General features: G+C 56.3%; 53 protein-coding genes (2 of these 53 cut by a window edge). 42 read left to right on the forward strand and 11 right to left on the reverse strand.

Features of this window, described 5'->3' with window-relative positions; genetic code table 11:
* The 5 genes from SBL51_RS13490 to tadA form a co-directional block, all read left to right on the forward strand.
* Positions 1–1795: the 3' portion of a putative bifunctional diguanylate cyclase/phosphodiesterase gene (locus SBL51_RS13490; protein WP_317931505.1), read on the forward strand. The gene continues 1079 nt to the left of window position 1, outside the view; only the last 1795 of its 2874 coding nucleotides appear in the window; its start codon lies off the left edge, out of view; the stop codon is at positions 1793–1795.
* Positions 1796–1968: 173 nt separating this feature from the next.
* Positions 1969–2730 (forward strand): cobalamin-binding protein, encoded by a 762-nt coding sequence (locus SBL51_RS13495; RefSeq protein ID WP_317931507.1) that lies wholly within the window; start codon positions 1969–1971, stop codon positions 2728–2730.
* 169 nt (positions 2731–2899) lie between these two features.
* A complete protein-coding gene (locus tag SBL51_RS13500) occupies positions 2900–3151 on the forward strand; it encodes a DUF1653 domain-containing protein (RefSeq protein WP_317931508.1) in 252 nt (83 codons plus the stop codon).
* A gap of 33 nt (positions 3152–3184) precedes the next feature.
* Complete coding sequence (locus SBL51_RS13505) at positions 3185–4003, forward strand: putative RNA methyltransferase (RefSeq protein WP_317931509.1); 819 nt, start codon at positions 3185–3187, stop codon at positions 4001–4003.
* A complete protein-coding gene (gene tadA / locus SBL51_RS13510; RefSeq protein WP_317931511.1) occupies positions 4000–4491 on the forward strand; it encodes a tRNA adenosine(34) deaminase TadA in 492 nt (163 codons plus the stop codon). Before SBL51_RS13505 ends, tadA begins: the two co-directional genes overlap by 4 nt.
* Here the strand turns inward: tadA and mltF are convergent.
* Positions 4477–5964 carry a membrane-bound lytic murein transglycosylase MltF gene (gene mltF / locus SBL51_RS13515; protein WP_317931513.1) on the reverse strand — a complete coding sequence of 496 codons (1488 nt, stop codon included), beginning with the start codon at positions 5962–5964 and terminating at the stop codon, positions 4477–4479. The two genes, tadA and mltF, sit on opposite strands and share 15 nt — an antisense overlap.
* Before the next feature lie 729 nt (positions 5965–6693).
* On the opposite strand from mltF, the gene purL reads away from it, so the two are divergent.
* The 3 genes from purL (at position 6694) to SBL51_RS13530 (ending at position 11570) form a co-directional block, all read left to right on the forward strand.
* The gene (gene purL / locus SBL51_RS13520; RefSeq protein WP_317931515.1) at positions 6694–10560 is read left to right on the forward strand and encodes a phosphoribosylformylglycinamidine synthase; all 3867 of its coding nucleotides are present in this window, start codon (positions 6694–6696) and stop codon (positions 10558–10560) included.
* Between the two features lie 65 nt (positions 10561–10625).
* Positions 10626–11246, forward strand: a complete 621-nt coding sequence (locus SBL51_RS13525; protein WP_317931517.1) for an FKBP-type peptidyl-prolyl cis-trans isomerase — start codon at positions 10626–10628, stop codon at positions 11244–11246.
* Positions 11247–11264: 18 nt separating this feature from the next.
* Complete coding sequence (locus tag SBL51_RS13530; protein ID WP_317931518.1) at positions 11265–11570, forward strand: DUF3144 domain-containing protein; 306 nt, start codon at positions 11265–11267, stop codon at positions 11568–11570.
* Between the two features lie 74 nt (positions 11571–11644).
* Here SBL51_RS13530 and SBL51_RS13535 read toward each other — a convergent pair whose 3' ends face one another.
* The 3 genes from SBL51_RS13535 to rapA all read right to left on the reverse strand — a co-directional run bounded on the left by SBL51_RS13535 (position 11645) and on the right by rapA (position 16744).
* Positions 11645–12064 carry an Rrf2 family transcriptional regulator gene (locus SBL51_RS13535; protein ID WP_317931519.1) on the reverse strand — a complete coding sequence of 140 codons (420 nt, stop codon included), beginning with the start codon at positions 12062–12064 and terminating at the stop codon, positions 11645–11647.
* A 301-nt stretch (positions 12065–12365) separates the two neighbouring features.
* The gene (locus SBL51_RS13540; protein ID WP_317931520.1) at positions 12366–13769 is read right to left on the reverse strand and encodes a DEAD/DEAH box helicase; all 1404 of its coding nucleotides are present in this window, start codon (positions 13767–13769) and stop codon (positions 12366–12368) included.
* A gap of 140 nt (positions 13770–13909) precedes the next feature.
* Positions 13910–16744, reverse strand: a complete 2835-nt coding sequence (rapA, locus tag SBL51_RS13545; protein WP_317931771.1) for an RNA polymerase-associated protein RapA — start codon at positions 16742–16744, stop codon at positions 13910–13912.
* A gap of 263 nt (positions 16745–17007) precedes the next feature.
* Between rapA and SBL51_RS13550 the strand changes: the two genes are divergently transcribed.
* The 7 genes from SBL51_RS13550 to SBL51_RS13580 all read left to right on the forward strand — a co-directional run bounded on the left by SBL51_RS13550 (position 17008) and on the right by SBL51_RS13580 (position 23629).
* Positions 17008–18126 (forward strand): DUF2817 domain-containing protein, encoded by a 1119-nt coding sequence (locus SBL51_RS13550; RefSeq protein ID WP_317931521.1) that lies wholly within the window; start codon positions 17008–17010, stop codon positions 18124–18126.
* A gap of 9 nt (positions 18127–18135) precedes the next feature.
* The gene (locus SBL51_RS13555; protein ID WP_317931522.1) at positions 18136–18909 is read left to right on the forward strand and encodes an alpha/beta hydrolase; all 774 of its coding nucleotides are present in this window, start codon (positions 18136–18138) and stop codon (positions 18907–18909) included.
* Between the two features lie 375 nt (positions 18910–19284).
* Positions 19285–20064: a 3-hydroxybutyrate dehydrogenase gene (locus SBL51_RS13560; RefSeq protein WP_317931523.1), complete on the forward strand. Its 780-nt coding sequence runs from the start codon at positions 19285–19287 to the stop codon at positions 20062–20064.
* Between the two features lie 39 nt (positions 20065–20103).
* Complete coding sequence (locus SBL51_RS13565; RefSeq protein ID WP_317931524.1) at positions 20104–20349, forward strand: hypothetical protein; 246 nt, start codon at positions 20104–20106, stop codon at positions 20347–20349.
* Positions 20350–20664: 315 nt separating this feature from the next.
* Positions 20665–22494, forward strand: coding sequence for a class I poly(R)-hydroxyalkanoic acid synthase (locus tag SBL51_RS13570; RefSeq protein ID WP_317931525.1), 1830 nt, complete (start codon positions 20665–20667; stop codon positions 22492–22494).
* A gap of 135 nt (positions 22495–22629) precedes the next feature.
* Positions 22630–23073, forward strand: a complete 444-nt coding sequence (phaR, locus tag SBL51_RS13575; protein ID WP_317931526.1) for a polyhydroxyalkanoate synthesis repressor PhaR — start codon at positions 22630–22632, stop codon at positions 23071–23073.
* Positions 23074–23212: 139 nt separating this feature from the next.
* The gene (locus SBL51_RS13580; RefSeq protein ID WP_317931527.1) at positions 23213–23629 is read left to right on the forward strand and encodes a TIGR01841 family phasin; all 417 of its coding nucleotides are present in this window, start codon (positions 23213–23215) and stop codon (positions 23627–23629) included.
* A gap of 235 nt (positions 23630–23864) precedes the next feature.
* Here SBL51_RS13580 and SBL51_RS13585 read toward each other — a convergent pair whose 3' ends face one another.
* Together SBL51_RS13585 and SBL51_RS13590 are read right to left on the reverse strand one after the other, a co-directional pair.
* On the reverse strand, positions 23865–24551 hold the full coding sequence (locus tag SBL51_RS13585; protein ID WP_317931528.1) for a fumarylacetoacetate hydrolase family protein: 687 nt from the start codon (positions 24549–24551) through the stop codon (positions 23865–23867).
* A 2-nt stretch (positions 24552–24553) separates the two neighbouring features.
* A complete protein-coding gene (locus tag SBL51_RS13590) occupies positions 24554–25537 on the reverse strand; it encodes a tRNA dihydrouridine synthase (protein ID WP_317931530.1) in 984 nt (327 codons plus the stop codon).
* A gap of 380 nt (positions 25538–25917) precedes the next feature.
* Between SBL51_RS13590 and SBL51_RS13595 the strand changes: the two genes are divergently transcribed.
* The 5 genes from SBL51_RS13595 (at position 25918) to SBL51_RS13615 (ending at position 30694) form a co-directional block, all read left to right on the forward strand.
* On the forward strand, positions 25918–26166 hold the full coding sequence (locus SBL51_RS13595; protein ID WP_317931531.1) for an OadG family protein: 249 nt from the start codon (positions 25918–25920) through the stop codon (positions 26164–26166).
* A gap of 70 nt (positions 26167–26236) precedes the next feature.
* Complete coding sequence (oadA, locus tag SBL51_RS13600) at positions 26237–28015, forward strand: sodium-extruding oxaloacetate decarboxylase subunit alpha (protein ID WP_317931532.1); 1779 nt, start codon at positions 26237–26239, stop codon at positions 28013–28015.
* Between the two features lie 14 nt (positions 28016–28029).
* Complete coding sequence (locus SBL51_RS13605) at positions 28030–29340, forward strand: sodium ion-translocating decarboxylase subunit beta (protein WP_411860483.1); 1311 nt, start codon at positions 28030–28032, stop codon at positions 29338–29340.
* 142 nt (positions 29341–29482) lie between these two features.
* Entirely contained in the window at positions 29483–30358 is an 876-nt protein-coding gene (locus tag SBL51_RS13610; protein WP_317931533.1) for a hypothetical protein, read from the forward strand.
* 3 nt (positions 30359–30361) lie between these two features.
* Entirely contained in the window at positions 30362–30694 is a 333-nt protein-coding gene (locus SBL51_RS13615; RefSeq protein WP_317931535.1) for an NGG1p interacting factor NIF3, read from the forward strand.
* Here the strand turns inward: SBL51_RS13615 and SBL51_RS13620 are convergent.
* Together SBL51_RS13620 and SBL51_RS13625 are read right to left on the reverse strand one after the other, a co-directional pair.
* A complete protein-coding gene (locus SBL51_RS13620; RefSeq protein ID WP_317931536.1) occupies positions 30681–31250 on the reverse strand; it encodes an NUDIX hydrolase in 570 nt (189 codons plus the stop codon). The genes SBL51_RS13615 and SBL51_RS13620 overlap by 14 nt on opposite strands.
* A gap of 39 nt (positions 31251–31289) precedes the next feature.
* Positions 31290–31634: a DUF3135 domain-containing protein gene (locus SBL51_RS13625; protein ID WP_317931537.1), complete on the reverse strand. Its 345-nt coding sequence runs from the start codon at positions 31632–31634 to the stop codon at positions 31290–31292.
* Between the two features lie 251 nt (positions 31635–31885).
* On the opposite strand from SBL51_RS13625, the gene SBL51_RS13630 reads away from it, so the two are divergent.
* Positions 31886–32485 (forward strand): CoA pyrophosphatase, encoded by a 600-nt coding sequence (locus SBL51_RS13630; protein ID WP_317931538.1) that lies wholly within the window; start codon positions 31886–31888, stop codon positions 32483–32485.
* 62 nt (positions 32486–32547) lie between these two features.
* Entirely contained in the window at positions 32548–32772 is a 225-nt protein-coding gene (locus SBL51_RS13635; RefSeq protein ID WP_317931539.1) for a DUF1289 domain-containing protein, read from the forward strand.
* Positions 32773–32820: 48 nt separating this feature from the next.
* On the opposite strand, the gene SBL51_RS13640 is transcribed toward SBL51_RS13635, so the two are convergent.
* Both SBL51_RS13640 and SBL51_RS13645 read right to left on the reverse strand, forming a co-directional pair.
* Positions 32821–34095, reverse strand: a complete 1275-nt coding sequence (locus SBL51_RS13640) for an HlyC/CorC family transporter (protein ID WP_317931540.1) — start codon at positions 34093–34095, stop codon at positions 32821–32823.
* 98 nt (positions 34096–34193) lie between these two features.
* Positions 34194–35003, reverse strand: a complete 810-nt coding sequence (locus tag SBL51_RS13645; protein WP_317931541.1) for an inner membrane protein YpjD — start codon at positions 35001–35003, stop codon at positions 34194–34196.
* Between the two features lie 220 nt (positions 35004–35223).
* On the opposite strand from SBL51_RS13645, the gene ffh reads away from it, so the two are divergent.
* From ffh to SBL51_RS13745, 20 genes are all read left to right on the forward strand, one after another.
* The gene (ffh, locus tag SBL51_RS13650) at positions 35224–36609 is read left to right on the forward strand and encodes a signal recognition particle protein (RefSeq protein ID WP_317931542.1); all 1386 of its coding nucleotides are present in this window, start codon (positions 35224–35226) and stop codon (positions 36607–36609) included.
* Positions 36610–36801: 192 nt separating this feature from the next.
* Complete coding sequence (rpsP, locus tag SBL51_RS13655) at positions 36802–37050, forward strand: 30S ribosomal protein S16 (protein WP_317931544.1); 249 nt, start codon at positions 36802–36804, stop codon at positions 37048–37050.
* A 28-nt stretch (positions 37051–37078) separates the two neighbouring features.
* Positions 37079–37618, forward strand: coding sequence for a ribosome maturation factor RimM (rimM, locus tag SBL51_RS13660; RefSeq protein WP_317931545.1), 540 nt, complete (start codon positions 37079–37081; stop codon positions 37616–37618).
* A gap of 34 nt (positions 37619–37652) precedes the next feature.
* The gene (gene trmD / locus SBL51_RS13665) at positions 37653–38444 is read left to right on the forward strand and encodes a tRNA (guanosine(37)-N1)-methyltransferase TrmD (protein ID WP_317931546.1); all 792 of its coding nucleotides are present in this window, start codon (positions 37653–37655) and stop codon (positions 38442–38444) included.
* A 91-nt stretch (positions 38445–38535) separates the two neighbouring features.
* Complete coding sequence (gene rplS, locus SBL51_RS13670) at positions 38536–38886, forward strand: 50S ribosomal protein L19 (protein ID WP_317931547.1); 351 nt, start codon at positions 38536–38538, stop codon at positions 38884–38886.
* Positions 38887–39071: 185 nt separating this feature from the next.
* Complete coding sequence (locus SBL51_RS13675) at positions 39072–39890, forward strand: thioredoxin fold domain-containing protein (RefSeq protein ID WP_317931548.1); 819 nt, start codon at positions 39072–39074, stop codon at positions 39888–39890.
* A 28-nt stretch (positions 39891–39918) separates the two neighbouring features.
* On the forward strand, positions 39919–41166 hold the full coding sequence (locus SBL51_RS13680) for a glycosyltransferase family 4 protein (RefSeq protein WP_317931549.1): 1248 nt from the start codon (positions 39919–39921) through the stop codon (positions 41164–41166).
* Between the two features lie 134 nt (positions 41167–41300).
* On the forward strand, positions 41301–42605 hold the full coding sequence (locus SBL51_RS13685; protein WP_317931550.1) for a homoserine dehydrogenase: 1305 nt from the start codon (positions 41301–41303) through the stop codon (positions 42603–42605).
* A gap of 47 nt (positions 42606–42652) precedes the next feature.
* Complete coding sequence (gene thrC / locus SBL51_RS13690; RefSeq protein ID WP_317931551.1) at positions 42653–44050, forward strand: threonine synthase; 1398 nt, start codon at positions 42653–42655, stop codon at positions 44048–44050.
* 134 nt (positions 44051–44184) lie between these two features.
* Complete coding sequence (gene dnaX / locus SBL51_RS13695) at positions 44185–46356, forward strand: DNA polymerase III subunit gamma/tau (protein WP_317931553.1); 2172 nt, start codon at positions 44185–44187, stop codon at positions 46354–46356.
* A gap of 69 nt (positions 46357–46425) precedes the next feature.
* Positions 46426–46749, forward strand: a complete 324-nt coding sequence (locus SBL51_RS13700) for a YbaB/EbfC family nucleoid-associated protein (protein WP_317931554.1) — start codon at positions 46426–46428, stop codon at positions 46747–46749.
* A 30-nt stretch (positions 46750–46779) separates the two neighbouring features.
* Positions 46780–47379 (forward strand): recombination mediator RecR, encoded by a 600-nt coding sequence (gene recR, locus SBL51_RS13705; RefSeq protein WP_317931555.1) that lies wholly within the window; start codon positions 46780–46782, stop codon positions 47377–47379.
* A 14-nt stretch (positions 47380–47393) separates the two neighbouring features.
* Complete coding sequence (gene rnd, locus SBL51_RS13710) at positions 47394–48551, forward strand: ribonuclease D (RefSeq protein WP_317931557.1); 1158 nt, start codon at positions 47394–47396, stop codon at positions 48549–48551.
* Positions 48552–48554: 3 nt separating this feature from the next.
* Positions 48555–48848, forward strand: a complete 294-nt coding sequence (locus SBL51_RS13715; RefSeq protein ID WP_317931558.1) for a YcgL domain-containing protein — start codon at positions 48555–48557, stop codon at positions 48846–48848.
* A gap of 1 nt (position 48849) precedes the next feature.
* Positions 48850–49314, forward strand: coding sequence for a YcgN family cysteine cluster protein (locus tag SBL51_RS13720; protein ID WP_317931773.1), 465 nt, complete (start codon positions 48850–48852; stop codon positions 49312–49314).
* A gap of 60 nt (positions 49315–49374) precedes the next feature.
* Positions 49375–49758 (forward strand): hypothetical protein, encoded by a 384-nt coding sequence (locus SBL51_RS13725; protein ID WP_317931559.1) that lies wholly within the window; start codon positions 49375–49377, stop codon positions 49756–49758.
* A 227-nt stretch (positions 49759–49985) separates the two neighbouring features.
* Entirely contained in the window at positions 49986–52025 is a 2040-nt protein-coding gene (locus SBL51_RS13730; RefSeq protein ID WP_317931560.1) for a vWA domain-containing protein, read from the forward strand.
* Between the two features lie 345 nt (positions 52026–52370).
* Positions 52371–53744 carry a cytosine permease gene (locus SBL51_RS13735; protein WP_317931561.1) on the forward strand — a complete coding sequence of 458 codons (1374 nt, stop codon included), beginning with the start codon at positions 52371–52373 and terminating at the stop codon, positions 53742–53744.
* Positions 53745–54019: 275 nt separating this feature from the next.
* Entirely contained in the window at positions 54020–54868 is an 849-nt protein-coding gene (locus tag SBL51_RS13740; RefSeq protein ID WP_317931562.1) for a MoxR family ATPase, read from the forward strand.
* Positions 54869–54911: 43 nt separating this feature from the next.
* Positions 54912–56087 (forward strand): vWA domain-containing protein, encoded by a 1176-nt coding sequence (locus tag SBL51_RS13745; protein WP_317931563.1) that lies wholly within the window; start codon positions 54912–54914, stop codon positions 56085–56087.
* An 11-nt stretch (positions 56088–56098) separates the two neighbouring features.
* Here the strand turns inward: SBL51_RS13745 and SBL51_RS13750 are convergent, their stop codons facing one another.
* A protein-coding gene (locus SBL51_RS13750; RefSeq protein ID WP_317931564.1) for an FAD-dependent oxidoreductase crosses the window boundary here: on the reverse strand, positions 56099–57548 show its 3' portion. It continues 29 nt past the right edge of the window; 1450 of the gene's 1479 nt are visible here — the last part of the coding sequence; the start codon falls outside the window, past its right edge; its stop codon occupies positions 56099–56101.

Genomic DNA, 57548 nt, shown 5'->3' on the forward strand with positions numbered 1-57548 from the left:
CGTGCTGGAAAAGAGCACTCTCTATGTCGCCGGTGAGCTGAAAAAATTGCAGAATGAGGTGGAATTAAAGAGCCGGTTTTTGAATGACCAGGTGAGCGCCTTGATCCGCTCCCGAGCCTTTATGACCCGTCTGTTCGACAACTCCAACGTATTTATCCTTACCCAGGATGCGGCCAATTACATTCAGTCCACCAACCGGAAATTTGATGAGTTGTTCGAGCATCAGCCCAACAGCTTTTGTCTGCTGCTGCGCGACGAGCAGGAGTTGGACGAGTTTCAGCTCAACGTCGGCAATCTGTTTGATGGCGTCGCACCCTCCTTTCAGCAGGAGCTCAAGATCGTGGATAAGCACGCGAAAGAGCTGGTGGTGGCCTGGACCCACACGCTGGTGGAAGATGAGTCCGGTAAAGAGATTATCTTGTCGATCGGTATGGACCAGACCCAGCAGAAAAGTGCTGAAAATGACCTGCGCTGGATGGCCAACCACGATGGCCTGACCGGCATTGGTAATCGCCGCTCCTTCAACGCCGCATTCAGTGAAGTGTTAGCCAACTCACGCAATTGCGCGCTGATCTTTATCGACGTCAACCGCTTCAAGCATATTAATGATATCTATGGCCACAATGTCGGTGACCAGGTGTTGGTGGAGATCGCCGATAAACTGCGCGGATTCGTTGGCTACTCTGAAGCGACCATCTGTCGCTTTGCCGGTGACGAATTTACGGTGCTCCTGCGTGAGGTGCCCACCATTGAGTTGCCGGATATCTGCCAGAAGCTGGCAACCCTGCTTAACGACAGCATCAACGCCAACGGTGACCAGGTCGTGCACTACTCGGCCAGTATCGGCGCCGCCTTGTATCCCTTCCACGGTAAGGATGCTGAAACCCTGCTGATCAATGCCGATATGGCGATGTACCACGCCAAGAAAAAGGGGCTGGGGTACTGGCATATCTTTGATGACCAGGATGCCCGGGTGGAGCAGATCAAGCACGACCACAGCATGATTCTTACTGTGCGCAATGCCTTGGAGCAGGATCTGTTTCGCCTGGTTTACCAACCGATTGTGCGGCTGTCGGATAGAGGCATATCCCATTACGAGGCGTTGATTCGCATGAACGATGATTCCGGTAATGCGGTTTCACCGGGACTGTTTATTCCCCTGGCGGAGCGTTTAGGGGTGATTCGCAAAATTGATGAGTGGGTGCTTGATCGCGCGGTGCGCGAGCTGAGCAGCAATCTGCATCGCTTTAGAGAAGAGCACAATATTGCCGTAAATATCTCGGCGCCGACGCTGCAAGCCAACGATTTTCCAGCAATGGTGCTGGCCGTGCTTGAGCGTTATCAACTCAAACCATCACGGCTGATCATTGAGTTGACGGAAACCGCCTATATCGAAAACTTCCAACAGGTGCTCAAGAATCTGAAGTTGATCACCCGCCATGGCGTGAGCGTGGCGTTGGATGACTTCGGTGTGGGCTTCTCGTCGTTCACCTACCTGAAGATGTTGCCATTGACGTACGTTAAGTTGGATGGCTCCTATATTAAGAATATTGCCAAAAACGCCGACGATCAGGTGTTTGTGAAGAGCCTGTCGGCAATGATCAACGCCTTTGGTATGAAGACGGTGGCGGAATTTGTTGAGGATGAAGCCGCTTTGACCATCGTGCGGGCACTGGGCGTCACTCATGGCCAGGGTTATTTTCTGGGCATGCCGGCGCCACTGGCGGAGTTGTTCGACAGCCAGGCAACCGATGAGCTGGTGGCGCAGCCCCAGTTAACCGATAATCCCGGTTAAACACCCAGCGACGAGTAGACTTTTTGTTTTTTAAATTGTTATTGGCCGCCCGCCGTTATGGCTGGCCGCTGCTGTATTGCTTAGGCTTGGCTGGCCGTAGCTGCCTGGTTACAGCTGCACCGCTAGTGGTAACCGACGGCCTGGGGCGGGAACTTAAACTGACGGCGCCGGCTATGCGGCTGGTTAGTCTATCTCCCCATTTGACCGAAAACCTCTTTGTCATTGGCGCGGGTGGGCAGTTGCTGGGCGTCTCCCGCTACAGTGATTACCCGGAGGCGGCACAAGCGTTGCCGGTGGTGGGGGATTACCAGTCGCTCAATATTGAAGCCATTTTAGCGCTGCAGCCCGACCTGATTCTGGCCTGGGCCGATGGTGGGAATATCCCGGCCATTGAACAGCTGCAACGTTTCGGCATTGCGGTGTATTGGTCGCGGCCGACGACTCTGGCCAGTATCGCTGATGAGTTGCGCACGCTTGGGGGGTTAACCGCCCATGCCGACGAAGCCGAGCGGCAGGCCAAGCAATTTGAAACCACGCTGCAGAGCCTAACCCTATATTCCCAGCTCAGGCCGGTATCGGTTTTTTATCAGGTTTGGCAAACACCACTGCAGACGCTCAATCACAACACCCTGATCAACAGCGTGATTGAGTTGTGCGGCGGCGTTAATATTTATGCGCAACTGCCGGCGACGGTGGCGCAGGTGGCGGTGGAGTCGCTGCTGGCGCAAAATCCTGAGATGATTCTCGGCAGCCATCCCAGTGGTGAACAGCCGCACTGGCGCAGCTACTGGCAGCGTTGGCCGCAGTTGCATGCCGTGCAAGCGCAACACATTTTCTCAATCAACGCCGATTATCTATCCCGTCATACCCCCCGCATACTGTTCGGTGCCGAGCAGGTTTGCCAAGCCATCGACTCGGTGCGCTCGGCAACTTAGACAGAGGCAATCCACTAGTTCTGTTCGGGATAAAAACCGATTGCTCAGCGGTTAGCTCAAGCGCACCAAAATTTGTTGACTATGATTATCGAGTCGCAATCAGTAAAATCCGCCAGCGTGCGCGGTGAATACCGCGCTGCCCATTGAATTTAACGCTTAGGTGAACTCCGTGCAGAGGCCAACCCCTGGTGTATACCGCCACTACAAAGGGAATTTATACCTGGTATTGGATACCGTAAAACACAGTGAAAGCGAAGAGACCTTGGTGCTCTATCGCTGCATGTACGGTAACTATGATCTCTGGGTCAGGCCGTTAGCCAACTTTTTAACGCCGGTGGATGTTAACGGCGAACCGGTGCCGCGCTTTTTTTACGAGCGACCGGCAACGGTTGAGGAGTTGGCTGAGCTTGCGTTGTCATAACCTTCTGGCGCGATGATGGAGTCTCTATCGCCGATGATCTGGCTGTGCCCCCATTGCCGCTGCCCGCTGGAGTTGCAGGAGAGCCGCGCCGTCTGCTGCCACAATCACAGCTTCGATTTTGCCCGTGAAGGGTATCTCAATCTGTTGCCCGCCAATTTTAAACACTCCAAAGCGCCCGGTGATGACAAGTCGATGTTATCGGCCCGGCGCCAATTTCTGGCGGCCGGCTATTATCAGCCTTTGTCTGAGCAACTGGCCTCTGTGCAGGCAGAGTTGCTGACGAATTTTTCCAAGCGGCCAGTGCAAGCCTTAGATCTGGGTGGTGGTGATGGTTACTACTCCAGTTATCTGCAGGCGCAGGCGGGCGATACCGTGCAGTGGTACCTGTCTGATATTTCCAAAGAGGCGCTGCGTCTGGCGGGCAAGCGCTTTGCGCGTGGCCACTGTGTGGTGGCCAGTAGTTTTAATGTGCCGGTGATGGATGCCGGCTTGGATATAGTACTGCGTAACTTTGCTCCCTCCTCAGACGCTGAACTTAAGCGCCTGCTTTGCAAGCAGGGCTACCTGGTGGTAGTGGCTCCCGGCCCAGAGCATCTGCTTGAACTGCGGCAACTGATCTACAGCGAACCGAAGCGGCATCCATTTCCGGCGACGCCGGAGGGCGCCACCTTGGAACAGAATCATTGCCTGACCTATGCCATGTCGTTGGCGGAGCCAAGCCATAGAGATTGGCTGTTTGCCATGACGCCGATGGTCTGGAAGTCCTCCGCCGAACTGCGCCAGCAGTGGCTCGAGGCCGACAGCCAGGTGACTGCCGATTTCACTATTGCGATCTATAGGTTTCCCTCATGACCGAGAGCGATGAGTTTTTTATGCAGCAGGCACTGCAGCTCGCCCAGCAAGCTGCCGATGCCGGCGAGGTGCCAGTTGGTGCGGTGGTGGTGTGTGATGGCCAGGTGGTGGGCGAGGGGTGGAACCAGCCTATTACCGGCTGCGACCCAACCGCCCACGCGGAAATCGTCGCGCTGCGCCAGGCGGCCACGGCACTCGGTAATTACCGGCTGGTGGATTGCGATCTGTTTGTCACTCTGGAGCCGTGCACCATGTGCGCGGGTGCAATCATTCACAGCCGGGTGAAGCGGTTGATCTACGGTGCCCGTGAACCAAAAGCGGGCGTGGTGGATAGCAATCTGCAGCTGCTGCAGGCCCAGCACAGCAATCACCGTTTGCAGGTGGTGAGTGGCCTGTTGGCGGATCAATCGGCGGCGCTGCTCACCGACTTTTTTCAAAGTCGCAGAGCTGCCAAACGCGAGCTGAAGAACTCGTTAAAGGAAGGGTAAGTCCACCGAGGCGACTTCGTCGTTTTGAAAGGTGACGGGTCGTACATCCGAGTGTGGATCCTGACCGGAGGAGGCCACCGCGTGGTTGTTGAAGGTGTCGTGCCAGGCAATCACAGTATAGTAGCGCTGAATATTTTCCACATACTGCACTGGCTCCCAGCCGCGGGCATAACCGTGCTTGAGGTGACGGTAGTAGGCGCGCTTGGCCAGCAGCGGCAGGTTGGCTTTCACATCTTCCCAGGAGTCCGGGTTACCGCCCAGCCCCTCAGTCAGTTTACGGGCATCTTCCAGGTGGCCCATGCCGACGTTATAGGCTGCCAGGGCCAGCCAGAGACGATCATCGCCCTGAATTCGCGCTGGGATACGCTCGAAAATACTTTTGAAGTATTTGGCGCCGCCGAAGATGCTCTGCACCGGGTCCAGCCGATTGCTGATGCCCATCTCCTTGGCGGTGGTTTGGGTCAGCATCATTAAGCCGCGCACGCCGGTGTAGGAGCGGGCGCGATCGTTCCAATGTGACTCCTGATAACTAATCGCTGCCAGCAGCTCCCACTCCAGGTTATAGGTTTCGCCAGCCTGTTTCAGATAGTGCTCCCACTGGGGCAGGCGGCTCTCGATACGCTGGGCGATGGTCAGGGCGCCGCCCTGGTCGAGATCGAGCGGCAGTTGGTGGGCCGCAATCAGCTCCTCTAACTGGCCGTTGGCTTTTATCTCCTGCATAAAGGCCTGCGCCTTATTAAACAGGCTGTTATCCGGCGAGCGGGCGAAGGCCCAGGCCAGCTTCTGGCTACCGGAGAGCTCCATGGCGACCCCAGCGCGGGGGAAGATCTTTTCGGTGAGTGCAAAGGCGTTGGAGTCGGCGATGGTGTAGTCGATTTCGCCTTTATGGACCATCTCAATCAGATCGGTCATATCAGCTTCACTGTGCTCGGCCCAGCGCAGTTGTGGAATGCTAGCCTGCAGTTCGCGCAGTCGATTGGCGTGTGAGCTGCCGGCAATAACCATGATCTTTTTGCCCACCAAGTCTTCCAGGCTGGTCGGTTTGGCGGCTTGGCGGTTGTAGACCAGCAGCTCATTCACCTCCTGGTAGGGCTCGGTGAAGCGCAGGGTCTGTTGCCGTTCCTGAGTGATGGTGATGCCGGCGGCGCCAATATCGAATTGGTGATGGGTAACCTGGTCCATCAGGCGCGGCAGGCTGTCCTCTTCATGCAGCACCAACTCAACGCCCAGATAGGCCGCGAAGGCTTTAAGCAGGTCGTACTCCAGACCGGTGGTGCCGTTGCTACCTTCGTAATAGGTGGTGGGGCCGTTGCGGGAGACCGCGTTCAGTTGGCCTGAGGTGTAGACCGATTCCAACTCGGTGGGAACATGGCTGCCAATCAACGGGGTGCACAAACCCAGGACGACACCAGTGAGCAGTGTCGCCTTGAGGAGCTGGTAAACAGCGCTTTGTACTTTCTTATACCCGTTCATTTTAATGACTGCCGTGCACCTAATTGAAACCTATAAAAACGGCCCTGAACAAAATTTGTGCGAATTTTATCTTCGTAAGACGAGATGCACTAGATTGAAAAACAATTAAATTTATGGTAGGTGAGTAATTTTCCGTCCTGTAAAACGGTACTTAAAAGTCGAAAATCGATAATTTTTTGGAATCAAGGCAGTGGTTGCTAACCCTTAAGTCCTTGTCTCGTCCGGCTTTTTTGTCTCTGTTTATTAGATGGACAGAATCTTCAAATTGGAGGCGTAATTCCGCTGCTAAAAGCCAAAGGTTTGGTCAAAAAAGCAAAATGGTCTAAAAATTTCATCCCTCGCCCCATTTTTTCGGGGCTTTGAGGTTATCCGCGCAAGGGTGTTGGCAATCTTTACCAAACTTTATTGCGCATTCCTGGCCATCTCTGTGCTTGGTGATAGGCGGTTATCTCATTCAGAGAGGCCGCACCAGCCCGTTTTCAAGGGGGGCGATGGCCGTGGTTGAGTGGTAGTGGGGGCAACAAATTGCTTCACGCCAGGGTGCCAGCCTCTGTCAATTCAAGTACAATTGCGCCCCGATTTGAGCCCGGCACCATGCGGGCACTTCAGACCTGCCGGCAGTTGGTCAACGACTTGTACCCTGCCCAGACGCTAGTTGGACTAGTACCACTAGCCCAAACCCCTCAGCCGAATCAGTGGCTTGTTAGAAAATAGAGGCGAGAATTCTGTATGTTGATCCTGCGCGGAGCCCAGGCGCTTTCTGCATTTCGAAGTGAAAAACTATTGGCAACCCTGCAAGGTATCGACGCGGGCATCACCGGCATCAGTAGCCAATACATTCACTTTGTGGAGTTGCAAAGCGGTACCGCCCTCACTGATGACGAGCACCAGGTGTTGGAAGCGCTGCTGACCTACGGCCCGGCCAGCGAGGCGGTGTTGGTGTCGGACAACATGTTTCTGGCCGTACCACGAGTGGGCACTATCTCTCCCTGGTCGTCCAAGGCGACCGATATCTGCCAACGGGTGGGGCTGGCGCAGATTGAGCGTCTTGAGCGCGGCATTGCCTTCTATATAAAAGGTGAGGTGAGCGACGCCAATGCCGTCGCCAAGGCTCTGCACGACCCCATGGTCGAGACCGTGTTCCGCCATCTGGATGATTGTGCGGCGCTGTTTCAACACAACTCGCCAGCACCACAGCGCTCGGTGGATGTCTTGGCCGGCGGCCGGGCGGCGCTCGCCAGCGCCAACAGTGAGCTGGGGCTGGCGCTGGCAGAAGATGAGATTGACTACCTGGTGGACGCCTTTAGCGAGCTCAACCGCAACCCGGTGGATGTGGAGCTGATGATGTTTGCCCAGGCCAACTCCGAGCACTGCCGCCACAAGATCTTCAATGCCAGTTGGACCATTAACGATCAGGAACAGCCGCACAGCCTGTTCGGCATGATCAAAAATACCTACCAGTGCGGTGGTGACAACGTACTTTCGGCCTACGCCGACAACGCCGCGGTGATTACCGGCAGCCAGGCCGGGCGCTTCTATCCCGACCCAATCAACCACACCTATTCTGTCAATGTGGAAGACATCCACATACTGATGAAGGTGGAGACCCACAACCACCCGACCGCCATTGCCCCTTTCCCCGGTGCTGGTACCGGTGCCGGTGGCGAGATTCGCGACGAGGGGGCCGTGGGCCGCGGTTCCAAACCGAAAGTGGGGCTCACCGGTTTTACCGTATCGCAGTTGCAGATCCCCGGTTTTGAACAGCCCTGGGAAAACCACTACGGCAAGCCCGGGCGCATTGTCTCCGCCCTGGATATCATGCTCGAGGGGCCAATTGGTGGTGCCGCTTTTAATAACGAATTTGGCCGGCCCAACATCTGCGGTTACTTCCGCAGCTTTGAAGCTGACTTCGACGGCGAGCGCCGTGGCTACCACAAGCCGATCATGATTGCCGGCGGTTACGGCAATATCAAAGGCGAGCATATTGAACAGCGCCCCTACGCCCCCGGTTGCAAATTGATTGTACTGGGTGGCCCGGCTATGTTGATCGGCCTGGGCGGTGGTGCCGCCTCTTCTATGAGTTCTGGCGACTCCAGCGAAGACCTCGACTTCGCCTCGGTACAGCGGCAGAACCCGGAGATCGAACGTCGGGCTCAGGAGGTGATCGACCGCTGCTGGCAGATGGGCGAGAAGAACCCCATCGCCTTTATCCACGACGTGGGCGCCGGCGGCCTCTCCAACGCCTTCCCGGAGCTTGCCAAAGATGGTGGTTGCGGGGCGGTGTTTGAGCTGCGCCAAGTGCCCAACGACGAGCCGGGTATGAGTCCCCTGGAGATCTGGTGCAACGAATCCCAAGAGCGCTATGTGATGGCCGTGCGGCCCGAAGATTTAGCGGTATTTGAGTCGATTTGTGAGCGTGAGCGCGCGCCCTACGCCATCGTGGGTGAAGCTATCAGCGAGCACAAACTGGTGGTCAACGATCGCCACTTCGACGCCTGCCCGGTCGATCTGCCCATGTCGGTTCTGTTTGGCAAACCCCCCAAAATGCACCGCAGTGCCTATCGCCACACCGGTGTCACCCAGGGTTTCGACTACAGTGAAATCGACCTCAACGAGGCGGCCGAGCGGGTATTGAAGCACCCCACCGTGGCCAGTAAGAACTTCCTGGTCACCATTGGCGACCGCTCGGTGACCGGCCAGGTTACCCGCGATCAGATGGTGGGCCCCTGGCAGGTGCCGGTAGCGGATTGCGCGGTGACAGTGGCCGCCTACGACACCTATCGCGGTGAAGCCATGGCCATGGGTGAGCGCACGCCGCTGGCGTTGATCAACGCTCCGGCCTCGGGCCGCATGGCCATTGCTGAGTCCATCACCAACATCGCTGCAGCGCGGATTAATGCCTTAAGAGATGTAAAGCTCTCGGCCAACTGGATGTGTGCCGCCGGCCACAAGGGTGAAGACGAGAAGCTTTACCGCACCGTCGAAGCCGTCGGCCTGGAGCTCTGCCCAGAGCTCGGCATTACCATTCCGGTCGGTAAGGACTCCATGTCCATGCGCACCGCCTGGGATGATGAGGGTGAAGAGAAGGCGGTTACCGCGCCGCTGTCGCTGATTATCTCGGCCTTTGCGCCGGTGCTGGATGCCCGTAAAACGGTAACCCCGCAGTTGCGTTTTGATCGCGGCGAGACGGAGCTGCTGTTTATTGATATTGCCGCCGGCCAGGCGCGCCTGGGTGGCAGTATTCTGGCTCAGGTTTATAGCCAGTTAGGTGATGAGGTACCCGACCTCGACCACCCTGAGCTGTTGAAAGGCTTTTTCCAGGCGATGCAGGAGTGCCTGGAGGCGGACGACATTATCGCCTACCACGATCGCGCCGACGGCGGCCTGTTCGCCACTCTGGTGGAGATGGCCTTTGCCGGCCACACCGGTGTCGATATCGATCTCACTCTACTGGGCGGTCACAGCCTGGCGCTGCTGTTCAGCGAGGAGTTGGGCGCGGTGATTCAGGTGGCCAGCGAGCGGGTGGCCGGGGTGCGTGAGCGTTTTGAAAGCGCCGGCGTGGTGGTGCACTGCATCGGCCGGCTCAACAAAGACGATGTGGTGCGCATCAGCAAAGATAGTGTCATTCTGTTTGAGCAGAGTGAGTCCTATCTGCAGCAGCTGTGGAGCGAAACCAGTTATCGCATTCAATCCCTGCGCGACAACCCCATCTGCGCCCGGCAGGAGTTCAACCGCATTCTGGGCCGCAACGATGGCCTCAGTGCCAGCCTCACCTTCGATCCCAACGAGGATATCAGCGCGCCTTTCATCAATACCGGCGTTAAACCGCGGGTGGCGATATTGCGTGAGCAGGGGGTCAATGGCCACGTGGAGATGGCAGCGGCCTTCCACCGCGCCGGTTTTGAGTGTGTCGACGTCCATATGAGCGATATTCTGAGCGGCCGGGTGCAGCTGCAAAACTTCAAAGGGATGGCTGCCTGCGGTGGTTTCTCCTATGGCGATGTGTTGGGTGCCGGCGAAGGCTGGGCCAAAACCATTCTGTTTAACAGCCAGGCGCGGGACCAGTTTGCCCAGTTCTTCCAGCGCACCGACAGCTTTAGCCTGGGTGTCTGTAACGGTTGCCAGATGATGAGTAATCTGAAGAGCCTGATTCCCGGCAGTGACCACTGGCCGCGCTTTGTGCGCAACCTCTCCGAGCAGTTCGAAGCGCGTACCAGCCTGGTGAAAATCGAGCAGTCACCCTCGGTGCTGCTGACCGGCATGGCCGGCTCACACATGCCGGTGGCGGTGGCGCACGGCGAGGGGCGGGCGGAGTTTCGCGACGCCGCCCATTTGCAAGCCTGCGACACTTCTGGCACGGTGGCACTGCGTTACGTCGATAACGGCATAGAGGTGACACACAACTACCCGGCCAACCCCAACGGTTCGCCCAACGGCATAACCTGTGTCACCAGCATCGATGGTCGTGCCACGATCATGATGCCGCACCCGGAGCGGGTGTTCCGTACGGTGTGCAACTCCTGGCATCCCGATCACTGGGGTGAAGATGGTCCCTGGTTGCGCATGTTCCGCAATGCCCGCGTGTTTGTGGGTTGATGGGTTGGGGCCCAATTTCGCGCCGCCGAGAGCGGCATAAATGCACCAAAAAATGAGTTTTATTTATGTCTGATAAATTCACCACCACAGAAGCCCGGGCCAGCTACGGTATCGGTCGTCAATTGGGTGATCAATTGGCCAATAAGCCGTTCACCACCTTTGAACTCGAAGCTGCCATCGCTGGATTTATCGATGGTGCCAAAGATGAGCCCCTGCAGGTGAGCGCGGAAGATATCAACGCCGCTTTCAAAATTATTCAGGAGCAGATGCAGGCTGAGAAGAGCGCCGAAGCGGCCAAATTGGGTGCAGCCGGTGCGGAATTCCTGGCGGATAACGCCGGCAAAGAGGGTGTTGTGGTGCTGGACTCCGGCCTGCAGTACAAGGTTCTGGTTGAGGGTTCCGGCCCGCGTCCAAGCAAAGAGTCCACTGTGCGTACCCACTACCACGGTACCTTGATCGACGGCACTATTTTCGACAGCTCGGTCGATCGCGGTATTCCTGCTGAATTCCCGGTGGGCGGCGTGATTGCCGGCTGGACCGAAGCCCTGCAACTGATGCCTACCGGCTCCAAATGGCGTCTGTTTATCCCCTACAACCTGGCTTATGGTGAGCGTGGTGCGGGTGGCAAGATCGGCCCCTACAGCACCCTCATCTTTGACGTGGAATTGATTGAAATTCTGGGTTGATCGTAGGTACTGAACGCCATGGCAAAATCCCCACCGATAGCCCCAACGGAAGAGTCCCAAATTTGGGATCTGATCGACCAGCTGATTGAAACCGCCAATAACGCCTCTGACCAGGGGCTCGATGCCGGTGCCGTGCACCAGGCGATGATGTACGCCTGTGCCCGTTATGGCGCCTTTATTGTCGCTTCAGCCAGTGAGACGGTGGAGGATTTTGTGCAGGACCGCGATGACGCCAAGCGTTTTTATCTGGATCAGTTTCGACGCCTGCTGCTCGAAAACTTCGATGAGTATCAGGAGAATTTTGGCAATTATCTGGATGGTTAAGCGCGACGCGCTGATTCTGCCGGCTTGCTTATTTTGCTGGTGAGCGCTCTGTAATGGCCTGGTGGCGACCGCTGCTAGGCCATTTTTAGTATCTGGACGGTGGGGTCGTTGAGAACATCGGCCAGGGTGTACTTCTTCAAAAAGCGGAGGTACTCCTGCTGCGCCTGCCACAAAACGGGCTTCAGGGTACAGGCACTGTTGATAGTGCACAGTGGCGATTCGCAATTGATGGGGCTGAGGGTCTGCTCCATTTTCATGATCACATCGGCCACACCGATCTGGTAGGGCTCCTGTGCCAGGCGCACCCCCCCTTTCTTACCGCGCACCGACTCCACCCAACCGAGATTGACCAACTTGTTAACCACTTTCATCAGGTGACTTTTGGAGAGCTCGAAGGTGTCCGCAATCGTCTGGATATTTGACAGCTGATCCCGGTTGGATGCCAGGTAAATCAGTGTGCGGAATGCGTAGTCGGTGTGTTTGGTGAGCTGCATATTGATTTCGAAGGGCTGGAGGAGGCGTCATTCTGTCGCAGTGCCGACCAGGCTGGCAAGCGTTGATTCACTTTGTTGTGGAGAGTTGCCGGGCCAGTTGGTTTGCGATTATTTGTCCTGTCAAGCGCTTTCCCGCGCTATAAGTCTCTCTCCTCCCCGGGGGCCGTAGTCTAAGCGTGGGGGTGGCTTGGCCGGTAGCGCGCTGGCTTAAGCGTGCGCTGGTGTAAGGCGATAGTCTCTTAAAAGCAGATTCGTTTAAGGGGGCAGGGCCTGATGCTTGGCTTTCAGGCCCCGGCTGGCATTAACGTTTTCGGCTAAACGGAGTGAAGCCATCGCCCAGCCTCTCTTCGGAGGCGTCGCTTTTCTCTTTTTGGGGTGCCGGGCTTTTGGCTGCCGTGTTTTTAGGTGCCGGGCCAAAGCGCTTGGGTCGACCCTTGTTGAGCTGGTCGCGTTGGCGCTGTTTGACTTTGGGTTTGCTGGTGTCGCTGTCGGCTTTGGTTGTGCGTTTCTTGCCGGCCACCTTACCAGAGGCTTTGGTCTTCTCCGGCCCCTTGTATTTGGCTTCCAGACCGGCGATTTTACGCTGGCGAAAGCCCGCTCCCAAGGTGAGTTCCACCCTGGCTTTGTTGTTCCAGTCTGGCGCTGCAATAAGGGTGATACTGGTACCGGCCTGGCCGGCGCGCCCGGTGCGACCGGCGCGGTGGATGTAATCTTCCGGCTTGCGCGCCATGTCGAAGTGGATCACGGCATCCAGCCCGGTGATATCCAGGCCGCGCGCGGCGACATCGGTGGCCACCAGGACATCGACCTTACGATGACGGAAGGCTTTAAGGATCTGTGTGCGCTGGTCTTGGGTCATGTCGCCGTGCAGGCAACCGGCGTTGTAACCGTAGTAGGCAAGTACACCGCGCAGGCGATTGCTTTCCGATTTGGTGTTGGTAAAGATCAGCACCTTGCGAAATTCGCCGGATTTTAAGATCTTATCGACCACCTTCTGTTTGTGTTTGGCATCGTCGGTGAGCACATACTCGTGGTTGACCTCAGCGGCCACCTGCTCGCCCTCACCGGCGCTCAGGCTGACTGGCTCACGCAGCAGCTGTTTGGCGATCTGGGCGACCTTGGCGTGTTTGAGGGTGGCCGAGAAGAGTAGCGTCTGGCGGCTGCTGTTGATCACCTTGGCCACCGCCTCGATATCCTCGCTGAAGCCCATGTCGAGCATGCGGTCGGCCTCGTCCAATACCCAGAATTCGACGTCGTTCAGATCGGTGGAGTTGCGCCGCAGGTGGTCATTCAGGCGGCCGGGGGTGGCGACGATAATCTCCGGGTTTTTTCGAAGCCAAGCCGCCTGTGCCTTAAATTCGGCGCCACCGGTGAGGGTGACGTACTGCAGATGGGTGTGTTTGGCCAGCTGCTGCAGTTGCTGGCCAATCTGTTCGGTCAGCTCCCGGGTGGGTACCAAAATCAGAGCGCGGCAGCCGCTTTTGGGGGCGGGTTTCTGCAGGAACAGCTCGCTGATGGGTGCCAGAAACGCCAGGGTTTTACCGCTGCCCGTGGCGGCGCTGGCGATCACATCCTTACCTTGCAGTATCTCGGGAATAGCCTGTTCCTGAATGGCGGTTGGCTGCTCGATGCCGAGGTTGCCAAGGGCTTGTAGCAGCTTTTCACCCAGGCCCAGGGTTTGGAAGGATGTGGCGGATTCAGACAAGTGCTTCTCCAGTGGAATGGTGTCGTCAGTGAGGTGATGGGGGATTCTAGCAGTTGCTGGCCGATTCGCAGAGTATTGATCCACCGGCCAGCCCGCGCCTGGCCTGATGGCCGGTGCGGTGCCGATTATCCGTGGTGCCGTCAGGTGGCGATAATCACCCGCAGGCCATCGAGGCGTACCTGGGACTGGCTCAGGTAGTGGCTGGCCTGCTGATTCTGCTCGCGCAGATAGTCGATCTCTTCGCTGCGAATGTTGGGGTTCACCTTGGCCAGCGCTTGCAGCCGTTCGAGCTCCTCCTGCTGTTCGCTCTGCAGGCGGCCTTTGGCGTTTTGCAGCAGGGTTAATGCCTGTTTTTCGGCCTGCGCTTTGGCAGCGTGCAGGCGCTGTTCGAACTCGCCTTTCAGGTGTTTGACGATATCTGCCGCTGGCTTCTTGGCGATACCTTTGGCCAGTTGTGTGAGTTGGTGACCGGCAATAACCCCGGCCAGGTTTTTCTGGTTCTGGTCGAGCAGCAGACGGATGGGGGTGAGCGGCAAAAAGCGGTTAAGCTGATGCGCTTTGGGTGCCGGGCAGTGCAGTACGTAAACTGCCTCCAGCAGCCAGGTGCCAGCCTTTATTGGTGGCAGCTTCAGGCTGCAGAGGCTGCAGTTGCCGTGCTCGCCGCTGGCGATCATATCCAGGGTGGCGGTTACCATGGGGTGCTCCCAGGTTAGAAACGCCAACTCCTCCCGGCCGAGGGCCTTTTCCCGGTTAAAACAGACGCTCAGCCCCTCTTCGGGCAGCTCCGGGAAGGGGCTGTGCATCGCCTCGGAGGGGTGCAGAATCCAGCTCTGATCGCTATGGTCCTGATGATCGACACCAAACTGGTCAAAGGCCATCAGCATGTACTCTTGCAAAGCCTCTTCGGCGGAGGCGCTGCGAATTTCAGCAATGGTCGCCGCGGCGCTGTCGCGGTTGCAGGAGTTGAGCTCCAGCAGGCGGTCGCGCCCCTGTTGCAGCTGGGACAGTAGCGCGGCGGCGGCTGTCTGGGTTTGTTGAATCAGATCAGCCAACGCAGTGCTATCAGCGGGGGCTGCCAGACAGCTGGCCAGCGGTGCGGCAAACTGCTCACGGATATTGGCGCCGATGGGGCAGGTCTGCTCAAAGGCGTTGAGGCCTTGGTGGTACCACTGCAGCAGCACTGCCTGGCTGGTCTGTTCGAAGTAGGGGGCGTGCAACAACACATTCTGCTGCTGGCCGATGCGGTCGAGGCGGCCAATGCGCTGCTCGAGCAGATCCGGATTGGCTGGCAGGTCAAACAGCACCAGGTGGTGGGCAAACTGGAAGTTACGGCCCTCACTGCCGATTTCCGAGCAGACCAGTATCTGGGCGCCACTCTCCTGATCGGCAAAATAGGCGGCACTGCGATCCCGCTCCAGCAGGCTCATCCCTTCGTGGAAGACGCTCGCCCGTACCCCCTGGCGTAATGTCAGATAGCTCTCCAGTGCCAAGGCGGTATTGGCATTGGCGGTGATCAGTAACACCTTCTCCCGGCGTAGCTCTTTCAGAAGCGCCAGCAGCCAGCTGATCCGGCTATCCACCTCCAGCCAGCTGTCATCGGTGCTGGTCTGTTCCGGGTAGAGCGACGTCGCCTGCCAGTCGGAGGGCAGCGGCAGTGGGTAGGTGTGCAGTTGTCGTTTGGGGAAGCCACTGACGCTGGCGCGCGTGTTGCGAAACAGCACGCGGCCGGTGCCGTGGCGATCGAGCAGCTGGCGTACCTTGGCCACTATCAACTCGCTGGGTGCTTCGGCTTGCTTAAGGGCGGCCAGTAGCTCCTGCACCGCACGCTCGCCCAGGTAGCTGGCCAGCGCTTGCTGCAGGCTTGATTCCTGTTGTAGTTGAGCAGGGCCGCTGTCGGCCAGCAGGGTTTGGATCAGATCGTTAATCGGCTGGTATTGCGCCTCTTCCGCGCGGAATGCCTCCAGGCTGTGGTAGCGGCTTGGGTCGAGCAGGCGCAATCGGGCAAAGTGACTCTCCAGCCCCAGCTGCTCGGGGGTTGCGGTCAATAGCAGCAGGCCCCGAGCGAGTTGTGCCAGGGCCTCAATGGCCAGGTACTCGGCGCTGGGTTGTTGTTCGGTCCATTGCAGGTGGTGGGCTTCATCGACGCAGAGCAGGTCCCACTGGCAGGTCAGCGCTTGGGCCAGCGCCGACTCATCCTGAACAAACAGGCTGATGGGGCAGAGCAGCAGCTGCGCCGAGTCAAATGGGTTGAGTTCACTACTGGCGGACTCTTCTCGTAGTCGCTCGGCGTTCATCACGGTGAAGCGCAGGTTAAAGCGGCGCAGCATCTCCACCAGCCACTGGTGCACCAGGCTGTCGGGCACGGCGATCAACACCCGCTCGGCGCGATGGTTGTGCAGCTGGTGGTGAATGACCAGGCCCGCTTCGATGGTTTTCCCCAAACCCACTTCGTCGGCCAGCAGTACCCGGGGGGCAAAGCGGTTGGCCACTTCATTGGCGATATAGAGCTGATGGCTGAGCAGGTCGACGCGGGGGCCGATCAGGCCGCCGGCACCGGAGGCCTGCAGGCGGTGAATCTGTTCCAGGGTTTGCAGGCGCAGCTGGAATTGCTGGGGTTTATCGATATTTCCTGCCAGCAGCCGCTCCAGGGGCCCACTGAAGTGGACAAAGGGGTTCAGCTCCACTTCGCTTAAAGGACGGCTCTCACCTTCGCTGTTGCTCACCAGGTAGACGAGGTGGCCCTGGTCAATCACTTCGGCAATCAGCCAGGCGGTGTCGTCGAGGTCGTAGACAGTGTCGCCAATGTCGTAGCGAACTCGGGTGAGTGGGGCGTTGTTATCGGCGTAGGTGCGCTGTTCACCACAGGCGGGGAAGGAGAGGGAGACTCTGCGGTCCCGGGTATCGATGACAACACCTAAACCGAGCTCTTTTTCAGCGCTGCTGATCCAGCGCTGACCAATAACAAACATTTCCACCGACAAGTTGCACTCCCAAATTGGTGGCTGATGGTTCAGCCGAGGCGGGCAAAGGTTGGCGATAATAGGTATTTCGCCACCGCTTGTCACCCTCACTGGTTGGCGGGCCGGCGCTTATTGTTTTGCCAGCTTATCGAGTATTATTTTTGCCTATACTAAATATATACCATTAGGGTAGATTAGAACGCTATTGACCCTGTTGCCCTGCGCAGCTGATCAAGCTTGCTTTTGTTAGCCGGTTGTTGATTTATCAGGAGTGGCCCTTGTCTTCTTCCCGAGTGCTAGAGTCGATAACGACATCCCCTTTTGCCATTCACCCGCTCTCCTCTGGCCAGCGCCCGGAGACCGCGCGTGAACATATCGCCCGCAGCCTGCCGGAGCTGGCGCAACTGGAACGGCTGCTGGCCAAGGCGCCGGATGGGGTGAACAGCCGTATTGAGGCCTCTGTCGCGCTCAGCGACGAGCTGCACCTGCCAATCTACTCCATCAGCCTGGGCACCCGCGACCCCCACGCACCGTTGTTGCTGTTAAGTGCCGGTTTACACGGTATAGAACGTATTGGTTCCGAGGTTTTGCTCGGTTTCCTGGCCGGCTTGTTTGAGCGTATGCAGTGGGATCAGGCCATAACCACGTTGTTGGAAAAACTGCATATTGTGGTGCTGCCCATTGTTAACCCGGGCGGTATGCTGTTGCGCACCCGGGCCAACCCCAACGGTATCGATCTAAACCGTAACGCCCCTATTGATGTGGAGCCGGGCCAGCACAAACGCATCTTCTGGCCGACTGGTGGCCAGCGTTTGGGGGCCTTTCTCCCCTGGTATCGGGGCCGCAAAAGTAGCCCTATGGAGTTGGAAAACCGTGTTCTGCAGGCCGTGGTGAGGCGTGCGGTGAGTGGCCGGCCGGTGGCCATCTCGCTAGATATTCACTCCGGTTTCGGCTGCCGGGATCGAATCTGGATCCCATACGCCTACCGGCGGCGGCCAATTGCCTGTCTGCCGGAGATGAAAGCGCTGGCGGATCTCTGGGCGGGCAGTAATCCTCATCACAACTATCAGTTTGAGCCGCAGTCAAACCACTATCTGGCCCACGGTGATGTTTGGGACTACCTGCACAATCAGCTCGAACAGGAACTGCTGTTTCTGCCATTGACCTTGGAGCTGGGTTCTTGGAACTGGCTGCGTAAGCGCCCACGGCAACTTTTCAACCGGTTGGGTCTGTTCCACCCCTTAGTTCCTCATCGTCTAAAACGAGCCGTACGCGACCATCAGTCGCTGCTACAATTTTTAATGAGTGCCGTGGCCAGTTGTGAGGCGTGGCTGCCGGCAACCGATGATCGGGAATCGCTGCGCGAAGCGGCGATTGAGCTTTGGTATCAGGAATAAACGACGCACATGACTTGGGTATGGTTGCGGGGTTTAGCGCGAGAAGCCGGGCACTGGGGCGGCCTGCCAAGGCTGGCCGAGCAGGCAACCGGTGAGCGGGTGGTGTGCATTGATCTGCCAGGAACGGGGGCTAAATTCGAACAGGAATCGCCGTTGCGTATGTCTAAACTGGTGGCCGCGCTCAAGCAGGAAACCAGCGATCTCGGTGATATAAAGCTGTTGGCCGTGTCGCTGGGTGGCTTGGTTGGCCTGCACTGGGCTGCGGCAGATCCGCGTATCCATCAGCTGTTTTTGATCAACAGTAGCTCAAAGCTCAACTTCTTCTTTCAGCGCTTGAGATTAGCGCCTGCCTGGCAGTTGCTCTCAACCCTGACCTCCAAGCGCAGCGTGGAGGAGCGCGAACGGGAAATTCTCGCCATTGTCAGCAATGATCCGGAGCGGGCACGGCAGGTGTTGAGCCTGTGGACGGAGATAGCCCGGCGCCGACCGGTGAGTGCCCGTCAGGTTATGCGCCAGCTGTTGTTGGCCGCCACTGCAGGCTTGCCTAAACCGGAACGGCTCAGCCACTGCCAAATTCAGATCCTGGCCAGCCAGGCAGATCGTCTGGTGGCGTGCAAATGCAGCCAAAGATTATCGGACTATTTCAACTGTTCTCTGGTGGTCCACCCTCGTGCCGGTCACGACCTGCCGCTTGATGCCCCCGACTGGCTATTGCGCAAAATAGCCGCCCCCTCCATTAAAGATGCGAAGAGTCGTGCCGGGCTGCTCGGCTCCGGCAACTGAAGCCATCTAACCGTTATTTGTTGATTTCGACCACTTTTTTATTCAACAAATTTAATGGTTCTGTTTGCTGTTAAATTAGCAATTGTGTAGTGTTGGTTGCCGGGCCAAGTAGACGGAGGGTTAATACTGGCAGTGCCTGCTCTCATTTTACTTGTGTAAATATGCTTGACAAATTGGCGGTATTTTAAAACCTGTCTCATTTTTGGGGCTGTGAATTAACTCGATATGAATTAATTGGCACTGTTAGTGCTTTCTTATTTATAGAAACTGGCCATTGCTGCGCCTAATAAATTTATGGCTGAGACTGTTTTGAGTTTCAGCTGGCAAGATTGTAGTTCTGGTATCTGGTTGATTGTTTATCTCAAGGGGGGAGATATGAGCAGTTCGACTGAGGGTTCTTTGCCTGTTGCGTTGGTGACTGGTGCTGCCTCGGGTATTGGCTTGGGTATTGCCCAGAGTTTGGCGGGTAAAGGCTACCGAGTATTGGTTTCAGACATCAATATTGAAGCCGCCCAGATTGCCGCTGAGGGAATTATCGCAGCGGGTGGGGTGGCGGAAGCGTGTCAGTTAAATGTGACCAATCAGGCCGAGATAGAAGCGGCCATCAAGCAGGCTGGTAAGGTGGATGTACTGGTGAATAATGCCGGTATGCAGCACGTGGCCAAGTTGGAGGAGTTTCCTGTTGATCGCTGGAAACTATTGCTCGACATCCTGCTCACTGGCCCCGCCATGCTCACCCGAGAAGTGCTGCCGGCTATGAAATCAAGCAATTACGGTCGCATTATTAATGTGGGCTCCATTCACGGCATGATCGCTTCGCCTTTTAAAAGCGCTTATGTGGCGGCCAAACATGGGCTTATTGGTTTTTCCAAGGTGATTGCTTTGGAGGTGGCCGAGTTCGATATCACCATCAACACGCTTTGCCCGGCCTATGTTAAAACTCCTTTAGTTGATAAACAGATTGCGGCCACCGCCAAGGAGCACGGCATCACTGAAGAAGAGGTGGTCAATAACATTATGCTTGGCCCCATGCCGAAAAAGTCGTTTATCAGTGTTGAAGAGATGTGCGGCGCTGTGGACTACCTCTTGTCGCCGGTAGCCAGAAATATGACCGCACAAACCATTGTTCTGGATGGTGCCTGGACGGCGCGTTAATTCCATCGCCACTTTTGCGAAAACCCGAGGGTTGTAACTATGAAAGTCCATATCGAAGTCGATCTCTCACCACAGGAAGCCCGCGAGCTTATGGGCCTTGATGGCGTCGATCAAATGCAGCGGCTTTTTCTTAAGGCGATCAGCGGTGAAGTGGGCAAGGAGGGTTACCCAATGATGGATTTCTTTCAGGCCTTCGTGAAGCAGGGGCAGGATGCTCTGGAAAGCTATCGCAAGGCGATGGAGGCCCCTACAAAAAATAAAAGCAGTGGTGGCTCTGAGCATTAACGTGCTCTGGCACTGTGCCGATAACCGGCTGGGTGTCATGTGCATGCAAACTGTTTCCAGTTAAATCACCAAGCGTTGGTTTCGAGTGTGGTTTGTAGTTTCTGGCGGTAGATCCAGGTGGTGCGTCACTGGTCGTTGAGCCTGGTCAACAGTAAATCGGCCAGCGTTCAGTTATGGCACTGGCTGGATGGAAAGTCTGAAGGTTAGATTTTTCAAAAGATAGATAAAGAACGGTTGTTTCAACTTTGGTTAAAAGTGTTTCCGGGTGCACTGTTAACACCTGGCGAACACTTGCAAGAGACTGGGAGAGGGTGGATGGAGCAAGGCGATCAAAAGGAGATACTTCGTTATATCGATAAATACCGGGGTATGTTCAACGAATTGTCTCACGAAATCATGATGCGTTTTTTGGCCGGTGGTAAAGCGGATATTAACCCACTGACCAACGCCGATAAGGTAATGGGTGTACTTTCGCGAGGCGTGAAAGTGGACCCGAGCAAATTAATGCAGGAGCAGATGCGTTTTCTTGAGTCGCAAATGAGCCTGTGGCAGAGCACTGCCAAAGCGTTGATGGAATCGAACAAGCCGGAAACGGTGGTCGAGGCCGAGCGCAGTGACAAACGATTTAAAGATGAGCAGTGGGATACCAACCCCATGTTCAACTATTTCAAACAGGCCTATCTGCTCAATTCCCGAATGATGCAGAATTTTGTTGACTCCCTTGAGTTTGAGGATCAGAAAACGGCCGAGCAGGTGAAGTTTTTTGCCCGCCAATATATTAACTCGCTTTCGCCTTCCAACTATGTGTTCACCAACCCAGAGGTGTGCCGGGATATTCTCGATACTGAGGGCGAATGCCTGGCCCGCGGCATGGACAACTTTCTGCGCGACCTGGAAAACAGTCCGCTGGAGGCTTTTAAAATTGGCCAGGTGAACGTCGATGCTTTTGAAGTGGGTAAAGATCTGGCGATTACGCCGGGCAAGGTGGTTTATCAGAACCGTATGTTCCAGTTGATTCAGTATCAGCCCACCACTGAGCAAGTCTACAAAAAGCCGCTGCTGATTGTGGCGCCGTTTATTAATAAGTTTTATATCCTCGACCTGGATCAGCAGAAATCGATGATTCGCTGGCTGACTAGTCAGGGTTACAGCGTGTTTTTAATGTCCTGGGTTAACCCGGATGAGAGCTACCGCGATGTCACCTTTGATGCTTACGTGGTGGATGGTGTGCTTAAAGCCCTGGATGTCACCTCTGAAATCAGCCAGTCAAAATCGGTCAACGCCCTGGGCTACTGCATTGGTGGTACGGTGTTGGGCATTGCCGCAGCCGTCTTGAAGAAGCAGGGTAGCCGCCGTCTGCACTCAATGACACTGCTAACAACGCTGTTTGAATTCTCCGAAGCGGGCGAAGCAGGTAACTATATCTCGGATCAAACCTACCCCTTGGTTGAGCAGAGTGCGCAAACCAAAGGCTATTTTGATGGCCGTATTCTCGCCTACTGCTTCAGTATGTTGCGTGAGAACAGCCTGTTCTGGTCCTATTTCGTGGATAACTACCTTAAAGGCAAGGATCCGATGCCGTTTGATATCCTTTACTGGAACAGCGACTCAACCAATATCCCAGCCAAGGCGTTCCTCTATTACCTACGCAAAACTTACATGGACAACCAGCTTAAAGAGCCGGGTGGCGTCGTAATTGACGGTGTCGAGGTGGATCTCTCCCTGATCGATATTCCTTCATACAGTTTGGCTACCTCGAATGATCATATTGTTATTTGGCAAGCGGCTTACGAGAGTGTGCAGCTGCTGAAGAATTCCAACGCCCGATTCGTGCTGGCGGGCTCTGGTCATGTGGCAGGCGTGGTCAACCCGCCGGAAACAGGCAAATATCCACATTGGGTTAATAAGAAGCTAGATGACAGCCCGGAGCAGTGGCTGGCAAACGCCACCCAGGTGGATGGCTCCTGGTGGACTGATTGGAACGCATGGCTGGCGCCTTTGTCCGGTGCCAAGAAAGCAGCACCGAGTGAGTTGGGCAATAGCGACTACCCGCCTATTGAGGATGCCCCTGGTAGTTATGTGAAAGTGCGCTTGGAGAAGATCACTGAAACCGAAAAAACCAGTGAATCATCCGCGCATGGCTAAGCGCTTACCGCACTTATTACCAGCGCCGAAGGAGCTCGGATGATACCCCTAAGGCGTTGGTGGATGCGGCCGATTCTTCTATTCACAGTAAATATCGCTATACTGGCCTATTGAAGGGTCGATGCGAGAATTTACGTGATTATTATTAAAAAATATCCCAATCGTCGGTTGTACGACACCTCCAAGAGTCAGTACATCAACCTGGAGTACATCAAATCCCTGGTTATGTCACATCAGGAGTTCAAAATTGTCGACTCCAAAACGGAAGATGATCTCACCAAGAGTATTCTGCTTCAGATTATCACGGAGCAGGAGACCAACGATCAGCAATCAGTACTCACCAACCAGGTGCTCAAGCAGCTGATTCGCTTCTACGATACCGATATGCAGGTTTTCCTGCGCATGTACCTTGAGCAGAGCATGGCCAACTTCCTCGATCAGCAGGAAGCGATGCAAAGTGTGATGCGCAATATCATCGACAAATCCCCCATTGGCATTTTTGGTCAAATGGTCGAGAAGAATATGGATTTTTGGCGTTCTGTGGCCAATACCGAGGGCGGTAAAAGCCCCAAGGAATAATCCTTTTTCCCGTTATGTGAATTTCATCTACACTTATTGCTGCAAAGCAGCAATAAGTGTTTGACCTATTTCTCTGGGCCTCCTATTATCCGTTCTGTAGTTTATTGTGCATTGCAGCATTAATCCTAGGAGATGAACCATGTTTGATAAGTTTGTAGAGCAGGCGCAAAGCGCTTCTAAACCTTTTAGTGAATTTATGAGCCTCAATGCTGAGACCATGGAAAAGATTGCTGAGAAGCAAACTTCTCTGTTCACCGGCGTGATGAACGACAGCATTGAATACGCCAAGGATTTGGCAGCCCAGAAAGATTTGGCCGGTATCTACGAGACCCAGAAATCTTTCGCTGAGGGCCTACAGGAGAAGATGGTCTCTTCTGCTAAAGAAACTTACGCACTCCTGACCGACACTTCTGAAAAGGTTTCTGAGCTTTTTAATGGAGCCTTTTCCGAAATAAAAAAGTTTGAAGCGGTGGTAACACCGCAAGCTCCGAAGGCGAAAGCCAAAGCTCCTGCTAAAGCAAAAGCTCCAGCCGCTGTTAAAGCTGCTGAAGAGTAACAAGGCTGGGGCGGCCGCCTCTGGAACGGCCTAATAACTGATCTTGTAGACAGTTTTATCAGCTTGTTGTAGCGCTTGTAGTCTATAGCCCAGCTCTGCTGGGCTTTTTTTATCGTGGTTGTTGCTGGGTGGGCGGAATTTTGCCATTACCCCTATACGTTAGCAGCGGCTGGTGAGGTCGGGGTGCAGTCTGCCGAAAACCCAGTAGCGAATCGCCTGAAAGTCTCCCATTTCCCTACACAATGGTGCCGTCAAAAGGTGCCAGACCCTCAATGGTGGCGTGGAGTTTATCTCCCGGCTGCAGTGCTCCAACTCCTGCGGGTGTGCCGGTGAAAATAAGATCTCCTGGGGCCAACTCAAAGTAGGAGGATAGATGGCTGATGATCTCGGCGGTTGACCAGATCATCTGGTTGATATCGCCCCGCTGGCGGGGTTCACCATTTACCTTCAGTTCAATGGCTGCGCTACCTGGGTGGCCGCAGTCGTGATGCTCGGTGATTGGGCCAATCAGTGCGGAGTGGTCAAAGGCTTTGGCGACACACCATGGTCGGGCTTTGGCTTTGGCCTCGGTTTGAAGGTCGCGACGAGTCAAGTCCAGGCCGACGGCGTAGCCAAAGACGTGGGTCAGAGCGCTTTCGACGGATATATTTTTGCCGCCGCGCTCGATGGCAACCACCATCTCTACCTCATGGTGAAGATCCATGGTTTTGGGTGGGTAATTGATAGTTTGGTTGGTGCCAACGACAGCGTCAGCTGGCTTGGTGAAAAAGAATGGGGCCTCCCGCGATGGGTCGGCGCCCATCTCCCGGGCATGGTCGGCATAGTTCCTACCAACACAATAGATGCGGTGAACCGGAAAGCGGCATTCACAATCGACGACCGCCAGAGTGGTCGGTTCGCAGGCGGGGAAGACGGTTGCCATGATTAAGCCTCCATTACAGTCAGCGGTGGATGGTGGGCCGCTAATTCGTGCGCAAAGGCCTTTTCTAACACTGAATCATCACGGCAACGCTTGGTGCTTTCCAGAAATTGGTCGGCTTCTGGATAGTAAACCCGAAGATAGGCTAACCACTGTTTCACCCGATTGCCAAGATATTTCACCGGGTAATGGTGTTTGGTGGATTGGTGATATTGGTGCAGAAGCTGGCACGTCTGATACCAGCTCATAGGCTGGTGAATCTTGCCTTGGGCGTAACTTTTGATGGCCAGGGCCAGATCTGGCCGGGCAAGGATGCCGCGGCCCAGCATGACATCCGGAACCAGACTCATCTCCCGGCAGCGCTGCCAATCCTCTGGTGACCACACCTCGCCGTTGGCCACTAGTGCGAGTTGCGTATTGGCGCGTATCTCGGCGATTAGGTGCCAATAGGCGGGTGGTCGATAACCATCGGTTTTACTACGGGCATGGATAACCAGCTCCTCAGCACCGCCGTTTTCAACCGCTCTGGCGGCTGCCAGATAGGCGTTACGAGATTCGTAGCCCAAACGGATTTTGGCCGAAAGAGAGACGCTCTCTGGCAGAGCGCTGCGCACGGCATAGACTATCTTTTCGATAAGTGGTGGGTCATTCAAAAGCTTTGCCCCGCCGCAGTGGTTATTGACGGTTTTCGCGGGACAGCCAAAGTTGAGGTCGATGGCGGTAGCCCCTAGTTCTGCTGCCTTAAGGGCATTGGCCGCCAAGGCTTGGGGGTTGCTGCCCAGTAGCTGCACTTTTACTGGTGTGCCACTGGTGGTTACGGCGCCCTGGGCAAGCTCTGGGCAGAGGCGCAGGAATACTTTTGGCGGCAGGCAGTGGTCGGTGACGCGTATGAATTCGGTTACACAGCCGTCGAGCCCGCCCAAGCGGGTTAATAGATCGCGCAGGTGATGGTCCACCACCCCCTGCATTGGCGCCAGTATAAGTCTCATGATTGTTTTGCTATCGCCCCGGGTTAGTTCACCCGGCCAGGGGTAGTGGTCGGGCTGCTCTGTAGTTAGGCGCGAATTTTACTACAAAGCCTGTTTTGAGGCGCCAGCCAATTGCCGGAAACTTACCGTTAAATGGCTGAAATGTTTGATAAATTTCGGTTACACTGGGCAGCTTTGTTATGTAGTTTAATTACCTGTTTGCCTACAAGGCAGTTACTGGTAACAATGCCAAACCCGCTTGAGATGTGGATAACTTATTGTAATTCTGCGTTTTTTTCTGGAGTGGGGCGAAACTTGCAGTGCGGTAGTACGGCTCTTGGCCGGCCACCGGATTGAACTGCAGCCGCAGTATGGCGATTGGAAACAAGGACCGAATGCCAATGAAAGAATCTCTTATTTTGCAAGGGCTGGACCTATTAACTTACGGTATGGGTACCGTCTTCGTATTCTTGACTGTGCTGGTGATTGCGACCGGTTGGATGTCGGCCATCATCAGCCGCTTATTCCCTGAACCGACTTTACCGGCGACTCCTGCCAAACCTTCTGCCATGAGCCAGACTCAGGCGATAGACCCCAAAGTAGTGAAAATTATCCAGGCTGCCCTAGAGAAGCACCGTAATCGCGACTGATTTATTGCCTTTGTAACCATTCGTATCGAGCACCTTCGGGTGCCAACGATAAACAGCCAGAGAGCTCGAGATGACCACCAATAAAAAACCACTGGGAATTACTGATGTGGTGCTGCGCGACGCGCACCAATCTTTATTTGCAACACGCCTACGTCTTGAAGATATGTTGCCCATCGCGGCCAAATTGGATCAAGTTGGCTTCTGGTCGCTGGAGACCTGGGGCGGCGCGACTTTTGATGCCTGTATCCGCTACCTGGGTGAAGATCCCTGGGAGCGTATCCGTGAGCTGAAAAAGGCGATGCCTAAAACGCCAATGCAGATGCTCTTCCGGGGGCAGAACATCCTGGGGTATCGCCACTATGCGGACGATGTGGTCGCGAAGTTTGTTGAGCGTTGCGCCGTCAACGGTGTCGATGTCTTCCGGGTGTTTGATGCCATGAACGACATGCGTAACCTGGAAACCGCGCTGAAAGCCGTCAAACAGGTTGGCAAGCATGCCCAGGGTACCATCTCCTACACACTCAGCCCGGTGCACAACCTGGAGATGTGGGTCGATATGGGCAAGCGTATCGAAGATATGGGCGCGGACTCCATTGCCATCAAGGATATGGCCGGCCTACTCAAGCCCTACTACGGCTACGAACTGGTTAAGCGCTTAAAAGAGACCTGTTCAATTCCTATCCATATGCAGTGCCATGCCACTACGGGCATGTCCACCGCCACCGCTTTGAAATGTATTGAAGCGGGTATCGACAACATCGATACCGCCATCTCCTCCATGTCGATGACCTACGGCCACAGCCCCACCGAGTCGGTGGTGGCCATTTTGGAAGGGACTGATCGCGATACCGGCCTGGATATGCATCTGCTGGAAGAGATCGCCGCCTACTTCCGTGAAGTGCGGAAGAAGTACGCCAAATTTGAAGGATCACTGCGCGGGGTTGACTCCCGCATTCTCACAGCACAGGTCCCCGGTGGCATGCTCACCAACATGGAAAACCAGCTGCGTGACCAGGGTGCTACCGATAAATTCGACCAGGTTTTGGAGGAGATTCCCCGGGTGCGCGAAGACCTGGGCTTTATTCCGCTAGTGACGCCCACCTCCCAGATCGTTGGCACTCAGGCGGTACTGAACGTGCTGACTGGTGAACGCTACAAATCGATCTCCAAAGAGACCCAGGGTGTTCTGAAGGGCGAGTACGGTGCCACTCCAGCACCGGTGAACAGCGAACTGCAGGCGCGCGTGCTTGATGGCGGCGAGGCGATTACCTGTCGTCCGGCCGACCTGCTGGAGCCTGAGCTTGAGAAGTTGACTGCAGAACTGGTGGCGGCTGCGGCTGAAAAGGGCATTCAGTTGGCCGCCGGCGAGCAGCAGATCGACGATGTGCTCACCTACGCCCTGTTCCCCCAGGTCGGTTTGAAATTCCTCGAAAACCGCAATAACCCAAGTGCGTTTGAACCCAAGCCCGGTAAGCCGGAGCCGGTGAAAAGTGAGGCTGGTGAAGAGATCTACACGGTTACCGTTGACGGGCAGAGCTACACCGTTACCGTTACCAACGGCGGCGATATTACCGGTCTGGCCCCCGTTGGTGGGGCCCCAGCGGCCGGCGCTGCCGCCGCCCCGGCCACCTCGGACGGGGAACCTGTGCCGTCGCCGTTGGCTGGCACTATTGTTAAAGTCCTGGTGAAGCCGGGGCAGAGTGTCGCCTCCGGGGAGACGATTCTGGTGTTGGAAGCCATGAAAATGGAAACCAATGTCGCCGCCCCTAAAGCGGGTACTGTTACGGCCATTGATGTGAAAGAGGGCGATGCAGTAGCTGTGGGCGATAACCTCCTGGCCATCGCATAAGGAAGGGCGCTCCTGTGGAAAGTTTTCTAACCCTGTGGCAGGAATCTGGCCTGCACCTGATGCAACCCGGCCAGTTGGTCATGATCCTGGTCGGCTTGCTGCTCCTCTATTTGGCTATTGCCAAAAATTTCGAACCGCTGTTGTTGGTGCCGATCGGGTTTGGTGGCATTTTGGCCAATATTCCGGGTGCCGATCTGGCGATTTCGGCCGCCGAGGCGGCCATCACCAGCGGTGACCCGCAGGTTTTAAAGGCGATGGCTCACGCGTTGGGTGTGGCCGATTGGTCCAACGTTACGCTGCTGAAGAGCGCTTACGCCAGTGCCAGTGGCGATGCTCACCTGGCGGCGGTGCACGCCGCCGAAGATATGCAATTCACCAATGGCATGCTCTATAACTTTTACCTGGTGGCTATCGCCTCTGGGGTAGCGCCGCTGGTTATCTTTATGGGGGTTGGCGCTATGACCGATTTTGGTCCGCTCCTGGCGAACCCGAAAACCCTGTTTTTGGGCGCGGCCGCGCAGTTTGGTATCTTTGCCACGGTGTTGGGGGCTGTCGGCCTCAGTTACAGCGGGCTTATGGATTTTGACATCGCCGATGCGGCGGCCATTGGTATCATCGGTGGCGCCGATGGCCCTACAGCGATCTACGTAGCTTCTCTGCTGTCGCCGGAGTTGTTGGGGGCAATCGCGGTTGCCGCCTACTCCTATATGGCGTTGGTGCCCATGATTCAACCGCCGATTATGCGCGCGCTGACCACCAAAGAAGAGCGCGGTATCGTAATGAGCCAGCTGCGGGTGGTCTCCAAGCGCGAAAAGATCGCCTTCCCCATTGTGATTCTGGTGCTGGTGGCGCTCTTTCTGCCCTCAGCGGCGCCACTGTTGGGTATGTTCTGCTTTGGTAACCTGATGAAAGAGTGTGGCGTGGTGAACCGCTTGAGTGATACCTCGGCCAATGCGCTCATTAACATTACCACCATTTTTCTGGGGCTGTCGGTTGGCTCTAAACTGGCGGCGGACAAATTCCTCGATCCAAAAACCCTGGGTATTCTGGCGTTGGGTATCATCGCTTTTGGCATAGGCACTGCTATGGGTGTGTTGATGGCCAAGTTTATGAACCTGTTCAGCAAACATAAGATCAACCCGTTGATCGGTTCGGCTGGTGTTTCCGCAGTGCCAATGGCGGCTCGGGTATCCAACAAGGTGGGTTTGGAATCCAATCCGCACAACTTCCTGCTGATGCATGCGATGGGCCCCAACGTGGCCGGCGTTATCGGTTCTGCTGTAGCGGCTGGGGTGATGATCTCCATGGTGGCCAGCTTCCAGTAGGTGCTGCCAGCTGGGTTTAGGTTAGGTAGTGAGAAGGGCTCCCAGTGGAGCCCTTTTTTGTATTCGCTGTGGTTTGAGGGATCTTGGCCGCAGCCTCAAAATTTTTTATCCTCCGGCCTTCTATGTTTGAACGGACCTCGACATGTTAAAACGAATACTAATATCTCTGTCGCTGGCAGTGCTCACCCCATTAGCGGTGGCGCAAAACAGCCGTCAGGCTCCCATGGCTGGTGATATCACCCTGGCTCAAATTATTCCGGACGGCCATTACGACCTGCTGGTGCGCGATTTTTCTGCTTTCGCTGAAGCGTCGGTGCAGGCGGCACAAAAGCGCGGTTATTACATTCCAACCAATCAACGGCAGCAGTTGTTGCAACAGGTCCACTCGCGGTTGGGGCCGAATCGCCTCACGGAGCGCCTGGTGTCCCGTCTGCAGGGCTATGCCCAGCAGTCGTCTGTGCAGAGCGTGAGCACCTGGTATGCCAGCCAGGAGGGGCGAGCGGTTCTGGCGGGTATTCAGCCGGCCTATGCCCCCGGAGCTGAGCGCAAGCAGCAGTCCATCGCCCGGGCATTAATGGCCAACGAACACTACCTCGCCTGGTGGGAGTCCCTTGCTGCTCAACAGCCGGGCAGTGAGTCGTGGCTGCAGCTGCGCGAGCAGTTAATTTTCAATGGGGTGGCTCACCTTGCCTTGGTATTAAAACCCAATACCCCGTTTGCTGCCGACAAGATTCAGGAACAGCTGGCGCAGGAGACATTCCAGATGCGACCGAGTGTCGAGGAGCAGTGGCGACTGCGCGCTATCGACAGTATTCGCAACCTGGAGGTCTCCTCACTGGTGCGTTATCAGCAGTTCACCCTCAGCAGAGAGCACATCGCCTTTCTGAAATTGGTGGATCAGCAATCACGGCAAGTGGTGGCTGCGGCAACGGAAGAGCTTAAATCATTGATTGATCAAACCGTGGTGCTCGCGCCGCCGGCACCGGAGCCCGAAGCGCTAGAAGATAAAGGGTTCTGATCTGTGACTGCAGCGCTCTACAAGCTGGAGGTCTATGTACCCGGCTCCCACCTGGAGGCGGTTAAACAGGCTCTCTTTGCCGCAGGCGCGGGCCAGCTGGGTAGCTATGACAGCTGTTGTTGGCAAACGGAGGGGGGCGGGCAGTTCCGGCCTCTGTTGGGGGCGAAGCCCCACTTGGGAGCAATCGGCCAGCTAGAGCAGGTGGTGGAGATTAAACTGGAGCTGGTGTGTGGGGCCGATAACCTGCGCCAGGCAGTAGCCGCCATGCTGGCGGCCCACCCCTACGAGGTGCCGGCTTATCAAGTGCTCGCGGTAGTTGACCTCAATTCGGTGTAGTGGGCTTTGAGCTCCTGAGGTAATCCTTGGGGGTGATAACCTGGTTGCGAACGGGGTAGTCGCCAGTTTTTCGATCTTCGATGTAATCGAGCAGTGTGGAGCGAACTACTGGAAAGGCCAGTTCATTCCAGGGCAGGGCATCCAAAGTAAATAGCTCCACCGCCAGGGATTCCGGGCCTGGGCTGAAGTCGAGCGAGGCCACTTCGGCCAGGTAGAAGAAGTAGACCTGGCTGATGTGGGGCAGGCTGAACACCTGATAGAGAGCCGGGGTGTTCAGGGTTAAGCGAGCCTCTTCCCAACACTCCCGCAGCGCGCCCTGTTCCACCGTTTCGCCATTCTCCATAAATCCCGCTGGCAGCGTCCACAAGCCCGCCCGCGGTTCAATTGCGCGTTTGCACAGCAGAATGGAATCCTGATAGACCGGCAGGCAGCCGGTAATGATTTTGGGGTTCTGGTAGTGGATGGTTGTGCACTCGGAGCACACATGGCGTTCCCGATCATCGCCTTCAGGAACAACCAGTGATACCCTCGCACCGCAGTGGCTGCAAAAATTCATGGGTCTCGCCTGTACTGAATTTTCGCAGTATAGCGGAAATTAACCGGCGAAAGCAGGGGCCTTGAACGGGATGATCTGGGCGCTGGTGGAATTTTCGATTGGCTGTAACCGCTCGTAGTTGAGGCCGCCGTTGAGCGCTTTGCGCAAAGCATCGAAACTTTCGTGCATCATGCGGGAGATCATTATGCAGGCTTGCATGGGGTTGCTGGCGGCTTGCCGCTTGGCATCAATTTGAAATTGCAGGCCGCGCAGGCGCCGCTGCATGTGGCTAGGGGCACGTTCAAGCAGGGCATTGATATGCTGCATTCTCAGCCGCTCAAAGGCTTCGGGGTTCTCTTTTGACAGTTTGGCTAGCGTGTCAAAATCGGGGAGTTCTCCTTTCATAGCTCATCTCCATACGCAGTTTTGCAATCCGTCCAACAATCTATTTTGCAAAATGGTCAACCTGTGCTACCGATACTAACAATCCGAAGTTTTGTATTTAAATACCTATTTATTATAACGATGGGCTATGTGGATTTATCTGACGGCTGATGCAACGTGAAGTGCGAATCGCTGTCACACTCACAGCCTAATCACTTGAGAGATTATTTATTTGCAGGTAGTTTTCTGGGTGAATCTTTGCGGTTTTACTTATGTCCCAATTGATACTAAAAAATTTACTGCCCCTCAATTTGGCCTACAAAACCTCTCGTTTGGAGCGGGATGCCGCCGTGCTGGTGCCGCTTACCGGCCGGGGTAGTGGCATCGAACTGGTCTTGACTCAGCGTTCCGGCCACCTTAACAGTCACGCTGGCGAGGTCTCCTTCCCAGGCGGGAAGTGGGAACCTGGCGATCACAGCCCTGCCGATACGGCGCTGCGTGAAACAGAAGAGGAGATCGCGTTACCGCGCGGGCGGGTGGCGTTGCTGGGTGAGTTGCCCAATCATGTTTCGAAACACGGCTTGCGGGTAACGCCGGTAGTGGGCTGGATTGATCAAATGCCCACTCTGGTGGCTAATCCGGAGGAGTTGGATTCGGTCTTTCGGGTTCCGCTCGCCTTCTTTTTGGAAGATGAGCGGGTACGCACCGATATCTACAGTGCGGCCGGGATCACCCACTGGTCACCCGCCTGGCGCTTTCAGGAGTATGAGATCTGGGGGCTGACCGCCCGGGTTTTGGTTAATCTGATGAACCTGGCGTTTGGTGCCAATATCACCCGCAAAAGTGGCGCTCCTGAAAACTTTCGTTCATAGTTCGCCTCGGTCGGCAACCGTCCGACACCCTTCAACATTACAATCTGATGCAATGGTAGGTTATGCCCAAGCCCGTATTCCGCTCCCTTAGCCGTGGTGCACCCGCAGAAAAGCCCGTTAACTCGCCCTGTGTATCGATTTGTGTGTTGAATGAGGAGAGTATCTGTACCGGTTGTTTCCGGACCGGAGAGGAGATCTCCCGCTGGGGACGGTTAACCAATCGGGAGCGGCGGTCGGTGCTGGCCTTGTGTATAGAGCGGGCCAAGCGGTTGAATCCTTTCTTTTAGAGTGCATGGAGCCGCGACAGCGACAGGTCTGATCGGATGGGGTAGAGGCTAATTGCCGCGCAGTTTGCGGACCTTGGCTTTTTCGATCATCTTGCCGGTGAGGGCGGTTACCTCGAAGCGGTAGTTGTCAATATCAAAACTGATACAACCATCGGGTATCGCCTGTAGATATTCCACGGCCAGGCCATTGAGGGTTTTTGGCCCCTCCTGGGGCAGGCTCCAATCGAGATGTTTATTGATGTCGCGGATGGGGGCGCCGCCATCAATGAGGTACCAACCGTCGGCCAGCGGCGTGATATCTTCGTGCTCATCTTCGGCGGTGTTGGTGGTGAAGTCGCCGACAATCTCTTCCAATATATCTTCCAGGGTAACGATGCCCTGCACCTCGCCATACTCATCCACCACAATCGCCATGCGTCCTTTGGACTTCTGGAAATTCATCAGCTGGCTGCTGAGCGGCGTGCTTTCGTGCACAAAGTCCGGTTTGCGGGTGAAGCGACGAATGGCAGCGTGGGTGACGGTGCTGTCATCGCCAGTCAGGAAGCGGGCTACGTGACGCAGGTGGAGAGTGCCCAGCACATTGTTGATGTCGCCCTCGTAGACCGGCAGGCGGGTGTAATCGGTGGAGCGGATCAGTTTCATCAGGTTCTCGACGCTCTCGTTGAGGTCGAGGCCGACTACCTCCGTACGCGGGATCATGATGTCTTCAACGGTAATCTTCTCCAGATCGAGTACGTTGAGCAGCATGCCCTGGTGCTGATCGGGGATGAGGTCGCCCGCTTCGTCAACCACGGTGCGCAATTCATCGGGATCCAGGTGGTCGTGTTTGGTGGCCAGGCTTGGGTCCACGCCAAACAGTCGCGCCAGCCCGTTGGAGAGCGAATTGACCATAATGACGAACGGATGCAGCAGGAATTGCATCGGTTGCAGCGCCAGGCTGAATGGGTAGGCGACCTTTTCCGGGTGCAGAGCGGCGACGGTTTTGGGGGTCACTTCGGCAAATATGAGCATCACCAGTGTCAAGACGATGGTGCCAATGACTTCCGAACCGGAGCCATAGAGCTTGATGCAGATGGTGGCGGTGATGACGGCGGCCAGGTTATTGACCAGGTTGTTGCCAATTAAGATGACGCCGATCAAACGGTCCGGGCGCTTGAGCATGCGAATGACCCGGTTGGCAGACTTGTTACCTTTGTTGGCGGCGTGCTTCAGGCGATAGCGGTTGATCGACATCATGCCGGTTTCCGAACTGGAGAAAAATCCGGAAAGCACTATCAGGCCAGCAAGTAGGCCAAAGAGAATACTGGTGGGAAAGTCACTCAACGGGGGTTGAACCTATTATTGTCAGTGGATTGCTCTTTGCGTTTTAGCTTTTTTAAAGAGAACAGCCAAGATCATTTCGCTAAGTTCACCGGTCAGGTTCACAGGGTTTGGCGGCCTAATATTAGCTCAATTACCAGCTTACTGCCGAAATAGGCCAGCATCAGGGTACAGAAGCCTGCCAATGTCCAGCGGGTGGCATAATTGCCGCGCCAGCCTTGGAAGTGCCGTCCAAAGAGGAGAATGGAGTATATAACCCAGGCCAGCATAGACAAAACAGTTTTGTGCACCAAGTGCTGGGCAAACATATCCTCCAGAAAGATAAAACCGGAGACAATGGATAGCGTCAGGGTGATCTGGCCGGCCCAGACGATATCAAACAGCAGGGCCTCCATGGTTTGCAGGGGCGGCAACAGGCGTACCCGGCCGGTGGCATGCTTATGGCGGAGTTGATGGTTTTGCCAGGCCAGAAACAGGGCGTGCAGCGCCGATATGGTCAACAGAGCATAGGCCAGAATAGAGAGTGCGATGTGGCAGAAGAGCCCGGCCGATATGGCGGCCTTGTCGGTAAGTGGGCTTTTGGTGATCAGCGACATCAGTACCGCAATGGCGGAGAAGGGAAAGAGAAAGATAAACAGGTTCAGGATGGGCAGGCGCAGGCCGCTGACCGCCACCAGCAGGTTGACCACGCAGGTGACCAGCGATAGCGCGATAAAAAAGCCGAGGTCGTAGCCGCTGATGTGCACCACCAGGTGGTAGAGGCCCAGGATGTGAGCGGCGATGGCCAGGCCACTGAAGGTGATTACCCAGTTCTTCTGCAGCTCCTGCACCTTGATGAATTTAACCAAAAGGTAGGCAAAGGAGAGGGTGTAAAGCAGTATCGCAAGGATACTTGGTGCGTAATTCGACATTGGCTTGGCGTTGGTCCCTGTATTTCGCGATTCCTCATGCCCACCGTTGGTGGGGCACAGAGCAGCAAGTTTGTCACAAGCTTGTCGGCAATTGAAGGTAGGAGCGCCGTTGCCTGAACGATTGCCCATAATGCTGGTGTCACGGGGAGTGCTTCGTGCATTTCATGATGCATTCTGTATACTTGCCAGCCTTCTATAAAAGCATTCAATTAGAGTGGCTATGTTCGACAATCTAACAGACCGTTTAACAGCGTCATTACGCACCATCACCGGTAAATCCCGCATTACCGATGAGAACATTCAAAAGACGCTGCGCGAGGTGCGTAAAGCACTCCTGGAAGCAGACGTGGCTCTGCCAGTGGTTAAGGATTTTGTGGCGCAGGTGCGCTCCACGGCCCTGGGCCAACAGATCTCCAAGGCGCTCAATCCGGGACAACAGTTCCTGAAGATCGTCGAAGGTGAGCTGATCAAGGTGATGGGGGAGGCCAACGAGTCTCTCAATCTGGCCGCTCAGCCACCGGCGGTGATTCTGATGGCTGGCCTGCAGGGGGCTGGTAAAACCACCTCGGTGGCCAAACTGGCGCGCTTCCTTAAAGAGCGGCAGAAGAAAAAGGTGCTGGTGGTCAGCGCCGACGTCTACCGTCCAGCCGCTATTGCCCAGTTGGAGACCTTGGCTAAAGAGGTGGATGTCGGTTTCTTCCCGTCCACGTCAGAGCAAAAACCGGTTGATATCGCCAAGGCGGCAATTGACCATGCCAAGCGTCAGTTTTTCGATGTCCTGATCGTCGATACCGCGGGTCGGTTGCATATCGATGAGAGCCTCATGGATGAGATCAAAGGCTTGCATGCAGCGATTAACCCGGTCGAAACCCTGTTCGTGATTGATGCCATGATTGGTCAGGACGCCGTCAATACAGCGCAGGCGTTCAATCAGGCGCTGCCGCTGACCGGTGTCATTCTCACCAAAGCCGACGGCGATGCCCGAGGTGGTGCTGCGTTGTCTGTGCGCCATGTGACCGGCAAACCGATTAAATTTCTGGGGGTTGGCGAAAAAGTCGATGCCCTCGAGCCTTTCCATCCCGACCGTATTGCTTCCCGTATCCTGGGTATGGGTGACGTACTCTCCCTGATTGAGCAGGCAGAACAGAAGGTCGACCGGGAAAAGGCTGAAAAACTGGTACAGAAGGTCCAAAAAGGTCAGAAATTCGACCTCGAAGACCTGCGCGACCAGCTGCAACAGATGGCCAATATGGGTGGCATGGCCTCGATGCTGGAAAAATTACCCGGCATGGGTAATGTGGCGCAGATGGCCGAACAGGCCAATGTCACCAAGCAGTTCAAGCAGATGGAGGCGATTATCGGCTCCATGACGCCCCAGGAGCGGCGCAACCCCGACCTCCTCAATGGCTCCCGTAAGCGGCGTATCACCATGGGTTCCGGCACCGACATTCAGGATTTGAACCGACTGCTGAAGCAACATAAGCAGATGGCAAAAATGATGAAGAAAATGAAAGGCGGCGGCATGTCGAAGATGATGCGTGGCCTGGGTGGCATGATGGGTGGGATGCCCGGCGGTGGTGGCCTGCCACCCGGAATGGGGCGCTAGCCAACATTTTCAATCCATACCCTATACAGGGTGTGGTGATTACTCTATAATCCGGCGCCTTTCCGGGCTCTGTGCCCGTTTTGAACAGAATTTTTTAGCAAAACTGATCCCGATCTGGTCGATTGCGCCTCATTGGGGGTTGGACATTGCCGTGAGGCAAGGTCTTATCTGGTAGAAAACAGGAAAAACTACATGGTTAATATTCGTTTAGCGCGCGGCGGTTCAAAAAAGCGACCTTTTTATCACGTAACAGTGACTGACACTCGTAACGCTCGTGATGGTCGTTTCATTGAGCGCTTGGGTTTCTTTAACCCAGTTGCCCGCGGTCAGGAAGTTCGCCTGCGCATCGACAGTGAGCGCGTTGAATTCTGGCTGGGCCAGGGCGCACAGATGTCTGATCGCGTTAAGGCTCTGGTAAAAGAAGCTGGCAAAGCGGCTTAATTACCACTTCTGACTATTGATCTGATTCGTGGCCACAAAGCAATCCAATTTGGTGACTGTGGGGCGAATCGGCTCGGTATTTGGTATTAAAGGCTGGCTGAAGATCCATTCCGAAACCGAGCCTCAAGATAATATTTTTCAGTACTCCCCCTGGTGGTTAAAAACCAAGCACGGTGTAAAAACCTTTGAGTGTGATGAGTATCAGCCCCACGGCAATGGCCTTATCGCCCATTTGCAAGGGGTTGATGACCGCGACCAAGCGGCCGCCCTTACGGGTGTGGAGATAGCGATTGACCGCGCACAGTTGCCAGAACTGGACAGCGGTGAGTTTTACTGGAGTCAATTGATCGGTCTGCGGGTCATCACCGAATTCGACGGCAAACGTCAGGATTTGGGCAAGGTGGCAAAGCTGATCGAAACCGGCGCCAACGATGTACTGGTGGTGCAGGGCGATGACAACAGCATCGACCTTAAGGAACGACTGGTTCCTTACCTGCCGGAGCAATACGTTACGGCGGTCGATCTGGATACCGGTGTCATGACCGTGGATTGGGATCCGGAGTTTTAGTTAGCCACGGCTTGCCAGTAAGCAGGAGATCAGTGTGCGAATCGCGATTGTGACCCTGTTTCCGGAGATGTTCAGTGCGGTTACCGAATGCGGTGTTACTGGCCGCGCGGTAAAGCAGGGCTTGTTGTCAGTGCGCTGCTGGAGCCCTCGGGATTTCGCCCGGGACAAACATCGCACGGTGGACGACCGGCCATATGGCGGTGGCCCCGGCATGCTGATGATGATGCAGCCCTTGGAAGAGGCCCTGTTCGCCGCCAAAGCCTGGGCCGAAGAGAGTGAGCAAGCGGGTGCTGTGAAGGCACCGGTAATCTACCTCTCTCCGCAGGGGCAACCATTGCAGCAGGCACTGGTGGCAGAGTTAGCCCAAAGCCCGAACCTGGTGCTTTTGTGTGGTCGTTACGAAGGTATAGACGAGCGCTTTATCCGCAAATACGTGGATAGCGAGCTCTCCATCGGTGACTACGTGCTAAGTGGCGGTGAGTTGGCGGCGATGGTGGTACTCGACACGGTTATTCGCCTTTTGCCTGGGGCATTAGGGCATGCTCAGTCGGCGGAGCAGGACTCCTTCAGCGATGGCTTGCTCGATTGCCCGCACTACACCCGCCCGGAAGTGTACAAGGGTGAGGCGGTGCCAGCCGTGCTGCTCTCGGGCAACCATGAGCGCATCCGCCGTTGGCGTTTGCAGCAGGCACTAGGCAGAACATGGCAACGGCGCCCGGAGCTTTTGGCCAATAAGGCTTTAAGCGCCGAGCAGGAAACACTTTTGAGAGAATACCTGGAGCCAGCTCCCAAGAGCGAAACCTCAGGGCCAGAAGGTGACTGTTAGCCTCCATTGTGGGGCTGTCACCGACACTAAACATTTGAAACAACGTATAGCTGTGAAGCTAGACACATTTGCTATTGTTAGGAGCAATGAAATGACCAACAAAATTATCCAGGAGCTCGAAAACGAGCAGTTAAAAGCTGACGTACCAGAATTCGGCCCCGGTGACACTGTGGTTGTTCAGGTAAAAGTAAAAGAGGGCAACCGTGAGCGTCTGCAGGCGTTCGAAGGTGTTGTGATTGGCAAGCGCAATCGCGGTTTGAACTCAGCGTTCACCGTTCGCAAAATCTCCCACGGTGTTGGTGTGGAGCGTACCTTCCAGACTCACAGCCCGCTGGTCGATAGCGTTCAGGTTAAGCGTCGTGGTGATGTTCGTCAGGCGAAACTCTACTACCTGCGCAACCTGACTGGTAAAGCGGCTCGAATCAAAGAGAAGCTTAACTAAGCCAAGTAAGCAAAAAGCCGGTGCCCGCACCGGCTTTTTTTTACCCCAATGCTCCGTTTAAGCCTAAAACCCGCCGGTTAGGAACCTTACCCGCAATCGCTGCTCAAACCTGTTACGCTAAATTCAGGCGGCTGCGTTCGCATCTGTTGTAAAAATCACCCTTGTTTGTTTTCGGATCCCCTCTTATGGCGTTATTTCAATTGCGAACTCCACTATTTCGTAACCTTGGCATCCCTTTTCTGGGTGGGATGATACTGCTGGTGGCCGCCGCCTGCTCCAATGGCGCGGCAGAAGAGAAGAGCGCCGCACCCGCAGTGAGCGAAGAGATTAAGCAAGCGATAGCCAATGGCATAGCCAAAGCCCGGCCGATGTTGAAAGTGGCTTCCGTGGAGCCGAGCCCTGTTCCTGGGCTGTATAAAACCGAGATCGAAAACGGCCCCATTCTGTTTGTCAGTGCCGATGGTCAATATGTGCTCGCCACCGATATGTACAAGGTGGAGTTGGGCCACTTTGTAAACCTGCAGGAGGCAGATCGTCAGGCGCTGCGGGTAGCTTTGGCGAAAGAGTTGGACGAGAACCAGGATGATCTGATCGTCTACTCGCCCAAAGGCGAGGTAAAAGGGGTGGTTAATGTCTTTACCGATGTCGACTGTGGCTACTGCCAGCGGCTGCATCAAGAGGTGGGCAAGTTAAATGAGATGGGTATCGAGCTGCGCTACCTGGCTTACCCCAGAGCCGGAATCGGTTCCCCCTCCTATGAGAAGATCGCCACCGCCTGGTGTGCCAAAGATCGCAATGCCGCCATGGATCAACTAAAAGCCCGTAAATCGCTGCCGATTAACGTCTGCAAAGACAACCCGGTCGCCGAGCAGTATGCCATTGGCAACCGCATTGGGGTCAATGGTACGCCCGCCATCCTGCTGGATGACGGCACGCTGTTGCCAGGCTACCTGCCCGCTCGCGAGTTGGCTGCCCGTATCGGTGTGGTCGATCCCGCCCAATAACCACCTTCTCGAGGCAGCAGAGTAACCTATGGCCCGCACACTGGTGGTTGTCGGTTGGGTGTGGCCGGAGCCCCAGGCCTCGGCCGCCGGGCACAATACCCTCACTCTGCTGCAGACATTTCTCCAACACCAGTGGCAGGTCATCTTTGCCAGCCCGGCGGAGTGGACGCCGCTCTCCTTCCCTCTGAGAGAGCTTGGCATTCAGTGCCAAACCATCGCTGTCAACGATTCCAGTTTTGATGAGTGGCTGGCCAGTGTAGCGCCAGATGTGGTGGTGTTTGACCGTTTCTTAATGGAAGAGCAGTTTGGCTGGCGGGTGGAGTTGGCCTGCCCGGATGCCCTGCGCATTCTGGATACCTCCGATTTACAGTGCCTGCGCCACGGCCGGCAGCAGGCCTATCGGGCCGGCCGGGAATTTAGTACCGAGGAGCTCAATACCGACCTGGCCCTGCGCGAGCTTGCCGCCATCTGGCGCTCGGACCTCTCCCTGATCATCTCTCGTGAGGAGCAGCAGCTGTTGCTCGACCACTTTGGTGTGCGTGACTCACTGCTGTTTTTGCGTCCTTTGCAGCTTCAGCATGCCGGGGAGAGATCAGCGCCTTTGCCCGGTTTTGATGAGCGCAAGGGCTTTGTCACCATCGGCAATTTCCGCCACGCCCCCAACTGGGATGCGGTGCTCTATCTGCAATCCTTGTGGCCAGAGGTGCGCCGAGCTCTGCCCGGTGCCGAGATTCGTATCTATGGCGCCTACATGCCACCCAAAGCCAAACAGCTGCACAACCCCAAACAGGGCTTTTATATGCTGGGTTGGGTGGAAGATGCCCAGACGGCAATGGCCAGCGCCCGCGTCTGTGTGGCACCGCTGCGTTACGGTGCCGGCCAAAAGGGCAAACTGCTGTTGGCCATGGCAGCAGCCACGCCGAGTGTGACCACCTCGGTCGGTGCTGAATCCATGATCGGTGGTGATGACTGGCCTGGTGTGGTGGCGGATGAGCCGGCCGAGTTGGTGGCGGCGATGGTGGCTTTACATGAAGATGCGACTGAGTGGCAGCACTGCTCTGAGTCTGCCCTCGCTTGTGCGCGGGCGATCAGCGAGGCCGACAGCTCCGCGCAATTAATGACGCAGATTGACCAGCTTTTAGCCGGCCTGCCAGGGCATCGGCAGCGCAATTTCATCGGCGCCATGCTGCGCCATCACCATCAGCGCAGCACCGAATACTTCTCCCGCTGGATCGAAACCAAAAGCCGATTAGCCAAGCCCTCACAAGCGGAGTAATCCCCGCGAAAAACCCCATAGTTTGCACTGGCAAAAAGGGCTCAGGCTCATTTGACACCGGCCGCCGGCGCCAGTAATGTTGCCTACCTTTTTGTAAGTGGCACCAGCACGAGTCAACCATCGAGGATTGCAGCTTGAAACCGGTAAAAATTGGATTATGTGGCCTGGGTACCGTCAGTAGCGGTACTTTCAATGTAGTTGCGCGCAACCAGCGCGACATTAATGCCCGCGCCGGTTGTGACATTATTATTACCCACGTCGGTGCCCGCCGGGATAACCCCGCCTGCGACCTCTCCGGCGTGCAGGTTAGCCGCGATATTTTCGACGTGGCCCGCAACCCCGAGGTGGATATCCTGGTGGAGCTGATTGGCGGCACCACCGTCGCCAAAGAGCTGGTGCTGGAGGCGATCAGCAACGGTAAGCACGTGGTTACGGCCAATAAGGCCCTGATTGCCGAGCATGGCAACGAGATTTTTGCCAAGGCCAAGGCTGCCGGCGTCACTGTCGCCTTTGAAGCCGCTGTCGCTGGTGGTATTCCTATCATTAAAGCGATTCGCGAGGGCTTGGCTGCCAACCGCATCGAATGGCTGGCGGGTATTATCAACGGCACCGGTAACTTCATTTTGACGGAGATGCGCGACAAAGGCCGCGCCTTCGACGATGTATTAAAAGAGGCTCAGGCACTCGGCTACGCTGAAGCCGACCCCACCTTCGACGTTGAGGGGATAGACGCCGCCCACAAGCTGGTGATTCTGGCCTCCATCGCCTTTGGTATGCCACTGCAGTTCGACAAGGTCTTCACCGAGGGAATTACCAAAATAAGCGCCGAAGATGTCGCCTACGCCCAGGAGCTGGGTTACCGCATCAAACACCTGGGTATCGCCAAGCGTGAGGGTGATTCCGTGGAACTGCGCGTGCACCCCACTCTGATTCCGCAAAAACGGCTGATTGCCAATGTCGATGGTGTGATGAACGCGGTGTTGGTGAAAGGCGACGCGGTTGGCCCAACCCTCTATTACGGCGCCGGTGCCGGCGCTGAGCCTACCGCCTCGGCGGTGATCGCCGATATCGTCGACCTGGCCCGCACCCTTACCGCCGACCCGGAACATCGTGTACCCCATTTGGGCTTCCAACCGGGTGAGCTGAGTTCGCCCACCGTGCGCGATATCCGCGAGATCGAAACCGCCTACTTTGTGCGTATGAGCGCGCTGGACAAGCCCGGTGTACTCTCCACCATCACCCAGATTTTGAGTGAGGCGGGTGTCAGTATCGAGGCGCTGATCCAAAAGGAGCAGCCGGAAAATATCGATACCGCCCCCATTATTCTGTTGACCAACCGTGCCGTAGAGCAGCACCTGCTGAACGCCCTTGAGAAAATTCAGGCGCTGCCCACAGTCGTCGGTGAGGTGACCCACATTCGTGTGGAATCCCTCAGTTAACTGGCCGGCAGAGCCCAACAGCAACAGATTAAACGGAAATAAATGTCGTGAAATACATCAGTACGCGCGGTCTGGCGCCAAGCTTGAGTTTCGAAGAGGTGGTGTTGACTGGTTTGGCCAGCGACGGCGGCCTCTATGTGCCGGAAACACTGCCGCAGTTCAGCCGCGAAGAGATCGCCAGCTGGGTAGGCCTGAGTTACCAGGAGCTGGCCTTTAAAATTATCGCTCCGTTTGTTGCCGGTGAGATTGCCGATGCCGACCTGCAAACCTTAATCGATAAGTCCTACCAGTCGTTCCGTCATCCGGCTATCGCACCACTGGTACAGACTGACCACAACGAGTGGGTGTTGGAGCTGTTCCAGGGGCCGACCCTGGCCTTTAAGGATTTCGCCCTGCAGTTTTTAGGTAATCTGCTCGATTTTATTCTCGCCAAGCGCCAGCAGAAGGTGGTGGTGATGGGGGCGACCTCCGGTGATACCGGCTCCGCCGCCATCGAGGGCTGCCGCCACTGCGACAATATCGATATTTTCATTCTGCACCCCTACCAACGGGTGAGCGAAGTGCAGCGCCGGCAGATGACCACCGTGCTGGACGACAACGTCTTTAATATCGCCCTGGAAGGTAACTTCGACGACTGCCAGAACATGGTGAAGGCGAGCTTCGCCGATCAATCCTTTCTGCCCGATGGCCGGCAGCTGGTGGCGGTGAACTCCATCAACTTTGCCCGCATCATGGTGCAGATTGTCTACTACTTCTACGCGGCCTTGGCCCTGGGCGGCCCCGCCCGTGCCATCTCTTTCTCGGTGCCAACCGGTAACTTTGGCGATATTTTTGCCGGTTACCTGGCCAAGCGCATGGGCCTGCCCATCGACCAGTTGATCGTGGCCACCAACCAGAACGATATTCTGCACCGTTGCATCAGCGCCAATGACCACAGCAAAAGGCCATTGGTCCATTCGCTGTCGCCGTCCATGGATATCATGGTCTCCAGTAACTTCGAGCGCCTGCTGTTCGACCTGCACGGCCGCAACGGCGAAGCCATCCGCGACCTGATGGAGTCGTTCAAAGGCGGCGCCATGCCGCTCTCGGCCGAGGTAATGGCCAAACTGCAGGCGGAATTTGCCAGCTACCGACTGGACGACGAAGAGACTATCTCAGTCATTGCGGAAGTGTTCGATAAAACCGAATATCTGCTCGACCCGCACACCGCCATTGGTGTACAGGCCGCGCGCAAAACCCGCCGCGACAAAACCACGCCGGTGGTCTGCCTCGCTACTGCCCACCCGGCCAAGTTCCCCGAGGCGGTCACCAAAGCGTGTGCCGTCGCTACCCCGGCGCTGCCGCACCACATGGCCGACCTGTTCGAGCGGGAAGAACGCTACCAGGTGTTGGCCAACGACATGGCTGGCGTGCACAGCTACATGGCGGCGCAGATCAAGTCTTAATGGGCCTCTGGCCAGTCACGCTTCGGGTGCTTCACTATGGCTGCCAAGCCAGTCGCCAGCGCCCGGGGCTGTGGTACACTGGTGCGCTTTGAAACCCTCCAACGATTGTTGACGATAGGCCAACGGCTAACTGAATGAGTTATCAGGTACTTGCGCGCAAGTGGCGCCCTCGCAATTTCCACGAGATGGTCGGGCAGGAGCATGTCCTTACCGCGCTGGTTAACGCCCTCGATCACAATCGTCTGCACCACGCCTACCTGTTCACGGGTACCCGCGGTGTTGGTAAAACCACCATCGCCCGAATCTTTGCCAAGTGCCTCAACTGTGAATCCGGGGTCAGCTCCAACCCCTGCGGCACCTGTTCCGCTTGTGTTGAGATCAGTGAAGGCCGCTTTGTTGACCTGATCGAAGTGGATGCCGCCTCGCGCACCAAGGTGGAGGATACCCGTGAGCTGCTGGATAACGTGCAGTACGCCCCCACCCGCGGTCGCTACAAGGTCTACCTGATCGACGAAGTGCACATGCTCTCCGGCCACAGCTTCAACGCCCTGTTGAAGACCCTGGAGGAGCCGCCCCCCCACGTTAAATTCCTGCTGGCCACCACCGACCCGCAAAAGTTACCGGTGACCATTCTCTCCCGCTGCCTGCAGTTCCACCTGAAAAACATGAGCCAGGAGCGCATCGTCGGCCATCTGAGCCATGTGCTGGGGCAGGAGAATCTCAACTTTGAAGAGCCGGCCCTGTGGCAGCTGGCCCGCGCTGCCGATGGCAGTATGCGCGATGCGCTCAGCCTCACCGATCAGGCCATCGCCTTTGGTAACGGCCGGGTTACCGAGTCCCAGGTCAGCGTGATGCTGGGCGCCATCGACCAGACCTTTATTCACGATATGCTCTCGGCCCTGGCCAGCCTGGATGGCAAGCGGGTACTGGCCGCCGTGGCCGCCATGGCCGAGCACTCGCCAGACTACGGCGGTGCCCTGGCCGATATCATCGGCGTGCTGCACCGGGTGGCAATCGCCCAAACCGTGCCGGAAGCGCTCGATAACAGCTTTGGCGACCAGGAGCAGATTCAACAGCTGGCCACTACCATCGCCAGTGAGGATGTACAGCTCTTCTACCAGATGGCACTGCACGGCCGTAAAGATTTAGCGATCAGCCCGGATCCACGCGCCGGCTTTGAGATGACCCTGTTGCGCATGCTGGCCTTTAAGCCACAGGGGGTTTCTGACCTGCCCAAGGCGCCTCTGCCACAGGCAGAAGCGCCGGCAACCGTACAATCGGAGGCGGCCAGCGCCGACAGTGCCGAGGCAAAAAAGCCTCAAGCTGAGCCCCAATCGCCACCCCCGGTGGCGGCTCGATCTGAAGCACCAGCGCCTGTGTCGCCAGAGCCATGGGGAGAGCCGGTAGCCGCACCCGCACCGATACCTGAGCCGAGCCCACCCGCGCCAGCACCGGTTGCGCCGGCAGTGGCTGAACCAGCGATGGCAGAGACGGCCCCTGAACAACCGGCACCGGTTCAATCAACACCTGTGCCAGCCACCCCTGTGCCATCAACCACTGTTCAATCAAACCCGACGGCGGCTACACCCGCTCACGCAGCGATGGCTTTTGGTGGTTCCGATCGTGACGAGGAGCTGATGGCCGAACCTGCGGGATACGGTTCGGCGGAAGATGAGTACTTCGCCAGCGCGCCGTCCGATTTTGGGCAACTGCCGGCGGAACCGGAATCAGCCTCTGTAGCGGCACCGGAACCCGTACCGACACCCAATCCGATGGTTGCTGCGCCCACGCCTGAACGCCTAACCGCGCAACCACTGGCGCCGCAACCCCAGTCACAACCGCCCGTGAGCCCCGTGGCTGCGGCGCCAATAGCGCCAGCACCGGTAGCGGAGGAGCCGCCAAAAGCCATAGCGCTGGAAGCGCTTAATCGCGACAGCTGGCTACAGCTCTACCCACAAATTGGGGCTGCCGGGGTATTGCAGAGCACCGTCTCAAACTGTGTCTTCAACGGGCGCGAGGGCGACCAGTTGCACTTTGTGCTGGATGAAGCCAACGCTACCCTCTATAACGAGGATCACCAGGCGCGCTTTGCCGAGCTGCTCAGTAACTATTTCGACCGCCCGCTCAGCGTCGCCATTGAGCTGGGGGTGGTCGACTCCGAAACCCCGGCAGCACTGGCTATACGCCTGCGCAACGAGCGGCATGCCCAGGCGGTATCACTGGTGCGGAGCGACCCCTTGGTACAGCGCTTGGTACAGGATTTCGGGCTTGAGGTTGATCCTGAAAAAATCGAACCCACCTTGTGAGAAGGCCGTGCGGCTCTATAATGCAGTGCGGTGTCCCTTTCATTTTTTGGCGAATACAGGTGCATGACTATGTTTAAAGGCCTTGGCGATATCATGAAGCAAGCCCAGGAGATGCAGGGCCAGATGCAGAAAATGCAGGAGGAGATGGCCAACTTTGAGGTGCGCGGTGAGTCCGGTGCCGGCCTGGTGGCGGTGACGATGACCGGGCGTCACGATGTAAAGTCGGTTTCCATCGACCCGAGCCTGATGTCGGAGGAGAAAGAGCTGCTCGAAGATCTGTTGGCCGCCGCTGTGAACGACGCCGTGCGTAAAGTGGAAGAGGCCAACCGGGAGAAGATGAGCCAGCTCACCGCCGGTATGCCGATTCCTCCTGGCTTCAAAATGCCTTTCTAATTTTCCCATCGAGCCGTTAAGCGATCCGCTGTGTTTAGCCCACTCATTGATGAATTAATGCAAGCGCTGCGCGTACTGCCCGGAGTTGGGCCCAAGTCCGCGCAGCGTATGGCGTTGCACCTGCTGGAGCACAATCTACCCGGCGCCTTGCGGCTGGCAGAATCGCTCACCAAGGCGGTGGAGGGGGTGCGCCGTTGCAACCGCTGCCGCACCCTTACCGAACATGAGCTCTGCATGATCTGCCGCAGCAACAAGCGCGATGCTGGTATCGTCTGTGTGGTGGAGAGTCCGGCCGATGTCATCGCCTTTGAGCAGTCTGGCGTTTTCAGCGGCCGCTATTTTGTGCTGCACGGCCATCTCTCCCCCATTGATGGCATCGGCCCCACCGACCTGGGCCTGGATGTGCTTGATGCCCAGCTCCAATCCGGGGATATCAATGAGGTGGTGCTGGCCACCAACGCCACGGTGGAAGGGGAGGCGACTGCCCACTTCGTGGCGGAGATGGCGCGTCGAGCCGAGGTGACGGTGAGCCGCCTGGCGCAGGGAGTCCCCCTGGGGGGCGAACTGGAGTACCTGGATGGCGGCACACTTGCCCATGCCCTCAGTAGCCGCAAAGTCATTGAGTTTTAACGTTGAAGTTGATCATGCCCCATAGCGAAGATCTGCGCTATCACTGGCTGGAAGCGCCAGCAGAACTCACCGAACTGTGCCAAAAATGGAGCCGTCAGGGCGCCGTTGCCTTGGATACCGAGTTCGTTCGTACCGATACTTTCTTTCCCAAACCGGGCTTAATTCAGCTCGCCGATGGTGAAGAGCACTACCTGATCGATCCGCTGCACTTGGCTGACCATGAAGCCTTCCGGGCACTGCTGCTGAACCCAGGCGTCACCAAGGTGTTGCACGCCTGCTCGGAAGATCTTGAGGTGTTCCGCGTCTGTTTTGGCGTGCTGCCGGCACCGCTGTTTGATACGCAACTGGCCGCTGCCTTCTGCGGCTACGGCTTCAGCGTGGGTTACGCCAATCTGGTGAAGGCGATGTTCAACGTCGAATTGCCCAAGGATGCCACCCGCTCCGACTGGTTGGCGAGGCCTCTGGGCGAGGTGCAGAAGCGCTACGCCGCTCTGGATGTTGCGCACCTGCTGCTGGTCTATGGCAAGTTGCTCACCCAGTTAAAGTCCTCCGAGCGGCTGCCTTGGGTGCTGGAGGATTGCCAGAATATGCTCGATCAGGCCACCGACACGCAACTGGTGGATGAAGACTACTACCTCAAGCTGAAACTGGCCTGGAAGCTCAACCGACCCAGTTTGGCGGTGTTGAAAGCGGTCTGTCGCTGGCGTGAAGAGGAGGCAAGGCGCAGCAATGTCCCCCGCAACCGTATCGCCAAAGATGCCGTACTGCAGGCCATCGCTGAAATTAAACCGCCCCATTTGGCAAAATTATCGACCGTGGACGGAATTCATGGCCGCTTTTTGCGAGAATATGGCGCCCACATTGTCGCCCTGGTACACGATACCCTGGCCGCTGACCAATCCAGCTGGCCGCCGCGCATCGCCAAGCCGCTGCCACCAACGGTAGGGGATATGAACAAAGCGCTCAAAGAGCGGGTCAATCAGGTGGCCGAGGGGCTGGATTTGCCCGCCGAGGTGCTGGTGCGCAAGGCCGATATGCAGGTGCTATTGCGCTCTCTGTACGAGGGGCGTGAGCCGGAGTTGAGCGCACGGCTCGGTAGTGGCTGGCGCCGATCGGTGATCGGTGACGAGCTGCTCGACAGCGCCGAACAATTTACCGCGGTAAACAGGTAGTTTATGAAGAAAGTTATCTGCGAAGTGTTAAAAAGCAGCAGGGTGGCCGATATGTATCTCTACGTGGAGAAGGCCCAGGGGCTCGCGCGGGTGCCGGAGGCGCTATTGGAACGCTTTGGCAAACCTAAGTCGGCCATGACGCTACTGTTAACGCCCGAACGTAAACTGGCTAATGCCGATATCAACAAGGTGCTGGCGGCGCTGAAGGCGCAGGGCTTCTACCTGCAGCTGCCGAAAGAGGAGGCCAGCGAGATGCGCGAAATCGCGCTGGCCAACAGTAAGTTGAGTGGCCGCTAGCATGGCCGGCGACAGCTGGCAGGCGTTGCGGGCGAGCCAGTATTGGCTGCACAAACCGCTGGCGGAGATGAGCAAACCCGAGTGGGAGGCGCTGTGCGATGGCTGCGGCAAGTGTTGCCTGCACAAGCTGATCGACGACGAGACCGATGAGCTCTACTACACCGATATCGCCTGTCGCCTGCTCGATACCGACCAGGTGCGTTGTGGTGACTACCACAACCGCCACCAGCAGATACCCGATTGCCTGGAGTTTACCCCCGATAATCTGCCCGAGCTCTACTGGCTGCCGGCCTCCTGTGCCTACCGCACTCTGGGCGAGGGGCGTCAGTTGCAGCGTTGGCATCCGTTGATCTCGGGCGACCCGGCGTCGGTGCATCAGTTCAAGCGGTCGGTGCAGGGGCGCTGCGTCTCAGAAACCGAGGTGCCGCTCGAGCAATTTGAGGAACGCATCGTTCGCTGGGTTTAGGTGAGCCGCTAACAGGTGCATGGCTTTCGATTTGATAGGTTTTAAGGCGACAAACCGGTAATGACTGAAAACGAATATTTTAATGCGTGGATGGCCTATTTGGCGGGCTCTGTTTTGCTCACGGCGGTTTGGTGGCGCATCTCCCGCAGCTGGGTGAGCTGGCTGCGTTACCCGAGCCTGCTGATGGTGGCCGTGGCCCTGGTGATGCCCTATAACATTGAGGGTGGTTCACTGATGATGGCGCCGGCCTGGCTGATTATGATGTTTGAAGGCGTTTTTCTGCGCGATATCGGCTTTGCCCGCGTTGGCCCCACCTTTGCCACAGTGGTTGGCCTGGCGGCGCTGCTCTACCCGGTGACGGTGTTGCTGGCCGGCCTGATCCGAAAAGCGCTACCCGGCAAAAAAATGGAGCCGTCGCCACCCGCCGATCCCGCCACTGAGTAGCTTTATCCCCTTACTCCCCTTCGGTTTTCACAAACTGCACTAGACTTAGTTAAATCTCTAATAAAGTAGCTTTGGCTTGTGCGTTAGGTTAATTAATCTGGCGCAGGCCGATCTAGAGTCTAGAGAGCACCCCCAATCACAAAAAATTAGGACGGTTTGTGAGAATATTGCCCTTCAACGCCCACCGCCAAGCAGGCTTGCTGACTTGTCTACTGGCTCTCCTGGTAATGTCTGTAACCCCATTCACCCAGGCCCAACCCGCGGCCGCCGATGTGCGCCTGGTGGTGGATATCTCGGGCAGCATGAAGCTGAATGACCCCAATAACCTGCGCCAGCCGGCGGTGGAGCTGCTGGTACAGCTGCTGCCCGAGGGCAGCAAGGCGGGGGTATGGACCTTTGGTCAGTACGTCAACATGTTGATCCCCCACCGCCCGGTGGACGACCAATGGCTGGCGTCGGCCAAGGAGAAGTCGTCGGAGATCAACTCCGTGGGCCTGTTCACCAATATTGGCGAGGCGCTGGAGAAGGCCACCTACGATCGTGCCCGGCCCGACAGCAACTACCAAACCAGCCTTATTCTGCTAACCGATGGCATGGTTGATATCGACCGCGACCCCGAGGCTAATCAGGCCGAGTGGCGGCGGATTATCGATGAGGTGGTGCCCAAGCTGGTTGAGGCCGGCGTGCGGGTGCACACCATTGCCTTGTCGGATAAGGCCGACACCCAGCTGCTTAACAAGATTGCTCTGGCCACCGGCGGCAAAGCGGCGGTGGCAAAAACCGCCGATGAACTGATGAAGGCCTTTCTGGCCGCCTTTGACCAAGCCGCCCCAGGTGAGCAGGTGCCGCTCAGTGGCGACAGTTTTGTTATCGACTCCAGCGTTGAAGAGTTCACCGCGCTCATTTTCCGTAAAACGGTGGCTGCGCCAACGGTGCTGGTTGGCCCGGATTTAACCCGCTACAGCGCCACAAGCGTGCAGGCAGACCCGGATGTCAATTGGCACTCCGGCGATGACTACGACCTGATCACTCTTAAACGGCCACTGGAAGGGGAGTGGTTTGTCGAGACAGGCATTGCCCCCGACAGCCGGGTGACGGTGGTCAGTAACTTGAATCTGCTGGTCAAACCCATGCCCATCAACCTCTTTCGAGGGCAGGCGCTGCCGGTGGATGTACGTCTGCAGGAGGATGGCAAAACCATCACCGATCACGATTTTTTACGGCTGCTGACGCTCAATGTGGATACCAAACAGGGTGAGCAGACCTGGCAGGATGATTTGACCGATACTCCGGAGGAGGGGGTTTACCGCACCCGCTTGGCCCACTTCGATGAACTGGGTGATTTCCAGGTGACCATCGCCCTCGATGGCAAGAGCTTTCAACGCCAGTTCCGCCACTCGGTGAGTGTGCGCGACGCCTTCGCTGTTGATTTTCAGGCCGGGCCCCAGCCGGGCATGCCCTACGAACTGCATGTAATCCCCTACATGCAGTCGGTAGACTTGGCACAGTCGAGCGTTATTGCGCGTATTACATCGCCCTCTGGGCAAACCGCCATACTGCCAGTTCCGCTGACGCAGGTGGATGACTGGCTACTGAAATACAGCCCGGCTGAGGAGGGCGAGTATCAAATCAGCCTGGCCATCGATGTGGTTGAGACCAGCGGCAACCGGTATCAGTATCAGCACCCCGTTATCAACTTCCGTTATCCCGAGGGGAGTGAGCCGGAAGCGGTCAGTGAACCCGTACCGGAACCGGCGCCCGTCGCCCAGCCAGAGGAGTTGCCCCCGGCTCCCGCGCCAGCCAAGGCCAGCGGTACTCCCTGGTGGGTTTATCTATTGCTGGGCCTGGGTAACCTGATGATCTTTGGCCTCGCTTTTGCCGCCTATAAGCTGATTATGGGTACGCCAAAAGAGGTTGAAGCAGAGCCCGAGCCCGTCGCCAAAGCGAAAACCAGCAAGGAAGAGGCTCCAACAGCAGACAAACCAGGGGTGAGTTCAGGCTCGCTGGCCATGGCTGATATCGTTGATGATGATCTGGAGGATGCTTTCACCGATGCCACCGATCTCTCCAGCGACGATGCTCTCGGTCTCGAGCTGGAGATGGATAGCGGCCAGGGCAGTATGCCGGATGCTCCTATGGACGACCTGGACGCCATGCTGGCGGAAGCCACCGCTGATCTCGCGTCAATCGAGGACGATGACGATGACGGGGAGTTCACCCTCGACGACTTTGGGGTGGATGACGATGACAACGATAAAAAGTCTTAACGGCCACCTGTTCCTTTCCCTTTACTAAACAACCCGCTCACCTGGCAACCTGTTCCCCGTTACCCTAACCGCTGGGGTAACCGGGGTGCGCCGCCGCTGTTACTGCCCCCAACTGAAACTCTCCGCTCTTATTTCTCCTTACTCCCCCCAAGAGTTGTTGATTTGCGCCCTTAACCACCAAAGAGAGCTGATTAGCACCGGCCATCTACCCATCCGCGCGCTTATGATCGTTATTTCACCGACTTTGGGCGTATTCCGGCGTTTAATGTTTGCCGTGTAATAGTCATAAAGGTATAAATATATGGTTATATATCATTTAGCCTAAGGTCAGAGAGAGGTAGAAGCATGTCGAAGTCGGTTAAAGAGCGCATCGTCGCCTGGTGGGCGCTGGATGCGGCCGAAGAGGCGCAGAGCGCGGATAATCCATTAACGCCGCTCACAAGCCATCAGCGCCGCAGCAGCCTGCCGCTGCTGGCATTGGCCTTTGGCTGGGGTTTTTTGGTGACCGGGCTGTTGACCGGCGGCGCGCTTGGCCAGGGGTTGGCTTTTATGCCCGATCTGATCTGGGCCTCGCTGTTGGGCAACACCATGAATTTCGTGATCGGTGGCCTGGTCGGTTTTATCGGTTACAAAACCGCCTGTAACAGCGGCCTGCTCTACCGTTTCACCTACGGCAATGTCGGCGCTTATCTGCCGGTGCTGTTTGTTGCTCTGTTAACCATCGGCTGGCAGGGTATTACCGTTGGTGCCTTTGGCTTTGCCTGGGCGCAGTCGTTCGACAGTATCACCTTCTACGTGGTGGCAATCTTTGCCGGTGTGCTGTTTACCGCAACCACCTACCTGGGCGTGGCCGCGCTGGAGAAGGTGAGCATGCCCTCAGTACTGCTGCTGGTGGCAGTGGGCATCTACGCCACCTGGCTTAACATCGATAAGGTGGGCGGCTGGCAGCCGTTTCTGGCGATGTCGGCCGATAAAGCGGCCGGTAGCACTATGTCGATGATGGAGGCGATCAACCTGGTGGTGGGCTCCTGGATTGTCGGCGCCATCGTGATGGCGGATTACACCCGCTTTGCCCGCCGCGCCTGGGTGGCGCTGGCCATTCCCTTTGTTGTGTTGATTATCTCCCAGTGGTTCTTGCAGATTATTGGCTCCATGGGCGGGATTGTTTCGGGTACCTATGAGTTCACCACCTACATGCTGGAGCAGGGCACCGTTATCGGTTTTGTCGGTGTTATCGCCATGAGCCTGGCTCTGTGGACCACCGGCGATACCAATTTGTATCTGCCAGCGGTACAGACCGCCAGTGTCTTTCGTCGGCCGAAGCGGGTTACCACACTTATTTGCGGGTTGCTCGGTACTATTTTAGGCCTGGGTGTTTACCAGCACTTCTTAAGTTGGATAAACCTGCTGGCGGCACTGGTACCGCCGCTGATTGGGCCGGTTATTGTTGACTATTACATCGTCAATCGCATGCGCTACAACCCGGATCGATTGCACCATCTGGCCACCTGGAATCCGGTTGCCATCGCCGCCTACCTTATCGGTGCCGTTTTGGCCTATGCCGCCAGCGTGGGACTGCCTCTGCCTGGAAGCAGTGTGATCTTCCCATCTCTGTATGGTTTGGTGATCTCCATGCTGGCCTATCTGGTTCTCTTTTACGCCATTAAATTCGCCGGTATTACCGTGGGCAACGCCGCCCTTAATCAATCGGATAATTAAAGCGAAACGAAGTCACTATCATCCTAAAGGGGCAACCAGCGTTGCCCCTTTTTCATTTTCAGCCCTGGGTGTATTACCGCTACTCAACAAAACGCTCTCCTGTGTTGCATTGTGGTTGGCTGTTCGAAGCATAAGGTCGTCGCTGTATTTCATTGGTAAATCAGCGGGCGTAGTGGTCACTTGCATGCGCCGACTTCCGCCAGAAAAGGCATCAACGGTTGTAGCACTCTGTGGTAGGCTAGCCGCTAGCCTTAGGAGTTACATGGAGATTCGCAATGAGCTTTAACAGTACTGATACCTACGTCGCCACAGACGACCTGCGGATGGCAGTCAACGCTGCCATTACACTGCAGCGGCCACTGTTGGTAAAGGGAGAACCCGGCACCGGTAAAACCTTGCTGGCTGAAGAGGTGGCCAAATCGCTGGGCAAACGTCTGATTCAGTGGCACATCAAATCCACCACCAAAGCCCAGCAGGGGCTCTATGAGTATGATGCGGTCTCTCGTCTGCGCGATTCCCAACTGGGTAGAGACAGTGCCAAAGAGATTGGTAACTACATCAAGAAAGGTAAGTTGTGGGAGGCCTTCACTGCTGATGAGCAGGTGGTACTGTTAATTGACGAGATAGATAAAGCCGATATTGAATTCCCCAACGACCTGCTGGTTGAGTTGGATAAGATGGAGTTCTTCGTATACGAAACCGGCGAGACCATCAAAGCGGCTACCCGCCCGATTGTGATCATCAGCAGTAACAACGAGAAAGAGCTGCCCGACGCCTTTTTGCGCCGCTGTTTCTTCCACTACATCAATTTCCCCGACCGCGAAACCATGCACAAGATTGTCGACGTGCACTACCCAGGTATCCAACAAACCTTGGTAAAAGACGCGTTGGATGTTTTCTTTGATATTCGCAAAATCCCCGGTTTGAAGAAAAAGCCATCCACCTCCGAGCTGGTTGACTGGCTGAAGTTGATCCTCGCCGACGATATTCCCGACGAAGTATTAAAAAACCGCGACACCACTAAAGCCATTCCGCCACTGTACGGCGCGCTGCTGAAAAACGAGCAGGATGTGCAACTACTGGAACGTTTGGCCTTTATGACCCGACGCGAGCAGAAGTCGTAAGTGATTTTGGAATGTCTGACCATAGACCAGCCAGGGTGAACCTATGCTAGTTAACTTCTTTTACGGGCTGCGCAATTCGCAGGTGCCGGTATCGGTGAAGGAGTTCCTGATGCTGATTGAGGCCATGTCCAAAGGGCTGGCCTTTGGCAGTGTTGATGAATTTTATCTGTTGGCGCGCACCTGCCTTGTTAAAGACGAAAAATATTACGACCGTTTCGACCGCGCTTTCGGTGCTTATTTTAATGATTTGCAAACGGTCGACGATATTATCGAGGCATTGATTCCCGACGATTGGATTCGCGCAGAATTTATGAAACACCTGAGCGATGAAGAGAAAGAGAAAATCAAAACCTTGGGTGGCCTGGATAAATTAATCGAAGAGTTTAAAAAGCGCCTGGAAGAGCAGAAAAAACGCCACCAGGGGGGCAACAAATGGATTGGTACCGGCGGTACCTCACCGTTTGGTAACAGCGGCTACCACCCAGAGGGTATTCGCGTGGGTGGCGAGAGCAAAAATAAGAGTGCGGTAAAAGTTTGGGATAAACGCGAGTTTAAAAACCTGGACGACAGCATTGAGCTCGGCACGCGCAATATCAAAGTGGCGCTGCGCAAATTGCGCAAATTTGCCCGCACCGGTGCCGAAGAGGAGCTCGACCTGGACGACACCATCCGTTCCACCGCCAATAACGCCGGTATGCTCGACATTAAAATGGTGCGTGAACGGCATAATGCAGTGAAGGTGTTGCTCTTTTTTGATGTAGGTGGCTCCATGGACCCTTACGTGCAGGTGTGTGAGGAGTTGTTCTCGGCCTGTAAGACCGAGTTCAAACACATGGAGTATTACTATTTCCACAATTTTATTTACGACAATGTGTGGAAAGACAATGCCCGGCGCACCAACTCCTCAACGCCGTTATTTGATGTGTTGCACACCTACAGCAAGGATTACAAAGTGATTTTTGTCGGTGATGCCAGCATGAGCCCCTATGAAATTCTGGCCCGTTTTGGCAGTGTCGAATATATGAACGACGAGCCCGGGTCGGTGTGGATGAAACGGTTGACCGACACCTTCGATAAGGTGGTTTGGCTCAACCCCGTGGATGAGTCGCACTGGCGCTACACCGAGAGTATCCGGGTGGTAAAAGAGCTTTTGGAAGGCCGTATGTTCCCGCTCTCTTTGGCGGGGTTGGACAGGGCAATCTCAACCCTGCTGCGTTAGCGTTAACCGCTTTACACTTGCTGCCGTTGCTGTTCCAGGTAATCCGCCAAGGCCTGGGCTTCGGCGGCGGTGAAATCCCAGCTTAGGCCGGTGCGACGTTCCAGAATGTCAGCGGCCGTGGTTGCCCACTCCCGCTCCACCAGATAGGCCACCTCTGCCTCGTGCAGGTGGTGGCCAAAATTCAGGCCCAGGTCGGCCACACTTTTTGCCTGCCCCAATATCTCAAAGGCCGCTTCGCCGTAGGTCTCCTGCAGACGGGTGAGCAGTTCGGTGGGTAGGTGTGGGTAGCTTTTGGCGAGCTCCACCGCCAGGTGCTGAGGGCTGGTGATGTCGCCCCCGGGCAGTGGCAGAATCGGCCCCAGTGCGTGTGCATGTTTGGGTAGGTAGGGTTGCAGCAGGCGCAGGGTTTGGGTGGCGTTAATGCGGTGGTGCAGCAGGTCGCCACCGAGCATATTAACCAGCGGCGATTGGCCATCGGGGCAATCCAGGTCGAGCACCAGGTCGCTCAGGTCTTCGCTGGTACCGTCGTCGCTGATGGCGCGCAGGCCGCAGCGGCACTGGGCGATTTCGCCTTCCAGAAAACTGTGGCCACTCAACTCTTTTAATATTTGCAACAGTGTTTCGCGGTCGCTTTCGATGTCGGCGCTATTGAGTTCACCACTACTGTCGTTGATCAATGGCCCAAAGTGCAGCCAGCGCTCGTTGATGGGCACCAGTGCCAATCGTTGGCCGCCAGCCTGATTGTAAAAGATGGCATTGTTTAGCTGTAAGCGGTTGGCCAAAACCAGGTGGGTCATGCGTTGTAGTTTAACGCCGGCTCGGGTTTCGCTCTGCAAATGGCTGTTGAGCACCTGCTGCACAAAGGGGCCGGTGGCGTTGATCAGAATGGGGCAAGTGACCATTTTTGTGGTGGCAAAACCTTGGTTCGTTTGAATGCTTAGCTGCCAGAGGCCCTGGTCCCGATGGCCACTCAACAATTGGTGATGGGTGGCAATATGGGCACCTAACTCCTGGGCTTGTGTGGCATTAGCCAGCGTGAAGCGAAAATCCATCACCCGATAACCCGGCACCACCCGCTGCAGGTTTTTGCTGGGCAGCAACCCTGGGCTCACCTCCATTTTGGCTGGAGCGTGGCGCCAGAGTTTGTAGATTGGGTCGAGCAGTGGCCACAGCCAATGTTTGGGGTGGCTCTCTATGGCTTGGCAGGGGTGCATCAGGTGGGGGGCCAGGTCTTCCAGTTTTTCCAGTTGCCGATAAGACTTGGCCAGTTTGCCCAGGCGAAATTTGCGCAGATTGGTTAAATTGCCGCTGAGAAAATAGGGGCAATCGCTGGAGTAACCGGTGGCCAAATCCTGAGCCTGGCAAAGCAGGGTATGCAGGCCACGCCCGGCGGCGGCGCGAGCCACGGCGGTACCGTTGATGCCACCACCGATGACGACAATATCGTAGTGGTCGCGCAGT

It is taken from the genome of Halioxenophilus sp. WMMB6, assembly GCF_033283405.1.
Lineage (GTDB): Bacteria > Pseudomonadota > Gammaproteobacteria > Pseudomonadales > Cellvibrionaceae > Halioxenophilus.

What these genes read in the sequence shown, in the direction of transcription:
- SBL51_RS13570 (WP_317931525.1), top strand. Translation starts at nt 20,665, where the DNA reads ATGGAGCAAGGCGATCAAAAGGAGATACTTCGTTATATCGATAAATAC.
- SBL51_RS13505 (WP_317931509.1), top strand. Translation starts at nt 3,185, where the DNA reads ATGATCTGGCTGTGCCCCCATTGCCGCTGCCCGCTGGAGTTGCAGGAG.
- tadA (WP_317931511.1), top strand. Translation starts at nt 4,000, where the DNA reads ATGACCGAGAGCGATGAGTTTTTTATGCAGCAGGCACTGCAGCTCGCC.
- SBL51_RS13745 (WP_317931563.1), top strand. Translation starts at nt 54,912, where the DNA reads ATGCTAGTTAACTTCTTTTACGGGCTGCGCAATTCGCAGGTGCCGGTA.
- SBL51_RS13725 (WP_317931559.1), top strand. Translation starts at nt 49,375, where the DNA reads ATGACTGAAAACGAATATTTTAATGCGTGGATGGCCTATTTGGCGGGC.
- SBL51_RS13645 (WP_317931541.1), bottom strand. Translation starts at nt 35,003, where the DNA reads ATGTCGAATTACGCACCAAGTATCCTTGCGATACTGCTTTACACCCTC.
- SBL51_RS13560 (WP_317931523.1), top strand. Translation starts at nt 19,285, where the DNA reads ATGAGCAGTTCGACTGAGGGTTCTTTGCCTGTTGCGTTGGTGACTGGT.
- SBL51_RS13720 (WP_317931773.1), top strand. Translation starts at nt 48,850, where the DNA reads ATGGCCGGCGACAGCTGGCAGGCGTTGCGGGCGAGCCAGTATTGGCTG.
- SBL51_RS13730 (WP_317931560.1), top strand. Translation starts at nt 49,986, where the DNA reads ATGTCTGTAACCCCATTCACCCAGGCCCAACCCGCGGCCGCCGATGTG.
- SBL51_RS13525 (WP_317931517.1), top strand. Translation starts at nt 10,626, where the DNA reads ATGTCTGATAAATTCACCACCACAGAAGCCCGGGCCAGCTACGGTATC.
- SBL51_RS13700 (WP_317931554.1), top strand. Translation starts at nt 46,426, where the DNA reads ATGTTTAAAGGCCTTGGCGATATCATGAAGCAAGCCCAGGAGATGCAG.
- SBL51_RS13535 (WP_317931519.1), bottom strand. Translation starts at nt 12,064, where the DNA reads ATGCAGCTCACCAAACACACCGACTACGCATTCCGCACACTGATTTAC.
- SBL51_RS13565 (WP_317931524.1), top strand. Translation starts at nt 20,104, where the DNA reads ATGAAAGTCCATATCGAAGTCGATCTCTCACCACAGGAAGCCCGCGAG.
- SBL51_RS13610 (WP_317931533.1), top strand. Translation starts at nt 29,483, where the DNA reads ATGTTAAAACGAATACTAATATCTCTGTCGCTGGCAGTGCTCACCCCA.
- SBL51_RS13595 (WP_317931531.1), top strand. Translation starts at nt 25,918, where the DNA reads ATGAAAGAATCTCTTATTTTGCAAGGGCTGGACCTATTAACTTACGGT.
- rnd (WP_317931557.1), top strand. Translation starts at nt 47,394, where the DNA reads ATGCCCCATAGCGAAGATCTGCGCTATCACTGGCTGGAAGCGCCAGCA.
- SBL51_RS13635 (WP_317931539.1), top strand. Translation starts at nt 32,548, where the DNA reads ATGCCCAAGCCCGTATTCCGCTCCCTTAGCCGTGGTGCACCCGCAGAA.
- oadA (WP_317931532.1), top strand. Translation starts at nt 26,237, where the DNA reads ATGACCACCAATAAAAAACCACTGGGAATTACTGATGTGGTGCTGCGC.
- mltF (WP_317931513.1), bottom strand. Translation starts at nt 5,964, where the DNA reads ATGAACGGGTATAAGAAAGTACAAAGCGCTGTTTACCAGCTCCTCAAG.
- SBL51_RS13530 (WP_317931518.1), top strand. Translation starts at nt 11,265, where the DNA reads ATGGCAAAATCCCCACCGATAGCCCCAACGGAAGAGTCCCAAATTTGG.
- purL (WP_317931515.1), top strand. Translation starts at nt 6,694, where the DNA reads ATGTTGATCCTGCGCGGAGCCCAGGCGCTTTCTGCATTTCGAAGTGAA.
- SBL51_RS13715 (WP_317931558.1), top strand. Translation starts at nt 48,555, where the DNA reads ATGAAGAAAGTTATCTGCGAAGTGTTAAAAAGCAGCAGGGTGGCCGAT.
- SBL51_RS13625 (WP_317931537.1), bottom strand. Translation starts at nt 31,634, where the DNA reads ATGAAAGGAGAACTCCCCGATTTTGACACGCTAGCCAAACTGTCAAAA.
- SBL51_RS13495 (WP_317931507.1), top strand. Translation starts at nt 1,969, where the DNA reads ATGCGGCTGGTTAGTCTATCTCCCCATTTGACCGAAAACCTCTTTGTC.
- SBL51_RS13585 (WP_317931528.1), bottom strand. Translation starts at nt 24,551, where the DNA reads ATGGCAACCGTCTTCCCCGCCTGCGAACCGACCACTCTGGCGGTCGTC.
- SBL51_RS13740 (WP_317931562.1), top strand. Translation starts at nt 54,020, where the DNA reads ATGAGCTTTAACAGTACTGATACCTACGTCGCCACAGACGACCTGCGG.
- rplS (WP_317931547.1), top strand. Translation starts at nt 38,536, where the DNA reads ATGACCAACAAAATTATCCAGGAGCTCGAAAACGAGCAGTTAAAAGCT.
- SBL51_RS13555 (WP_317931522.1), top strand. Translation starts at nt 18,136, where the DNA reads ATGACTTGGGTATGGTTGCGGGGTTTAGCGCGAGAAGCCGGGCACTGG.
- SBL51_RS13620 (WP_317931536.1), bottom strand. Translation starts at nt 31,250, where the DNA reads ATGAATTTTTGCAGCCACTGCGGTGCGAGGGTATCACTGGTTGTTCCT.
- SBL51_RS13735 (WP_317931561.1), top strand. Translation starts at nt 52,371, where the DNA reads ATGTCGAAGTCGGTTAAAGAGCGCATCGTCGCCTGGTGGGCGCTGGAT.
- SBL51_RS13590 (WP_317931530.1), bottom strand. Translation starts at nt 25,537, where the DNA reads ATGAGACTTATACTGGCGCCAATGCAGGGGGTGGTGGACCATCACCTG.
- ffh (WP_317931542.1), top strand. Translation starts at nt 35,224, where the DNA reads ATGTTCGACAATCTAACAGACCGTTTAACAGCGTCATTACGCACCATC.
- SBL51_RS13680 (WP_317931549.1), top strand. Translation starts at nt 39,919, where the DNA reads ATGGCCCGCACACTGGTGGTTGTCGGTTGGGTGTGGCCGGAGCCCCAG.
- SBL51_RS13580 (WP_317931527.1), top strand. Translation starts at nt 23,213, where the DNA reads ATGTTTGATAAGTTTGTAGAGCAGGCGCAAAGCGCTTCTAAACCTTTT.
- rpsP (WP_317931544.1), top strand. Translation starts at nt 36,802, where the DNA reads ATGGTTAATATTCGTTTAGCGCGCGGCGGTTCAAAAAAGCGACCTTTT.
- dnaX (WP_317931553.1), top strand. Translation starts at nt 44,185, where the DNA reads ATGAGTTATCAGGTACTTGCGCGCAAGTGGCGCCCTCGCAATTTCCAC.
- SBL51_RS13675 (WP_317931548.1), top strand. Translation starts at nt 39,072, where the DNA reads ATGGCGTTATTTCAATTGCGAACTCCACTATTTCGTAACCTTGGCATC.
- SBL51_RS13630 (WP_317931538.1), top strand. Translation starts at nt 31,886, where the DNA reads ATGTCCCAATTGATACTAAAAAATTTACTGCCCCTCAATTTGGCCTAC.